The sequence below is a fragment of the Actinomadura keratinilytica genome (genome assembly GCF_039539665.1).
In the GTDB taxonomy this organism is placed as follows: Bacteria; Actinomycetota; Actinomycetes; order Streptosporangiales; family Streptosporangiaceae; genus Spirillospora; species Spirillospora keratinilytica.
The window spans coordinates 1-57,671 of sequence record NZ_BAABDO010000017.1 but is presented as its reverse complement, the minus strand read 5'-3'; the positions used below and the strand labels follow the sequence as shown (position 1 = coordinate 57,671).

The 57,671-nt window shown below is 73.2% G+C and carries 45 protein-coding genes and 1 pseudogene; 16 read left to right on the top strand and 30 right to left on the bottom strand.

Annotated features, from left to right (window positions below; all coding sequences use genetic code 11):
- Window positions 1-551 precede the first annotated feature (551 nt).
- Window positions 552-1,187, top strand: a complete 636-nt coding sequence (locus ABD879_RS08795; protein ID WP_345019263.1) for a hypothetical protein — start codon at window positions 552-554, stop codon at window positions 1,185-1,187.
- Window positions 1,188-1,295: 108 nt separating this feature from the next.
- Complete coding sequence (locus tag ABD879_RS08790; protein ID WP_345019261.1) at window positions 1,296-1,841, top strand: GNAT family N-acetyltransferase; 546 nt, start codon at window positions 1,296-1,298, stop codon at window positions 1,839-1,841.
- A gap of 185 nt (window positions 1,842-2,026) precedes the next feature.
- Here ABD879_RS08790 and ABD879_RS08785 read toward each other — a convergent pair whose 3' ends face one another.
- The 7 genes from ABD879_RS08785 to ABD879_RS08755 are packed head-to-tail and all read right to left on the bottom strand — an operon-like array spanning window position 2,027 to window position 9,375.
- Window positions 2,027-2,749 (bottom strand): cupin domain-containing protein, encoded by a 723-nt coding sequence (locus ABD879_RS08785; RefSeq protein WP_345019258.1) that lies wholly within the window; start codon window positions 2,747-2,749, stop codon window positions 2,027-2,029.
- Window positions 2,743-3,621: a DUF6807 domain-containing protein gene (locus ABD879_RS08780; protein ID WP_345019255.1), complete on the bottom strand. Its 879-nt coding sequence runs from the start codon at window positions 3,619-3,621 to the stop codon at window positions 2,743-2,745. The genes ABD879_RS08785 and ABD879_RS08780 overlap by 7 nt, the downstream gene beginning before the upstream one ends.
- Window positions 3,622-3,638: 17 nt before the next feature.
- Window positions 3,639-4,757, bottom strand: coding sequence for a Gfo/Idh/MocA family protein (locus ABD879_RS08775; RefSeq protein WP_345019253.1), 1,119 nt, complete (start codon window positions 4,755-4,757; stop codon window positions 3,639-3,641).
- Entirely contained in the window at window positions 4,754-6,229 is a 1,476-nt protein-coding gene (locus ABD879_RS08770) for a glycoside hydrolase family 30 protein (RefSeq protein WP_345019250.1), read from the bottom strand. The genes ABD879_RS08775 and ABD879_RS08770 overlap by 4 nt, the downstream gene beginning before the upstream one ends.
- Before the next feature lie 7 nt (window positions 6,230-6,236).
- Window positions 6,237-7,097, bottom strand: a complete 861-nt coding sequence (locus ABD879_RS08765) for a carbohydrate ABC transporter permease (protein ID WP_345019247.1) — start codon at window positions 7,095-7,097, stop codon at window positions 6,237-6,239.
- A complete protein-coding gene (locus tag ABD879_RS08760) occupies window positions 7,094-8,095 on the bottom strand; it encodes a carbohydrate ABC transporter permease (protein WP_345019245.1) in 1,002 nt (333 codons plus the stop codon). Before ABD879_RS08760 ends, ABD879_RS08765 begins: the two co-directional genes overlap by 4 nt.
- Entirely contained in the window at window positions 8,092-9,375 is a 1,284-nt protein-coding gene (locus tag ABD879_RS08755) for an extracellular solute-binding protein (RefSeq protein WP_345019243.1), read from the bottom strand. Before ABD879_RS08755 ends, ABD879_RS08760 begins: the two co-directional genes overlap by 4 nt.
- A gap of 291 nt (window positions 9,376-9,666) precedes the next feature.
- Between ABD879_RS08755 and ABD879_RS08750 the strand changes: the two genes are divergently transcribed.
- The 3 genes from ABD879_RS08750 to ABD879_RS08740 all read left to right on the top strand — a co-directional run bounded on the left by ABD879_RS08750 (window position 9,667) and on the right by ABD879_RS08740 (window position 14,771).
- Window positions 9,667-10,689 carry a LacI family DNA-binding transcriptional regulator gene (locus ABD879_RS08750; protein WP_345019241.1) on the top strand — a complete coding sequence of 341 codons (1,023 nt, stop codon included), beginning with the start codon at window positions 9,667-9,669 and terminating at the stop codon, window positions 10,687-10,689.
- A 171-nt stretch (window positions 10,690-10,860) separates the two neighbouring features.
- Complete coding sequence (locus ABD879_RS08745; RefSeq protein ID WP_345019239.1) at window positions 10,861-13,233, top strand: beta-glucosidase family protein; 2,373 nt, start codon at window positions 10,861-10,863, stop codon at window positions 13,231-13,233.
- The gene (locus ABD879_RS08740) at window positions 13,230-14,771 is read left to right on the top strand and encodes a glycoside hydrolase family 43 protein (protein WP_345019237.1); all 1,542 of its coding nucleotides are present in this window, start codon (window positions 13,230-13,232) and stop codon (window positions 14,769-14,771) included. Before ABD879_RS08745 ends, ABD879_RS08740 begins: the two co-directional genes overlap by 4 nt.
- Here the strand turns inward: ABD879_RS08740 and ABD879_RS08735 are convergent.
- Together ABD879_RS08735 and ABD879_RS08730 are read right to left on the bottom strand one after the other, a co-directional pair.
- The gene (locus ABD879_RS08735) at window positions 14,749-15,498 is read right to left on the bottom strand and encodes an IclR family transcriptional regulator (RefSeq protein WP_345019235.1); all 750 of its coding nucleotides are present in this window, start codon (window positions 15,496-15,498) and stop codon (window positions 14,749-14,751) included. The two genes, ABD879_RS08740 and ABD879_RS08735, sit on opposite strands and share 23 nt — an antisense overlap.
- Window positions 15,495-15,971 (bottom strand): cupin domain-containing protein, encoded by a 477-nt coding sequence (locus ABD879_RS08730; protein ID WP_345019233.1) that lies wholly within the window; start codon window positions 15,969-15,971, stop codon window positions 15,495-15,497. The genes ABD879_RS08735 and ABD879_RS08730 overlap by 4 nt, the downstream gene beginning before the upstream one ends.
- Window positions 15,972-16,095: 124 nt before the next feature.
- Between ABD879_RS08730 and ABD879_RS08725 the strand changes: the two genes are divergently transcribed.
- From ABD879_RS08725 to ABD879_RS08710, 4 genes are all read left to right on the top strand, one after another.
- Complete coding sequence (locus ABD879_RS08725; RefSeq protein ID WP_345019231.1) at window positions 16,096-17,199, top strand: LLM class flavin-dependent oxidoreductase; 1,104 nt, start codon at window positions 16,096-16,098, stop codon at window positions 17,197-17,199.
- Between the two features lie 17 nt (window positions 17,200-17,216).
- Window positions 17,217-18,212 carry an ABC transporter substrate-binding protein gene (locus ABD879_RS08720; protein WP_345019229.1) on the top strand — a complete coding sequence of 332 codons (996 nt, stop codon included), beginning with the start codon at window positions 17,217-17,219 and terminating at the stop codon, window positions 18,210-18,212.
- Between the two features lie 3 nt (window positions 18,213-18,215).
- Complete coding sequence (locus ABD879_RS08715) at window positions 18,216-19,331, top strand: acyl-CoA dehydrogenase family protein (protein ID WP_345019227.1); 1,116 nt, start codon at window positions 18,216-18,218, stop codon at window positions 19,329-19,331.
- Window positions 19,332-19,469: 138 nt separating this feature from the next.
- A complete protein-coding gene (locus ABD879_RS08710; protein WP_378269470.1) occupies window positions 19,470-21,779 on the top strand; it encodes a xyloglucanase in 2,310 nt (769 codons plus the stop codon).
- 54 nt (window positions 21,780-21,833) lie between these two features.
- Here ABD879_RS08710 and ABD879_RS08705 read toward each other — a convergent pair whose 3' ends face one another.
- Window positions 21,834-22,244, bottom strand: a complete 411-nt coding sequence (locus ABD879_RS08705) for an RNHCP domain-containing protein (protein WP_345019225.1) — start codon at window positions 22,242-22,244, stop codon at window positions 21,834-21,836.
- Window position 22,245: 1 nt separating this feature from the next.
- Window positions 22,246-22,593 carry an RNHCP domain-containing protein gene (locus tag ABD879_RS08700; protein WP_345019223.1) on the bottom strand — a complete coding sequence of 116 codons (348 nt, stop codon included), beginning with the start codon at window positions 22,591-22,593 and terminating at the stop codon, window positions 22,246-22,248.
- A 382-nt stretch (window positions 22,594-22,975) separates the two neighbouring features.
- On the opposite strand from ABD879_RS08700, the gene ABD879_RS08695 reads away from it, so the two are divergent.
- Window positions 22,976-23,407, top strand: a complete 432-nt coding sequence (locus tag ABD879_RS08695) for a pyridoxamine 5'-phosphate oxidase family protein (protein ID WP_345019221.1) — start codon at window positions 22,976-22,978, stop codon at window positions 23,405-23,407.
- A gap of 94 nt (window positions 23,408-23,501) precedes the next feature.
- Here ABD879_RS08695 and ABD879_RS08690 read toward each other — a convergent pair whose 3' ends face one another.
- Both ABD879_RS08690 and ABD879_RS08685 read right to left on the bottom strand, forming a co-directional pair.
- Window positions 23,502-26,438 (bottom strand): glycoside hydrolase family 48 protein, encoded by a 2,937-nt coding sequence (locus ABD879_RS08690; protein ID WP_345019219.1) that lies wholly within the window; start codon window positions 26,436-26,438, stop codon window positions 23,502-23,504.
- Between the two features lie 153 nt (window positions 26,439-26,591).
- Complete coding sequence (locus tag ABD879_RS08685) at window positions 26,592-27,638, bottom strand: LacI family DNA-binding transcriptional regulator (RefSeq protein ID WP_345019217.1); 1,047 nt, start codon at window positions 27,636-27,638, stop codon at window positions 26,592-26,594.
- Window positions 27,639-28,059: 421 nt separating this feature from the next.
- On the opposite strand from ABD879_RS08685, the gene ABD879_RS08680 reads away from it, so the two are divergent.
- Together ABD879_RS08680 and ABD879_RS08675 are read left to right on the top strand one after the other, a co-directional pair.
- Complete coding sequence (locus ABD879_RS08680; protein WP_345019215.1) at window positions 28,060-28,896, top strand: hypothetical protein; 837 nt, start codon at window positions 28,060-28,062, stop codon at window positions 28,894-28,896.
- Window positions 28,897-29,130: 234 nt separating this feature from the next.
- A complete protein-coding gene (locus tag ABD879_RS08675; RefSeq protein ID WP_345019213.1) occupies window positions 29,131-30,831 on the top strand; it encodes a glycoside hydrolase family 6 protein in 1,701 nt (566 codons plus the stop codon).
- Between the two features lie 148 nt (window positions 30,832-30,979).
- Here ABD879_RS08675 and ABD879_RS08670 read toward each other — a convergent pair whose 3' ends face one another.
- Both ABD879_RS08670 and ABD879_RS08665 read right to left on the bottom strand, forming a co-directional pair.
- Window positions 30,980-31,837, bottom strand: coding sequence for a phosphotransferase family protein (locus tag ABD879_RS08670; protein WP_345019211.1), 858 nt, complete (start codon window positions 31,835-31,837; stop codon window positions 30,980-30,982).
- Window positions 31,837-32,433 carry a TetR/AcrR family transcriptional regulator gene (locus ABD879_RS08665; RefSeq protein WP_345019209.1) on the bottom strand — a complete coding sequence of 199 codons (597 nt, stop codon included), beginning with the start codon at window positions 32,431-32,433 and terminating at the stop codon, window positions 31,837-31,839. Before ABD879_RS08665 ends, ABD879_RS08670 begins: the two co-directional genes overlap by 1 nt.
- Window positions 32,434-32,535: 102 nt before the next feature.
- Here ABD879_RS08665 and ABD879_RS08660 point away from each other — a divergent pair, with 102 nt between their 5' ends.
- On the top strand, window positions 32,536-33,318 hold the full coding sequence (locus ABD879_RS08660) for an SDR family oxidoreductase (protein WP_345019207.1): 783 nt from the start codon (window positions 32,536-32,538) through the stop codon (window positions 33,316-33,318).
- Between the two features lie 78 nt (window positions 33,319-33,396).
- On the opposite strand, the gene ABD879_RS08655 is transcribed toward ABD879_RS08660, so the two are convergent.
- From ABD879_RS08655 to ABD879_RS33125, 4 genes and pseudogenes are all read right to left on the bottom strand, one after another.
- Window positions 33,397-34,380, bottom strand: a complete 984-nt coding sequence (locus ABD879_RS08655) for a pectate lyase family protein (RefSeq protein WP_345019205.1) — start codon at window positions 34,378-34,380, stop codon at window positions 33,397-33,399.
- A gap of 26 nt (window positions 34,381-34,406) precedes the next feature.
- On the bottom strand, window positions 34,407-36,272 hold the full coding sequence (locus tag ABD879_RS08650) for a rhamnogalacturonan lyase (protein ID WP_345019203.1): 1,866 nt from the start codon (window positions 36,270-36,272) through the stop codon (window positions 34,407-34,409).
- 522 nt (window positions 36,273-36,794) lie between these two features.
- Window positions 36,795-37,217 (bottom strand): hypothetical protein, encoded by a 423-nt coding sequence (locus ABD879_RS08645; protein WP_345019201.1) that lies wholly within the window; start codon window positions 37,215-37,217, stop codon window positions 36,795-36,797.
- A gap of 34 nt (window positions 37,218-37,251) precedes the next feature.
- A pseudogene (locus ABD879_RS33125) lies at window positions 37,252-37,434 on the bottom strand (hypothetical protein); the annotation flags it as partial.
- 388 nt (window positions 37,435-37,822) lie between these two features.
- Between ABD879_RS33125 and ABD879_RS08640 the strand changes: the two are divergent.
- Window positions 37,823-38,017, top strand: coding sequence for a DUF397 domain-containing protein (locus tag ABD879_RS08640; protein WP_345019199.1), 195 nt, complete (start codon window positions 37,823-37,825; stop codon window positions 38,015-38,017).
- A 259-nt stretch (window positions 38,018-38,276) separates the two neighbouring features.
- Here ABD879_RS08640 and ABD879_RS08635 read toward each other — a convergent pair whose 3' ends face one another.
- From ABD879_RS08635 to ABD879_RS08595, 9 genes are all read right to left on the bottom strand, one after another.
- Entirely contained in the window at window positions 38,277-39,800 is a 1,524-nt protein-coding gene (locus ABD879_RS08635; protein WP_345019197.1) for an alpha-L-fucosidase, read from the bottom strand.
- Entirely contained in the window at window positions 39,797-42,691 is a 2,895-nt protein-coding gene (locus ABD879_RS08630; protein ID WP_345019195.1) for a beta-galactosidase, read from the bottom strand. The genes ABD879_RS08635 and ABD879_RS08630 overlap by 4 nt, the downstream gene beginning before the upstream one ends.
- An 85-nt stretch (window positions 42,692-42,776) precedes the next feature.
- A complete protein-coding gene (locus ABD879_RS08625) occupies window positions 42,777-45,830 on the bottom strand; it encodes a glycoside hydrolase family 3 protein (protein ID WP_345019193.1) in 3,054 nt (1,017 codons plus the stop codon).
- Between the two features lie 251 nt (window positions 45,831-46,081).
- Window positions 46,082-47,107 (bottom strand): LacI family DNA-binding transcriptional regulator, encoded by a 1,026-nt coding sequence (locus ABD879_RS08620; RefSeq protein WP_378269486.1) that lies wholly within the window; start codon window positions 47,105-47,107, stop codon window positions 46,082-46,084.
- Between the two features lie 80 nt (window positions 47,108-47,187).
- On the bottom strand, window positions 47,188-48,567 hold the full coding sequence (locus ABD879_RS08615; RefSeq protein ID WP_345019189.1) for a GH1 family beta-glucosidase: 1,380 nt from the start codon (window positions 48,565-48,567) through the stop codon (window positions 47,188-47,190).
- Entirely contained in the window at window positions 48,564-50,900 is a 2,337-nt protein-coding gene (yicI, locus tag ABD879_RS08610) for an alpha-xylosidase (RefSeq protein WP_345019187.1), read from the bottom strand. The genes ABD879_RS08615 and yicI overlap by 4 nt, the downstream gene beginning before the upstream one ends.
- On the bottom strand, window positions 50,897-51,796 hold the full coding sequence (locus tag ABD879_RS08605; protein WP_345019185.1) for a carbohydrate ABC transporter permease: 900 nt from the start codon (window positions 51,794-51,796) through the stop codon (window positions 50,897-50,899). The genes yicI and ABD879_RS08605 overlap by 4 nt, the downstream gene beginning before the upstream one ends.
- Window positions 51,793-52,722 carry a carbohydrate ABC transporter permease gene (locus ABD879_RS08600; RefSeq protein WP_345019183.1) on the bottom strand — a complete coding sequence of 310 codons (930 nt, stop codon included), beginning with the start codon at window positions 52,720-52,722 and terminating at the stop codon, window positions 51,793-51,795. Before ABD879_RS08600 ends, ABD879_RS08605 begins: the two co-directional genes overlap by 4 nt.
- Window positions 52,719-54,002 (bottom strand): ABC transporter substrate-binding protein, encoded by a 1,284-nt coding sequence (locus ABD879_RS08595; RefSeq protein ID WP_345019181.1) that lies wholly within the window; start codon window positions 54,000-54,002, stop codon window positions 52,719-52,721. The genes ABD879_RS08600 and ABD879_RS08595 overlap by 4 nt, the downstream gene beginning before the upstream one ends.
- A 374-nt stretch (window positions 54,003-54,376) precedes the next feature.
- Here ABD879_RS08595 and ABD879_RS08590 point away from each other — a divergent pair, with 374 nt between their 5' ends.
- Window positions 54,377-55,216 carry a SigE family RNA polymerase sigma factor gene (locus ABD879_RS08590; protein ID WP_345019179.1) on the top strand — a complete coding sequence of 280 codons (840 nt, stop codon included), beginning with the start codon at window positions 54,377-54,379 and terminating at the stop codon, window positions 55,214-55,216.
- Window positions 55,216-56,142, top strand: a complete 927-nt coding sequence (locus ABD879_RS08585) for a hypothetical protein (protein ID WP_345019177.1) — start codon at window positions 55,216-55,218, stop codon at window positions 56,140-56,142. Before ABD879_RS08590 ends, ABD879_RS08585 begins: the two co-directional genes overlap by 1 nt.
- 245 nt (window positions 56,143-56,387) lie before the next feature.
- Here the strand turns inward: ABD879_RS08585 and ABD879_RS08580 are convergent, their stop codons facing one another.
- Window positions 56,388-57,050, bottom strand: coding sequence for a ThuA domain-containing protein (locus ABD879_RS08580; protein ID WP_345019175.1), 663 nt, complete (start codon window positions 57,048-57,050; stop codon window positions 56,388-56,390).
- 12 nt (window positions 57,051-57,062) lie between these two features.
- Window positions 57,063-57,671 (bottom strand): cellulose-binding domain-containing protein (locus ABD879_RS08575; protein WP_345019173.1); only part of this gene is annotated, 609 nt, incomplete at its 5' end.

Sequence of the window (57,671 nt, the reverse complement as noted above, 5' to 3'; positions counted from 1 at the left end):
CCTCGGCCTGCCGTGGCGACTGCACCCCAGGCTCCCCGAGGACTCCGGTTCCGACATCCAGGAAAACTCTGAACAGACCCGGATATATCACGACTCCCTGTACGGCTCTCGAAAAAAGACCAAGTCGTTTCCAGGTCCGCGCGACACCCGAAAACGTCACTCGGCGTAGCATCCGCCTCACGAGCCCGCCCCGATCCCGCACCTGCCACAGCACCTTCGGATCGACCGATCCGGCATTCCGGTCCCGAAACGGCACCGAACCGACTCAGTCAGAAAACGGCGGTCAGGTACGTCATCAATGATCAGCGGGAGCGGCTGCGCAAAGCGCACCACCGCAGCGGCTCTGGGCCGGCATCGGCCGCCGCCGCCGTTCCCGGCGACGTGCGGCCCGCAGGCACGCCTCGCCGACGGGTCGGGCCATGCGAACCGGCGGCCGGATATCGCGTGGCGCGCTCCGCGAAGGCAGAGCCGCCGTCGGGTCGTGCATGATCGCGGTTGCCTGGAGGCTCTCTACACTCAAGGTGCCCTTTTCGTCCCCGATGGAGGCTTGTGTGGGACTCCCCCGGTCCGCCCCGTTGCGCGGCGCCCTCTTGCTCGTCGGAACGCTGCTGGGGCTGCTGCTGTCCAGCGCCGTTCATCTGTGGTGGGGGACGACGGGCTCGGCGGTCCTCACCGTGCTCATGATGATCGGCAACGCCGCGGCGCTGGGGTTCCTCTACGCGAGCGGGCGCTCGTCCCGGTTCGCGAACGTGCTGCTCATCGGCGGCATGCTGGTGCTGTTCCTCCTGTACCTCGTCGGCGCCGCCGCGGCGCGGGACATCGCGTTGACCCTGGTCGGCACCGACGCCGAAGCGGTCGTGGACCGGACCTGGACGACGACCTCCCGCGGCATGGAGAGGCATCACTGCACGCTGCGCCGCACCGACGGCACCCCGATCAAGCGCGAACTCGACACCGACTGCGAGGGCCGCGAGCGCGGCGACACCATCCGGGTCGTGCTCGATCCGAGGGGCAGGTTCGCTCCGGTGGAGGGCCGGAAGGCGGACCTGTCCGCGAAGGGAGAGCTCCAGGCGGTGGCGGGCGCCGGTCTCGTGTTCGCGGTGCTGGTCGCGTTCGGCAGCATGCCGGCCCGGCAGGCGCCCGCGCCCACGAAGCCGAACCGCAGGGCGCCCGCCTCCAAGGCATGACCGGCGGGCACTCGCCGAGGTCCGCCGCGCCGGGCCTCCTGCGGCCGCCCGCCCCGGTCCCCAAGGCAGGCGGCGACTCACGTGATCGACGGCTGCGACGATCACCTCATGACCGACCGTGCTCCCCTCCAGATGCGCCAGATCACGCGGCCGCAGCAGATCGGCGACGACCTGACCCGCGAACCGATCGACTGCTGGGTGACCGCCGGCAACGCCGGCGGCGCCGTCGGCTTCCCGTTCCCGCCCGTCACCGCCGCCGAGGTCGCCCCGGTCGCCGAGCAGCTCATCGCCGGCCTCGACGACATGCGCGGCCGACTGGTCCTGGCGATGGCCGACGGCGTCCTGGCGGGCCGGCTCAACATCCGCCGCGACCCGCATCCGCTGGTGGCGCACTGGGGGACCCTGCACCATGTCCAGTCCCACCCCGCCTACCGAGGCCGCGGTGTCGGGACGGCGCTCATGCGCCATGCCCGGCGGGTGGCCCGGGACGAGATGGGCCTGGAGCAGCTGCATCTGGCCGCCCGGTCGGGCATGGGACTGGAGGAGTTCTACGGCCGGCTCGGCTACAAGGAGATCGGCCGCCGCCAGGGCGCCTACCGGCTGGGGCCCGGCGACGATCGCGACGAGGTTCTCATGGCCCCCGCCCCGCTGTGACCGGTGATCGCCCGGGTCTGCCCGGGGAGTGATCCCGCCCCGGGCGTTCTCGCGAGGACGCCGCCCGCGCCCGTCGGGCGGAGGCACCGGCGGAACCGCTCGCGGCCGGGGAAGCCGTGGCCGCCGGAAGGCGGGGCCGGATGTACCTTCCGGCGGCCACGGGGCGGGGTGGCCGGGGCCGAGGGTCAGGTGAGGTCGTAGACGTCGAGGCGGCCGCACATGCCGAGGCGGCGGTCGCCGGGGGCGGGGGCCGGGCGGTGGTGCAGTTCGGCGTCGCGGAGGTGGGTGAGGTCTCCCGCGCGCAGGGCGGCCAGGTGGCCGCCGGTGCGTTCGGCGGACGCCAGGGCGCCCGCGCGCCAGCGGCGCTCCCACTCGTCGAACCGGTCGGACTTGAGGCGGACGGCGGCGGCGTAGAAGTCGTCCAGGGCCGCCCGGTCCCCGGACTCGAACCGGCGGCGCAGGTCGTGGAACCCTTCGACGGCCAGGTCGCGGCGGCGCCGGGCGGCCTCCTCGCCGGCGGCGTGCACGTGGGCGCCGTCGGCGAGCGCGGCGGCCGCGCCGTAGGCGGACCGGTCGGCGAGCACCTCGGGGGGGAAGGTGAACACCGCGTCGCCCGCCTCGGGCAGGCCGCTGTTCTGCATGACGACGACGATGCGCAGGCCGCCGTCGTTGACGGCCCGGTGGATGGTGCCGGGGGTGAACCACACGACGGTGCCCGGGGTCAGCGGCGTCTCGGCGAAGCCCTTGTGGTTGAGGGTCTGCACGCGTCCGGCGCCGCCGACCACCACGTACGACTCGGCGCACGTCAGGTGGACGTGCGGGGAGCCGCCGCACAGCCCGTCCGCCGCGGCCCAGTCGTAGACGCTCAGCCCGGAGATCCCGACGCCGCCGGGATAGGTGCTCACCATGTCTGTTCCCTCGCGTGTGCCTCGATGCGGTCGCGGTCCCATGCAGTGTCGGCGATCACGATCCGATGCGCGAGGTCCAGGGTGTCCCCCGCGTCGAGAACGACTTCGTCGTGGAAGGCGAACGACGGGTTGACGGCGGGGAACGGGTTCGACCGCACGAACCAGCGGGTGCGCGCTCCGGGCGGGTCCACGAACAGCAGCGTGGCGGCGCGGTCCACCTCGTCGTGCCGGCCGACGAAGGCCAGCCACGGGCCCGGTTCGCCCATCATCGCCTCGCCGCCCCGGCCGCCGGAGGCGACGATCTCGCCGCCGGTGAACGAGCGGGGGCCGCGCCAGAACAGCCCGGTGTACCCGGCCAGTTCGCGTCCGTTGGTGGTGGGGCTGCCGAACACGAGGGGGGCGTCGCGGACGTTGCGCAGGGAGGTGATGAAGGTGAGCGTCCACGCGCCGTCGGCCACGTCGTGGACGGTCAGGGTGCGGTTCTCGTCGATCCAGTGCGCGCCGCCCTGGGTGTGCCAGGTGAGGCGTTCGGCGATGCGCACCCGGTCGCCGTCGGCGGTGATCTCGGTGAACTCCTCGTGCCGCATGGTGCCGACGTTGGGCAGGTCCACGTAGCCCTGGCCGCGGACGTAGCTGCCGCCGCCCCAGAAGTTCTCCCCCGACACGTGGGACGCGGTCATCTGGATGCCCTTGTGCCAGCGGTGGTCGTGGGGGCGGTAGGCGGTGACCACGTCTCCGGCGAGGGTGCGCACCGGGTGCAGGTAGGGTTTGGGCCCCTCGAACTGGTCCATGACGGGCCGGAAGACGTACCGCAGCAGTTCCACGTCCCCGGCCAGGACGGACAGCGCGTCGGCCGAGTGCTCCAGTTTCACGGAACCGCCTCCCGGTCTCACGGCACCGCCTCCGCCGCCGAGGGCGCCCAGCCCGAGACGTCGCCGTGCAGGCGGTGGTAGAAGGGGTCGTCGGGGGTGAGTTCGGCGCGGGTGACGGGGCGCGCGGTGAACGCCGACTTGTACAGGCCGGTGACGAACTCCAGGGCCTGGCGGCCGCCGGGGCCGCTGGTGGGCGGGCGTTCGCCGCGTTCGTAGCAGTCGAGCAGGGCGCTGAGCTGCGCCAGGTGCGAGCTGGGGACCTCGTCGCCGGGGGCCGTCCAGGCGGCGGCGGTCTCGGCGGGCACGTGCGGCGCCGGGGTGTAGGTCCAGTCCCCGTCGCCGTACCCGTACAGGTGCCGCAGCTCGACGGTGGCGTCGGTGAAGTCGAAGCGCAGGTAGCTCTCCTCGCGCGGCGACAGGACGCTGTTGAGCACCGTCGCCATGGCGCCCGACGCGAACCGCACCAGGGCCGTGGACACGTCCTCGGTCTCCACGCGGCGGTCCAGGCGGCCGGCCATGGCGCGTATCTCGGTCCAGTCGCCGAGGACCGCGAGCATGAGGTCCATCTGGTGGACGCCGTGGCCGAGGGTGGGGCCGCCGCCTTCGGTGTCCCACCGGCCGCGCCACGGCACGCCGTAGTAGTCGTGGTCGCGGTACCAGGCGGTGACGCACTGGGCGACGAGGGGGCGGCCCAGCGCGCCGGCGTCGGCGAGCGCGGCCAGCCGCCGCGCGCCCGAGCCGAACCGGTGCTGGTAGACGATGGCCGCGTACGGGCCGTCCGGGCCCTCCGCCGCGGTGATCTCGTCGTACTCGGCCAGTGACAGGCACGGCGGTTTCTCGCACAGCACCCACGCGCCGGCGCGCAGGCAGGCGACCGTCTGGGCGGCGTGCGCGAACGGCGGGGTGCAGATGTGCACCAGGTCGGGGCGGGCGTCCTCCAGCATCCGGTCGAGGTCGGTGTAGGCGGCCGGGACGTCGTGCTCTGCGCAGAAGGCGGCGGCCCGGGCGGCGTCCACGTCCATGGCCGCGACGACCTCGGCGCGGGCGCGTTCGGCGCGCAGTGCGGGCATGTGGCAGATGCGCGCGATGCCGCCCGCCCCGGCGATCGCGACCCTGATCCTGCGGCCGCCGCTCACCGGATCACCACGGTGGTGAGGGAGCGCGGGGCCAGCTCGACCGACAGGCGGCCGCCCTTGGCGGAGGCGACGTCGGCGGGGGCCAGCGAGCGGGCCGCGTCGGTGACGTGGCCGGCGGCGCGGCGGACGGCCTGGTCGACGGTGAGGTCGACGCGGGTGGCGGCGCCGGTGTTGAGCAGTTCCACCACGCGCGAGCCGTCGGCGTTGCGGAACGCGGTGATCTTGACCGCGGGGTCGGCGACCGCGGCCTGCACGCGGTGGGCGCCGGGGCGGATGAACCGGCTGTAGGCGGCCATCGCCCACAGCCGCTTGGACACCCGGTAGGAGTCGCCGGGGTCGGCGAGCTGGATGAACGCGCGGGTGGTGCCGAGGGAGGCGCCGAGCCAGTACACGTAGCCGTTGGCGTTGCCGCTGGTCAGGGTGCGGTGGATGTCCTCAGCGACGGTCATGCCGTCATAGCCGCTGCCGTCGTCCCAGTTCTCGTTCCAGGTGTCGCCGTCGGGCGACCACTCCGACATCCAGGTGTGCTTGGCGGTGGGCATCGGCTCGTCGGCCGCGCTGGAGTAGCGGTGCCCGGTGTACGTGGTGATCCACTTGCGTGCCTGCGGGTCGGCCTCGATCGCCCTGGTGTAGTCGATCTGGCCCGTCCATCCGGTGTGCTCGCAGCAGATGACGCCGAGGCCGGCCTTCCGGGCGATCGGGCCGAGGATCTTGGTGAACTCGACGGCCTGGGCGGGGGTGAACCGCATGGACGCGTAGGTGGCGGTGTAGTCGGGTTCGTTGGTGAAGGCCAGGTCGCTGATGCGGATGCCCTCCTGCCTGTAGAACCTGGCGTACTGGACGAGGTAGTTGGCGTAGGCCGTGCGCCAGTCGCCGCTGGCGCAGTCGGTGCCGGACAGGCCGCACAGGGTGCCGCCGTTGGCGTCGTCGCCGTTGTCCTTCATGTAGGCGGGGGCGCTCCAGGCGTTGGCGTAGAACCGCTTCACGCCGTATTTGGCGGCCTCCTTGGCGAGCCAGACCTGCCCGCCGTCGTCGCCGTCCCACACGTAGCGGGGCGGCGCGTCGGGGCCGCCGGGGTCGACCGGCTGGATCGACTTCATGTGGTCGTAGACGTCGTCGGCGGACGAGCCGATGCCCAGCCGCAGGATCGACAGGCCGGCGCCCTTGTCCCTGCTGAACAGCAGGTCCAGCACCTGGCGGCTCTTGGCCGCGGACAGGCCGCGGGCGCCGCGGATCAGGGACGCCCGCTGGAACGCCTGGGAGACGCCGAACCCGTCGATCGGCTGCAGCCGCGCCGAGAAGCGGACGCTCCCTGAGGTTTCGGCGGATCGGACAGGTTCTGCGGCCCGGGCGGGGACGGCGGTCGCGGCGCCCAGGCAGGCGGCGGCCGTGACCAGGGTGGCGAGGCGGCGCGCACGCTCGGTCGCGCGGCGCCGGCCGGGCCGGGCGGTCGGGTCCTTCCGTTCGGCCATCGCGGGTTCAGCCTTTCGTCGCGCCGGCGGTCAGGCCGCCGATCAGCTGGCGTTCGGCAACGGTGTAGAAGGCCAGCGCGGGCGCCATGGCGAGCACCACGTAGGCCAGGATGCGGGCGGTGTCCTGGGCGTACTGCCCCTGGAACTGCTGGACGCCGACGGGGATCGTCCACCAGTCCGGCTCGGTGAACACCAGCAGCGGCAGGAAGAAGTTGTTCCAGCTCGTCACGATCGCCAGCACCGAGACGGTGGCGAGCGCGGGCCGGGCCATCGGCAGCAGGATCCGCCAGAAGAACCCGAAGGCGGAGCAGCCGTCGATGATGGCGGCCTCCTCCAGCTCCGCGGGCACGTTCCGGAAGAAGCCGCGCAGCACGATGATCGTCATCGGCAGGCCGAAGGCGGCCTGCGGCAGGATCACGCCGAGCGGGTTGTCCAGCAGCCCGAAGCTCCGCAGCAGGATGAACAGCGGCAGGATCGCCACCGCGAACGGGAACATCAGCCCGATCGCGAACAGCGTGAACACCACTTCCCGGCCGCGGAAGGCGAAGCGCGCGAACACGTACGCCGCCAGCGCCGACACCGCGACCGTCACCAGCATCGTGGCCAGCGCGATCACCGTGCTGTTGGCGACCTGCCGCCAGAACGACCCGGAGGCCAGCAGCTCGGTGTAGTTGGCGGTGACCCACTGCCGGGGCAGGCCGAACGGGTTGCCGGACAGCTCGCTGGTGCTCTTGAAGCCCGACACCAGCGCGTACAGCAGCGGGACGACGATCATCGCCCCGACCACCCAGATGATCGCGTGCATGGACAGCCCGCGCAGCCGGGACCGCAGCCGGCGGGTGCTGGACGGTGCGGTGGTCGGGGTCATCGGCGGCCTCGCATGCTGGTGACGGCGCCCTCCAGGTCGCGGCGCAGCACGTAGCGCTGGTAGAAGAGGGCGAACACGAAGCTGATCAGGAACATCACGACGCTGATCGCGCTGGCGTAGCCGACCTGGTAGCGCTTGAAGCCGAACTGGAACATCGTCACCGCCATGGTCTCCGAGGAGTGCACCGGCCCGCCCGCGGTGGTCACCCAGATCAGGTCGAACAGCTGGATCGCGCCGATCACCGACAGGAACACGCTGATGCGGATGGTGGGGCCGAGCAGCGGCAGGGTGACGTGCCGGAACCGCTGCCAGGCGCCCGCGCCGTCGATCGAGGCGGCCTCCAGCACGTCCTTGGGGATGCTCTGCAGGCCGGCCAGGTAGAGGATCATGTGGAAGCCGAAGTACTTCCACGTCATCACCAGGAACACCGTGGGCAGCACGGTGGAGGACGAGGCGAACCAGGTGATGCCGAGGCCGCCCAGCCCGACCGCGTCCATGATGTGGTCGGCCAGCCCGCTGTCCGGAGCGAAGATCATGGTGAACAGCACACCGGTGATCACCTCCGACAGCACGTAGGGCGCGAAGAACAGCAGCCGGTAGAACGCCCGGCCGCGCAGCCGCTGGTTGAGCAGCACGGCCATGGCCAGCGCGAACGGCAGCTGCACGCCGACCGACAGCGCGATGAGGACGAACCCGCGCCACAGGTCGCCGAGGAACACCTCGTCCTGGAACAGCCGGACGAAGTTGTCCAGGCCGACGAACTCCTCGGGCCAGCCGAACCCGCCCCAGCGGAACAGGCTGGTGTAGAGGGCGAAGACGACCGGCAGCAGGACCAGCGCGGCGAACAGCACCAGCGCGGGCAGCAGGAACGCCGTGATCGTCGCCCGTTCGCGCAGCCGCCGCTGGCTGCGCGCCGCGCGGCGGTGCCGGGCGGGCGCCGGCGCCGCCTCCCGGCCGGGTGCGGACTTGCGGACCGAGACGGCCATCGGCTCGCTCACTGCCCCTTGGCGGCCTGCGTGACGGCCTGCGCGACCTGCTCGGGCGTGGCCTTGCCGGCGATGAGGGCGGCGACCTGGTCGTTGACCTCCTGCCCGACGACGGGCGGGAACGCCTGGTCGAAGAACTGCTGGAAGCCGGTCGCCTTGTTGAGGTGCTCCCACACCGTCCGCAGGTTGGGGTCCGTCAGCGCGCTCTCGGAGCCCTTGGTGATCGGCAGGTAGCCGCCGGACGCGACGCGCTTGCGGTCGCTCTCCACCGAGGCGAAGAACTTCAGGAAGTCGATGGCGATGTCGGGGCCGTCGCGGCCGACGGCGTTGCCGCCCCCGCCGCCGAACACCTCGGTCACCGCGCCGCTGCCGCCCTCCACGGCGGGGAACGGGAAGAAGCCGAGGTCGTCGCCGATGCCCTTGCCCATGTCCTTCTGCACGCTGGGCGCCCACTGGCCCATCAGCTCCATGGCCGTCTTGCCGTTGCCCATCTGCGCGGCCTGCCCGTCGGTCGACGAGTAGCTGGCGCCGAGGAAGCCGTTCTGGAACGGCTGCAGGTCGACCAGTTCCTTCAGGTGCCGTCCGGCCTGCACGAACGGATCGGCCGTGAAGTCGTTGGTCTTGGCGGCCTGCTGCACGGCGGCCACTCCCCCGAGGCGGATGGCCAGGTACGCCCAGTAGTAGTGGCCGGGCCACTTCTCCTTGCCCCCCAGCGCGATCGGGGTGATGCCGGCCGCCTTGAGCTTGCGGACGTCCTCCAGGAACTCGGCCCAGGTCGCGGGCGGCTTGTCGATCTTGGCCTTGTCGAAGTGCGCCTTGTTGTACCAGAACCCGACCATGCCGATGTCGTAGGGGATGGCGTAGATCTTGCCGTCGAACTCGTACGCCTGCCGCGCGATCGGCGACAGGTTCCCGATCCAGGGCTTGACGTCGTCGGTGATGTCCCGCACCAGCCCCGCGTCGACCTGCTGCTTGAGCACGCCGCCGCCCCAGGTGTGGAAGATGTCCGGCAGCTTCCCGGAGGCGGTCTGCGCGGTCATCTTCGACTTGTAGGCGTCGTTCTCCATCGGGTTCTGCTTGATGGTCACGCCCGGGTGCGCGGCCTGGTACTCCTGCACGGCCTGCGGCCACAGCGTCTTGCCGGGCTCGCTGGTGGAGATGTTCCACCACTCGAGGGTCTTGTCGGACGAGCCTCCGGAGCCGCCGCCGCAGGCGCTGAGGAGGGGGGCGGACAGTCCGGCGAGTCCGGCTGCGGCCAGGAACGTGCGGCGCGAGAGGGGTGCGGTGCCCATCGGAGTCCTCCTGGGCTCGGGGTGGGTTCGGGTGTCGCGGTCGGTTCGCGGCGGGGTGCCGCGGTCTGTTTCGACAGGCGGATCGGGACGGACGAGCCCGGCCGGTCACCGCCGCCCGTCTTCGAAACTTTTCGAAAATCTGCGGTAGGTGTTGTTGCCGTGGAACTCTAAAAAAGGCCCCCCAGGCGGTCAAGACCTCACGCACACCCGGAGGGCAAACGGGTAAAGGGGGCTATCGACATCCGAAAGATTGCGATACTGTTCGCAATCGTCCATCGGGGAGGAGCGCCCATGTCCGACCAGCCGTCCCGCCCGACTCTCGCCCTGATCGCGTCGGAGGCCGGGGTGTCCCCCGCCACGGTCTCCAAGGTGCTCAACGGCCGCACCGACGTGGCGCCGGCCACCCGCGAGCGGGTCGAGGAGCTGCTGCGTTCGCACAACTACGCCGGTCCGGGCGGCGGGCGGCGCGCCCGCCGGTCCGGGCTGATCGACCTGGTGCTGGCCGGGCTGGACAGCCCGTGGGCGGTGGAGATCCTGCGCGGCGTGGAGGCCGAGTGCGCCGAGCGCGGCATCGGCGTGGTGGTCTCCCTGGTGCGCGACGACGACGCCCGCCCGCCGAGCTGGCAGAACCTGCCCGCGCTGCACCACAGCGACGGCGTGATCCTGGTGACCTCCCGGATGACCCGCCAGCAGCGCCGCCAGCTGGAGCGCGCCGGGGTCGGGCTGGTGCTGGTCGACCCGGTCAACCTGCCCGACCCCGACATCGCCAGCGTCGGCGCGACCAACTGGGCGGGCGGCCTGGCCGCCACCGAGCACCTGCTGGAGCTCGGCCACCGCCGGATCGCGATGATCGGCGGCCCGGCCGACATGCTGTGCACCCAGGCCCGGGTGGACGGCTACCGCACCGCGCTGGAGCGCGCGGGCATCCCGGTCGACCGGGAGCTGATCCGCTACGGCGACTTCCGGCACCGCGGCGGCTTCATGCGCACCCGCGAGCTGCTGGCGCTGCCGGACCGGCCGACCGCCGTCTTCGCCGGCAGCGACGAGCAGGCCATGGGCGCCTACGAGGCCGCCCGCCAGGCCGGGCTGCGCATCCCCGAGGACCTCAGCGTGGTCGGCTTCGACGACCTGCCGACCTGCGAGTGGATGTCGCCGCCGCTGACCACCGTCCGCCAGCCGCTGGAGGAGATGGGCCGCACCGCCGCCAGCAAGCTGCTGCAGCTGCTGGACGGGCGCCCGCTGCTCAGCCCGCGCGTGGAGCTGGCCACCGAGCTGCGCGTGCGGCACTCCACCGCCCCGCCCCCGACCGCCTGACCGCGCACGTCCCGGACCGGCCGGCCTGCGCGGCCCCGTCCCCCGCCCGTCCGACGCGTTCGACCGCCGCCGTTCGAGCGCTTCCACCGTTCGTCCCCGACCGCCGCAGCCCGCCCCGGCGCGCCGCGCCGCGCCCGCGGGCACCGGCCGCCCCTGCATCCAGGAGGACTCATGACCGAAGCGCTGCCGCAGCACGCGCCCGTGGCCGACCCCCCGTGGCGCGACCCCCGGCTGCCGGTCGCCGAACGCGTCGCCGACCTGCTGGCCCGGATGACCGTGGAGGAGAAGGCCGGCCAGCTCGGCTCGTTCTGGGCGCAGCCCGCCGAGCCCGGCGAGCCGGTGGCGCCGCGCGAGGACGACGCCGACGAGCCCATGCCCGGCGACCGGGCGATGACGCTGCACGAGCAGGCCCGCTGGGGCCTGGGGCACCTGACCCGGGTGTTCGGCACCGCCCCGATCGCCCCGGCCGAGGGCGCCGCCCGGCTGCGCGAGCTGCAGCGCGTGGTCCGCTCGGCCAACCGGTTCGGGCTGCCCGCCATCGCGCACGAGGAGTGCCTGACCGGCTTCATGACCTGGCGGGCCACCGTGTTCCCCAGCCCGCCGGCGTGGGGCGCGAGCTTCGACCCCGGGCTGGTCGGCGAGATGGCCGCCGCCATCGCCGCGTCCCTGCGGCGCGCCGGCGTCCACCAGGGGCTCGCGCCGGTGCTGGACGTGGTGCGCGACGCCCGCTGGGGCCGGACGGAGGAGTGCATCGGCGAGGACCCGTACCTCGTCGGCACCATCGGCGCCGCGTACGTGCGGGGCCTGGAGAGCGGCGGCATCGTCGCGACGCTCAAGCACTTCGTCGGGTACTCGGCGTCGCGGGACGCGCGCAACATGGCGCCGACCGCCGCCGGGCCGCGCGAGGTCGCCGACGTGCTGATGGAGCCGTTCGTCATGGCGCTGCGCGAGGGCGGGCCCCGGTCGGTCATGCCGTCCTACACCGACATCGACGGGGAACCGGCCTCGGGCAGCGAACGGCTGCTGACCCGGGTGCTGCGCGAGGAGCTGGGGTTCACCGGCGTGGTGGTGTCCGACTACTTCGCGGTGTCGTTCCTGCAGTCGCGGCACGGGGTGGCCGGGTCCCGGCAGGAGGCCGCGGCGCGCGCGCTGGCGGCCGGCATCGACGTGGAGCTGCCGTCGTCGCGCTGCTACGGCGAGCCGCTGGTGGAGGCGGTGCGCCGAGGCGACGTCCCCGAGGAGCTGCTGGACCGGGCCGTGTCGCGCGTGCTGACGCTCAAGGCGGAGCTCGGCCTGCTGGACGGGCCCGAAGACGACGAACCCGTGGAGGGGGCGGCCGGGGACGGGTCGGCCGCGGACGGGGCGTCCGTGTTCGACCCGCCCGCGCACCGCGAGCTGGCGCGGCGGCTGGCCGAGGAGTCGGTCGTCCTGCTGGCCGACGACGGGACGCTGCCGCTGCGCCCGGACGCGCGGGTCGCCCTGGTCGGGCCGCTGGCCGACGAGCGGTACGGGATGATGGGCTGCTACTCCTTCCCCAACCACGTCGGCCGCTCCGACCCCGACCTGCCGCTGGGCGTGGAGTTCCCGACGCTGGCCGACGCGCTGCGCGGCGAGTTCGCCGACCTGCGGGTCGTGCCGGGCGGCGACGTGCTGGGGGCCGACGACGGCGACATCGCCGCCGCCGTCGCCGCCGCGCGCGAGGCCGAGGTGTGCGTGCTGGCGCTCGGCGACCGGTCCGGGCTGTTCGGGCGCGGCACCTCCGGCGAGGGCTGCGACGCCGAGACGCTGGCGCTGCCGGGCCGCCAGGCCGAGCTCGCCGAAGCCGTCCTGGCCACGGGGACGCCCACCGTCGTGGTGATGCTGTCGGGACGCCCGTACGCGCTGGGCGCCGTCGCGGAACGGGCGGCGGCGATCGTGCAGGCGTTCTTCCCCGGGCAGGAGGGCGGCGCGGCCCTGGCGGCGGTCCTGACCGGGCGGGCCGAGCCCCGGGGGCGGCTCCCGGTGAGCATGCCGCGCAGGCCGTACGGCACCCCGGTGGTGTACCTGCGCTCCCGCCTGGACTCCCCGCACCCGTGGAGCACGGTGGACTCCAGACCGCTGTTCCCGTTCGGGCACGGGCTGAGCTGGACGACGTTCGCCTACGAGGAGCTGACCGTCGACCCCGTGGCGGCGACCGACGGGTCGGTGCGGGTCACCGCGGTCGTCCGCAACGTCGGGGAACGGGCCGGCACGGAGGTCGTGCAGCTGTACCTGGCCGACCCGGTGTCGTCGGTGGTCCGGCCGGTGCGCTGGCTGGCCGGGTGGGCGAAGACGCGCATCGAACCGGGCCGGGCCGTACGGGTGGAGTTCACGGTGCACGCCGACCGCACCTCGTTCACCGGGGGCGACCTGACGCGCATCGTGGAGCCGGGGGTCGTGGAGGTGCTGGTGGGGCGGTCCAGCGAGGACCTTCCGCTGCGGGGCTCGTTCACCCTGGAGGGGCCGCGGCGCGTGCTGGACGCCGACCGCGTGCTGACCGTTCCTGTGGAGGTGACGCCGCTTTGACCGCGCCGAGGAGGTTCCGCAACCCGATCCTGCCGGGCATGTACCCCGACCCGTCGGTCTGCCGGGTGGGCGGCGACTTCTACCTGGTGACGTCCACGTTCGAGTGGTTCCCGGGCCTGCCGGTGTTCCACAGCCGCGACCTGGTGCACTGGCGGCAGATCGGGCACGTGCTGGACCGGCCGTCGCAGCTCGACCTGGACGGGATCCGCCCGTCGGCCGGGCTGTACGCGCCGACGATCCGCCACCACGACGGCACGTTCTACGTGGTGTGCACGCTGGTGGACGGCCCGGGCCACTTCGTGGTGACCGCGACCGACCCGGCCGGGCCGTGGTCGGAGCCCGTCTGGCTGGAGGGCGAGGGCATCGACCCGTCGCTGTTCTTCGACGACGACGGGCGGGCGTGGTTCACCGAGACCCGGCCGACGTCGCCCAGGCGGCCGGACAGCGGGTGCCAGATCCTGCTGCGGGAGTTCGACCCCGACGCGCTGCGCGTCACCGGGCCCGAGCATGTGATCTGGGAGGGCGCGGCCAGGAACGCGGTCTGGCCGGAGGCGCCCCACCTCTACAAGATCGACGGGCGCTACGTGCTGGTGACGGCCGAGGGCGGCACCTTCCACGACCACGCGGTGGTGGTCGCCCGCTCCGACGAGGTCACCGGCCCCTACGAGGGCGACCCGCGCAACCCCGTACTGACGCACCGGCACCTGGGGCGGGACTACCCGATCGTGGGGACGGGCCACGCCGACCTGGTCGACACCCCTGACGGGCAGTGGTGGATGGTGCTGCTGGCCTGGCGCCCCTACGGGGGCTACTACTGCAACCTGGGCCGCGAGACGTTCCTGACGCCCGTCCGGTGGGAGGACGGCTGGCCCGTGGCGGGGCCGGTGGAGGCCGTCCACGACGCGCCCTCGCTCCCCGAGCACCGCTGGCCCGCCGTCCCGGCATGCGACCACTTCGACGCCCCCGAGCTGGCGCCGTACTGGAACATGCTGCGCACCCCGCGCGAACGGTGGTGGAGCCTGACCGACCGCCCCGGGCACCTGCGGCTGCGGCTGCGCCCCCACACGCTCGCCGACCTGGCCAACCCCTCGTTCGTCGGACGGCGGCAGCAGCACATGGACTTCGCCGCGTTCGCGGCCATGGAGTTCGCCCCCGAACGCGAAGGGGAGCAGGCGGGCATCGCGCTCGTGCTCAACCACGACTACCACGTGGTCCTGGCGTCCACCGCGCACGGGCTGCGGCTCGTGCGCCGCGAGCAGGGCCGGGACACGGTGCTGGCCGTGCACTCCTCCGTCCCCGAGCGGCTCTGGCTGGGGTTCGAGGCGCACGGGCAGGAGTACCGGGCGCGTTTCGCCACCCGGCCCGGGGCCTGGGAGCCCCTCGGCGAACCGTTCGACGGGCGGTTCCTCAACACCCAGACGGCGGGCGGGTTCACCGGCGTGTACGTCGGCATGTTCGCCTCCGGCCCCGAGCCGGGGCGGTTCGCCGACTTCGACTGGTTCGAGTACTCGCCGCTCAGCGGCGCTGCAGGGCGGTGAGGCGCTCGGCCGCCGCCAGCACCGCCTTGGCCAGGTCGGGCAGCCGGTCGTCGCCGAAGCGCACGGCCGGGCCCTGCAGCGCGACGGCCGCGAACACCCGCCCCGCCGAGTCGCGGACGGGCGCGGCCACCGCGCGCACCCCGACGATCCGCTCCTCGTCGTTGACGGCGTAGCCGCGCTCGCGGACGCGCGCGAGGTCGGCGGCCAGCTCCGCGCGGGTGGTGAGCGTGGCGGGGGTGAAGCGGCGGAACGGCTCCGGCATCGCCACGCGCCCGTCGTCGAACGCCAGCAGCGCCTTGCCCATCGCGCACACGTGGATCGGGTTGCGCGCGCCCGGCTCCTGGTCGTACCGCAGCGGGTGCGCCGACGGCAGGTGCAGCAGCACGGCCACCTCGTCGCCCACCCGCACGCCCAGGCTCACCGCCTCGCCGGTCTCGTCGCGCAGCGCGGTCAGCTCGGGCTGCAGCAGCGTGGTGCCCATCCGCTCCAGCGCCAGCCGGCCGAGGATCGCGGCGGTGGGGCCCAGGTGGTAGCGCTCGGTGCGGGGGTCGCGGCCCAGCATCCCGGACGCGTGCAGGGCGCGGACGATGCGGTGCGCGGTGCTCGCCGTCAGCCCGAGCCTGGCCGCGATCTCGGTGGGGGTCTGCTCGGCCGCGCCCTCGAACGACCGCAGCACGGCGATGGCCCGGTCCACCGCCTGCGTCCCGCTGCGCGCGGCCCCGGTCATGCCGGCCCTGGCTCTGGCCGCTCGACCTCCGCCCACAGGCTGGGCAGGTTGACGACGATGCCCTCCTGGGTACTGCGGGCGATCACCACGACCGCCTCCTCGTCCGGCGAGGGGTTCTCCTCGCGGTGCGGGACGTAGGGCGGGACGAACACGTAGTCGCCGGGCTCGGTCTCGACCCGCATCTCGGCGTCGCCGTCGGCGAACACGAAGACCGGGTGGCCGGACACCACGTAGATCGCGGTCTCGGCCTCGCCGTGGTGGTGGTCGCCGGAGCCGGTGGCCGGAGCGACGTGGGTGCGGCCCATCCACAGCCGCCGGGAGCCGACCGTCTTGCCGGAGACGGCCTCGAAGCGGCGCATGCCGGACGTCTGCGCGGTGTCGGTCCGAAGCTCGGCGCCGCGGATGTGCTCGATGCGGCCGTGCCAGGCCGCCGCGCCGCGGGCCCGCGCGTCCGTTCCGATGTCCTTCGCCACGGTTCCATCCTCGCATTTCTTATAATCTTGACCTGTTTAGTAGAGATTACTACAGTGCGGAAGAGATCATCCACCATGCGGCGACAGGGATGAGCCAAGGGCGACTCGCCCGGGGAGGACGGCGATGACGGTCGAGTTCATCGGCATGATCCGGACGGCGGACACCTCGGAGGTCAGGCCGCGGCGGGGTCCGGCGATCGACCCCGACTACACCGCCCGGTTCGCCCGGGCCCACGAGGAGGCCGGGTTCGACCGGGTGCTGATCGGCTACCACTCCTGGGACGCCGACGGGTTCTCGGTCGCGGCGTACGCGGCCGCGCACACCGAGCGGCTGGGCCTGCTGCTGGCGCACCGGCCCGGGTTCGTGGCCCCCACGCTGGCCGCGCGCAAACTGGCCACCCTCGACCAGTTCACCGGCGGGCGGCTGGCCCTGCACGTGATCAGCGGCGCCAGCGAGACCGAGCAGCGCCGCGACGGCGACTACGCCGACAAGCCCGCCCGCTACCGGCGCACCGACGAGTACCTGGACATCGTCAAGCGGGTCTGGGCCGCCGACGAGCCGATCGACCACGAGGGCGAGTTCTACCGGTTCCAGGGCGCCCGCTCCGATGTCAAACCGGTGCACGGCAGGCTGCCGATCTACTTCGGCGGCTCGTCGGCCGACGCCTACCGGGTCGGCGGCCGGCACGCCGACGTGTACGCGCTGTGGGGCGAGCCGCTCGCCGAGACCGCCGAGCAGATCAGGGCGGTGCGCGAGTCGGCGGCGGGCCACGGCCGCGACCCGGACGAGGTGCGCTTCTCGGTGTCGTTCCGGCCGATCCTCGCGGACACCGACGAGCAGGCGTGGGAACGCGCGCACCGCATCCTGGCGGCGATCAACTCCCGGACGTCGCCGGACGGCGCGATGCTCGCCTTCCCCCCGAGCGAACGCGGTGTCGGCTCGCAGCGGCTGCTGGCCGCCGCCGAGAAGGGCGAACGGCACGACCGCGCGCTGTGGACCGCCACGGCCAAGGCCACCGGGGCGGCGGGCAACTCCACCGCGCTGGTCGGCAGCCCCGAGACGGTCGCCCGGGCACTGCTCGACTACGTCGACATCGGTGTCACCACGCTGCTGATCCGCGGTTACGAGCCGCTGGAGGACGCCGTCGACTACGGGCGGCGGCTCATCCCCCTGGTCCGCGCCGAACTGGAGCGCCGCGACCGGCCCGCCGCGGCCGCCGCCCGCTGAGAGCGGGGGCGAGGCCCATGTCGCACCGGTTCTCCCGCCGTGCCGTGTCCCGGCTGGTCGCGCCGCTGCTGGCGGTGGCGCTCGGCTGCGCCGCCGTGGCGTGCTCCGCCGGCGACGACCGCGTCACCCTGCGGGTCGGCGACCAGACCGGCATGACCGAGTCGCGGCTGAAGGCGGCCGGACTGCTCGACGACGTGCCCTACCGGATCGAGTGGTCGCAGTTCCCGGCCGCACTGCCGCTGCACGAGGCGCTGCGGGCGGGCGCGGTGGACATCGGCGGGGCGGCCGACTCGCCCACCGTGGCCGCCATCGCCGGCGGCTCGAAGATCAAGGCCGTCGCGGCCTGGAGCAACGGCGGCACCGGCACCTACATCCTCGTCCCCCGCGACAGCACGATCCGCACCGTCGCCGACCTCAAGGGCAAGCGGGTCTCCCCCACCACCCGCGGCAGCGTCGCCCACTACCTGCTGCTCGGCGCGCTCAAACGGGCCGGGCTGAAACCGGGCGACGTGCAGATGAACTTCTTGGCGCCCGCCGACGCCAACGCCGCGTTCTCCACCGGGCGGCTCGACGCGTGGGTGACGTGGGGGGTGTTCGCCGCGCGGGCGCGCGGGCAGCAGGGCGCCCGCGTCCTGCTCGGCGGGCAGGGCATCAACGCGGGCCTGTACGTGCTCAGCGCCACCGACACCGCGCTCGGCGACCCCGAGAAGGTCAAGGCGATGGCCGACTTCGCCGACCGCGTCGACAAGGGCTTCGCCTGGGGCAGGCGCGCTCCGTCCGCCTACACCGACTGGTTCGCCAGGTTCGCCGGGCAACCCAGGTCGGTGGCCGCACAGGTGCAGCCGGAGGACGCGGCCTACCGGCGCGTCCCGATGGACGACGCGTTCGCCGCCGAGCTGCAGAAGACCCACGACACCTGGGTCGAGGTCGGCCTGTTCACCGGCCGCCACGACCTGCGGCGCTTCGTCTTCCGGCAGTCGGGCGAGCCGCCCGTCGTCCCGTCCCAGGAGTGAACCATGACCATCGCATTGGCCGACGTGCTGCCCGGCATCGCCGCGCGGGCGGCCGAACACGACCGCGACGGCTCGTTCCCGCACGAGGCGTTCGCCGACCTGCACAAGGCCGGGGTGCTCAACCTGACCGTCCCGGCGGAGCTCGGCGGGGGCGGCGCGACGCTGGCCGAGGCCGTCGAGGTCGTCGGCGCGGTCGGCGCGGCCGACCCGTCGGTGGCGCTCGTGCTGGCGATGCACCTGCTCCACCACGCCGTGCTGCGCGCGCCGGACTGCCCGTGGCCGACCGAGGTGCGGCGGCGGGTGCAGCGCAGTTCGCTGGACGGCGTCGCGCTGCTCAACGCGCTGCGCGTCGAACCCGACCTCGGCACGCCCGCGCGCGGCGGGCTGCCGGCCACCGTGGCCGCACGCGGCGGGGACGGCTGGACGCTGCGCGGCCGCAAGATCTACTCCACCGGCGCGCCCGGGCTGAGCTGGCTGCTGGTGTGGGCCCGCACCGACGATCCGCGGCCCCGCACCGGCTCCTTCCTGGTGCCCGCGGACGCGCCCGGCATCCGCATCGACCCCACCTGGGACCACCTGGGCATGCGCGCCACCCGCAGCGACGACGTGATCTTCGACGGCGTGCCGGTCCCGGCCGACCACGCGGTGGACGTCAGGCCCGCCGAAGAGCAGCCGCCCCGCCCCGGCGGCGCGTTCCCGGCGTGGAACGCGCTGCTGATCAGCGCGATCTACGACGGGGTGGCGCGCGCCGCCCGCGACTGGCTGGTGGGCTACCTCAACGAGCGCACCCCCGCCAACCTGGGCCGGCCGCTGGCGACGCTGCCGCGCTTCCAGGCCGCCGTCGGCCGGATCGAGGCGCTGCTGTCCGCCAACCGCACCCTGCTGGCCGCCGCCGCCCGCGAGGAGCGCGACGCCGACGGCGCCGCGCTGGTCAAGCACACCGTCACCGGCAACGCCGTGCGGGCCGTGGAGACCGGCCTGACGCTGATCGGCAATCCCGGCCTGTCGCGGCGCAACCCGATCGAGCGGCACTACCGCGACGTGCTGTGCGCGCGGATCCACACGCCGCAGGACGACACCATCCTGACCGGCGCGGGGACCGCCGCCCTGGCCCGCTGAGCGTCCCCGCGCCGGCCGGGCGGCGCGCCGGGCCGCGCGGGGCGGCGTGAAAGATTCCGCCGGGCGGGCGTTTTCCTTGACCATGTCGAAACGCTTCGACCACCCTCCGGGGGCAACCGCGTCACGAGGAGGCCCCCGATGCGAGGAGACCGACGCAGACCCCGCGGACCCCGCCGCGCGGCGGCGCTGCTGGCGGCCCTGGCGCTGAGCGCCGCGCCGCCGGCCGTCCCCGCCGCACTCCCCGCGGCGGCCGCCGCCGAGACCTACACGTGGCGGAACGTGCAGATCGCGGGCGGCGGGTTCGTCCCGGGCATCGTCTTCAGCCGCAAGGAGCGCGACCTGATCTACGCCCGCACCGACATCGGCGGCGCCTACCGCTGGGACCGGTCGTCCCGGCGCTGGATCCCGCTGCTGGACTGGGTGGGCTGGGACCGGTGGGGCTACAACGGCGTGGTCAGCCTGGCCGCCGACCCCGTGGACGCCGACCGCGTCTACGTCGCCGCCGGCATGTACACCAACAGCTGGGACCCCAACAACGGCGCGATCCTGCGCTCCTCCGACCGGGGCGCCACCTGGCAGGTCACGCCGCTGCCGTTCAAGCTCGGCGGCAACATGCCCGGACGCGGCATGGGCGAGCGGCTCGCCGTCGACCCCAACGACAACCGCGTGCTCTACCTCGGCGCCCCCGAGGGCAACGGGCTGTGGCGCAGCACCGACCGGGGCGCGACCTGGTCGAAGGTCTCCAGCTTCCCCAACCCCGGCGACTACAGCGACGACCCGTCCGACCCCAACGGGTACGGCAGCCACCGGCCCGGCGTGGTGTGGGTGACGTTCGACGAGAGCACCGGCACCTCGGGCAGCCCCACCCGCACCGTCTACGTCGGCGTCGCCGACAAGGACAACACCGTCTACCGCAGCACCGACGCGGGCGCCACCTGGGAGCGCATCCCCGGGCAGCCGACCGGCTACATCGCGCACAAGGGCGTGCTGGACGCGGCGAGCCACGCCCTCTACATCGCCACGTCCGACACCGCGGGCCCCTACAGCGGCGCCAAGGGCGACGTGTGGAAGTTCGACACCCTGACCTCGGCGTGGACCCGGATCAGCCCGGTCCCGTCGACCAGCTCGGACGCCTACTTCGGCTACAGCGGCCTGACCGTCGACCGGCAGCGGCCCGGCACCCTCATGGTCGCCACGCAGATCTCCTGGTGGCCCGACGTCGTCTTCTTCCGCAGCACCGACGGCGGCCAGACCTGGACGCGCATCTGGGACTGGACGAGCTATCCCGACCGCAGCTTCCGCTACACGATGGACATCTCGTCGGTGCCGTGGCTGACGTTCGGCACCGACCCGTCGCCGCCCGAGGTCACCCCGAAGCTCGGCTGGATGACCGAGTCGCTGGAGATCGACCCGTTCGACTCGAATCGGATGATGTACGGGACGGGCGCCACCATCTACGGCACCGAGAATCTGACCCGGTGGGACTCCGGCGGCCAGATCACCATCCGGCCCATGGTGGCGGGGCTGGAGGAGACCGCCGTCCTGGACCTGGTCAGCCCGCCGTCCGGGGCCCCGCTGGTCAGCGCCCTCGGCGACATCGGCGGCTTCCGGCACGACGACCTGGGCACCGTGCCGCCGACGATGTTCGTGCGGCCGACCTTCACCAGCACCACCAGCCTCGACTACGCCGAGAACAACCCGTCGGTGATGGTGCGGGCGGGCGACTTCACCGACTCGGACCGGCCGAACGACTCCCACGTCGCCTTCTCCACCGACGGCGGCGCGAACTGGTGGCAGGCCGCCGAGCCGGGCGGCGTCAACAAGGGCGGCACGGTCGCGGCGGCCGCCGACGGCAGCCGGTTCGTGTGGGCGCCGGGCGACAGCGGCCAGCCGGTGGTGTACTCGGTGGGCTTCGGCAACTCCTGGTCGCAGTCGTCGGGCGTGCCGGCCAACGCCGTCGTCGAGTCCGACCGGGTCGACCCGAAGAAGTTCTACGCGTTCTCGGGCGGCCGCTTCTACGTCAGCACCGACGGCGGCCGGTCGTTCACCGCCACCGCCGCCTCCGGGCTGCCGTCGGCGGCGAAGTTCAAGGCCGTCCCCGGCCGCGAAGGCGACATCTGGCTGGCCGGTGACGGCGGCCTGTACCGCTCGACCGACTCGGGCGCCTCGTTCACCAGGGTCCCGGCGGTGGCCAAGGCCGTGAACATCGGCTTCGGCAAGGCCGCTCCGGGCCGCTCGTACCAGGCGCTGTACCTGGTCGGCACGGTCGGCGGCGTCACGGGCGTCTTCCGCTCCGACGACACCGGCGCCACCTGGGTGCGCGTCAACGACGACCAGCACCAGTACGGCAACATGGGCGAGGCCCTGACCGGCGACCCGCGCGTCTACGGCCGCGTCTACCTGGGCACCAACGGCCGCGGCATCGTCTACGGCGACACCTCGGGGTGACCGCCCCCGCCCGGTGCCGCCCCGGCCCCTCCGGGCGGGGCGGCACCGGGCTCGTCACAGCTCCGCCAGGACGCTGAGGGGCAGGCGGCCGTCGGCCAGCGGCCGGACGGCGATGCGGATGAGGGCGAGCGCGTTGTCGTCCCCGGCGATGCGGTTGGCGCTGAGCCGCCCGCACGCCAGGCACTCGTGGATGATCATCCACTCGCCGTCCCGGCGGGCCGTGACGCTGACCGCCGCCATCCGCCCGCCGCAGCCGGCGCGCCGGTCGCCGGGGATCCGGTCGTCGACGTGCAGGCTGGTCAGGCAGTGCGGGCAGTGGTTGCGGTGCGCGGTGCCCGGCGCGGACAGCGGCACGTCCAGGCGGCAGCCCGCGCGGCGGAACGAGCCGGCGCGGCCCCGCCGCCCGTTCCGCCGCCGCACGTCCCGCCGTGGACCGTCCGGCGGTTTCGGTCTGCGGCGCGGCATGTCACAGCCCCCCGAACGGTTCGAGCGGGAACGGCGGCTCGGCCAGGGGCCGCACGGCCATCCGCATGAGGATGAGCCGGTTGTCGTCCTGCCGCACGGGGTTGGAGGTCAGCTCGCCGCACCCGGCGCACCGGTGGATGAGCATCCAGTCGCCGTCGCGCAGCACCGCGATGGCGATCGGCGCCATGCGGGACCGGCACCGCGACGGCCCGCCCCCGGCGCGGTCGAGGACGTGCAGCGAGTGCAGGCAGGTCGGGCAGTGGTTGCGGCGCGCCCCGTCGGGCGCGGACGCGGACGCGGTCAGACCGCATCGCACGCAGGTGAAGGTATCGGTTCTGCGGGTGGACACCCGGAAACTCCTTGCCGGAACGCCGACGGACCCCGGGTCCGCCGGACGGCGGTGGGGTGCTGGACAGCAAGGAAGCGCCGAGCGGCCTCGCCGGAGCGTGGATCGTGCTCATCAGATGCGGTGGAGAGGCGCGCTCGGCGCCGGCCGGGTCGTCAAAAATCACCTGCCGGAAAGTCTGTGCCGGACTGGACGAACCCCCACGCTAGCGGCCGCCCCCGGGACGTCGCGAACGATTTTCGGGGCGGCTCCGGGCGCGGCGCGGCGGCGACGGCGCAGCCGCGGACGATCGGGGACGCCGCAGGGCCACCCCCGGAGGCGTCGCTCACCGCATCGGGGGAAAGCTGGATCTGGTACCACATGATCGCGCGATCGAGGGAGATCCATGAACACGGCAACGGGCGGGGGCGGCGGCGCCGTCCTGGAGGAGCTGGACCGCGAGGAGTGCCTGCGGCTGATCACGCCGGGCGGCGTCGGCCGGGTCGCCTTCAACGACGGCGAGGGCCCCGCCGTGATCCCGGTGAACTACGTCGTCGACGACGGCACGGTGGTGTTCCGCACCGATCTGAGCAGCCGCCTCAGCAAGGCGCTGAGCACCGCGCTGGCGGGCGCCCAGGTGCGGATCGCCTTCGAGGTCGACCGGTTCGACGAGGCGCGGCACGAGGGCTGGAGCGTGCTGCTGCGCGGGGGCGCCCGGCAGCTGTCGGAGGACGAGTCCGCGGCCGCCGCGCCCGTGGAGCCGTGGCCGGGCGGCGAGCGCGGCGCGCACATCCGGATGATCCCGGCGGAGATCAGCGGCCGCCGCGTCCACCACTGATCCGCACGGCCGTCGGGCCGCACCGCGGACACGACGCGACGGGCGGGGGCCGCGCGGCCCCCGCCCGTCTCACCCCCTCGGGTGGTTCAGGGCGTCACTCGTTGAACAGGCTCCCGTAGTCGGCCATCGCCATCGCCACGTCGGCCTGGGCCCAGAAGCGGTGGTAGTTGAACACCGGCGCCGTGGAGCTGGCGCCCGTGGCGTACGCCCACACGCGCTGGTAGTCGGGGTCGTTCTGGTAGAAGGACCGGATGGACATGAAGGTGGAGCTGGAGTTGATCGGGTCGCCGTTGGGCATCGTGCCGGTCCAGCCCGGGGGCACGTACACCGGGTCGGCGACGCGCTTGTAGTCGGCCTTGGTCTCCGGCACCGACACGCCCTTGGCGTCCTGGTGCCGCCACAGCGCGTCCAGCAGGTCCTTGGCGGTCTGCTTGGCCTGCGCGTGGCCCGCCTTGGCCGCGTAGTAGGACAGCGTCCTGGCCAGCGCGGCGGTCACGCCGACGTCCTGGGTGCGGTCGACGACGGTGACGTGCAGCCCGGTGTTGGCGGGCGGCATGCCGCTGGTGCTGGACCAGTCGGCGTCCGGCTGCCCCTCCCACCGCAGCGTGGAGGGGATCTGGTAGTCGCCGGTGGACGCGTCGACCGTGGTGTTGTCGAGCACCCAGTCGACCCACTTGTCCAGGATGGCCTTGGCGTCGGCGCTGCCAGTGACGTGGTAGTACTCGGCGACGCGCTCCATCGACCACGCCTGGAACCCGAACCACTGGTTGCTGGGCGGGTCGTGGTAGACGGGCTGCCAGTCGTAGGCCATCCCGAAGAACTTGGTCAGGCCGGACGGCGGGGTGCTGTAGCTGCCGTCCCAGCTGTTGGTCACGCCCCCGGCGATGCCGCCCTCGGCCGACTGCAGCCACTTGTACAGCTGCAGCTGCCGGGTGAGGCTGGTCGACCAGTCGGTCTTGGCCGTCGCGCCCTTGGGCTCCACGGCCGGGTTGTTGACCAGGGCGTAGGCCGCCATCGGGTTCTGGTAGCCGAAGTGGGACGCGCCGTCGCCGATGCGCCAGGCCCAGCCCGCGCTGGTGTCCAGCGCGCCGCCCCAGGCGTAGTACCACGACAGCAGGTAGTGGGCGCTGTCCTTGCCGGAGCCGCCCGGGCAGCTCGACGCCGGGTAGCAGTTGCCGATCTTCTTGAAGTACTTGTCGAAGAAGGCGTACCGCAGGTAGTCGCCCAACTTCCCGGCCTTGGCCACCGTGGCGGACACCTCGCCGCCCTTGTTCTGCTCCTTGGCCCACACGTCGGCCCAGTACGCGGCCTGGACCGCGCGCGCGTCGGCGTCAGGGGCGTTGGTGAACTTCCACTGCCTGGCGTAGCTGGCGTCCCCGGTGAACAGGTCCAGGTAGCCGTTGGTGCCGCCGTACTTGAACGCGTCGCAGGTGGGCTGCGGGATCGTCTCGAACACCGACTCCTGCGAGCCGCGCTGGTAGGTGTTGATGTAGGACGGGCCGTCGGCGGACGGTCCCTCCTCGCAGCCGCCGCCGGGGGTGTTGCCGTAGCCGTAGACGTTGTCGACGTCCTGCAGCCAGTGCATGCCGTAGATGTCGTCGGTGCCGTAGGCCGACTTCAGCTCGCCGGCGATCGGGTCCTGCCCGACCGAGACGCTGCTGTCGAGCTGGGACGGGTAGTCGCTCGGGTCGGGGTGCTCCGGCGCGTAGGTGGCGGGCTTGTTCGCCTGGTAGAAGGAGTTGGTCGGCTGGTCGGCGTGGGTGGGGATCATGTACTTCTCCATCAGCGCCCACGCGGCGTTGAAGGGCTCCCAGTTCTGGGTCACCCTGCCGTACACGGCCTCCAGCCAGATCAGGTAGCTGTACGCCTCGGAGGTCGTCTCGTGCCCGTGGTCGGGGGCCTCCACCATGAAGGTCTCCACCGAGTGGTACGGGATGCCCTCGGGGCTGAAGTACCCGTTCGCCGGGTCCTTGATCTTGTTGTACTGGTCGAGGAAGCGCTGCTGGTAGACGCCGCCGCCGGCGGCGACCTGGGTGACGGTGACCTCGGCCGCGGCGTAGCCGGCGGCGGTCGAGGTGAACGTGGCCGTGCCGGTGCCGGTGTCGGCGGCGCTGATCTCCACGTTCTGCGCGGTGGACCAGTTCTGCGGGGTGAAGGTGAGCTGCCCGCCGGCGCTGACGCTCAGCGCGGTGTTGCCGGACGTGCGGGTCGTGGTGACGGTGACGTCGGACGTCGGCGCCCGCGACAGCCTGACACCGTAGGTGACCGTGCCGCCCTGGGTGACCGTGAGCGCGGTCGGGCTGGCGACGATGCTCGCCTCGTCGGTCACCGTGATCCCGACCGGTGCCGACTCGGCGGTCGCCCCGGTGCTGTCGGTGACCTTGGCGTAGAGCGAGTAGTCGCCCGCCTCGGTGGGCGTCCAGTCCAGCGTGTAGGGCGCGGTGGTGTCACCGGGCGCCAGCAGGCCGTCCTGGCTGTAGAACTCGACCTTGCTCACCGTGGCACCGGTCCCGGCGGTGGCGGTGGCCGCCAGCGGCACGACGGCGCCCACCGAGTAGGTGGCGCCGGCGGCCGGGCTGGTCAGCGTGACGGTCGGCGCGGCGGCGGTGTCGTTGCAGCGGGTGCCGTTGAGGAAGAACGCGGTCGGGTCGGCGTTGCCGCCGGAGTAGGTGAACTGGGCGCCCACGTTGACCGTCGCGCCGGTGGCCAGCGAGCCGTTCCAGGCGGCGTTCCGCACGCTGACCTGCTGCCCGGTCTGCGACCAGGTGCCGTTCCAGCCGTTGGTCAGCCGCTGGTCGCCGGTGTAGGAGTAGGTCAGCTCCCAGCCGGACAGGGCGTCGCCGGTGTTGGTGATGTCGATGCTGGCGGTGAAGCCGTTGCCCCAGTCGTTCTTGGTGTAGACCACCTTGCAGCCCGCGGCGGCCTGCGCCGGCGCCGCCACGGCGGTGAGCAGGCCGCCGAGCAGCACCAGCACGGCGCCCACCGCGGTGAACGGGCGCCTTCGGTCGCGCCATCGCAATCGTCGTCTCACAGGGGGTTCCTTTCGGGCAGGGCGGAGCCCGCCGCCGGCGCCTTCCGCGCCGGCGGCGGGCGCACTCGTGGTGAGCGGGGTCGGACGGGCGCCGGTGCGGCGCCGGCGGGGCGGGCTCCGCCGGGCCCGGAGAGCGCGGCGGGGCGTCCCCCGCTAGGCGGAATCTCGGACGATCAGCTTGGTCTTGAGCACGACGCCGCGGTCGGACAGGCCCTTGCCAGCCATGCAGGCGCGCAGCTCGCGCACGCAGCGGGCGCCGAGATCCTCGATCGGCTGGCGGACGGTGGTGAGCCGGGGCCGCACCCGCTGGGCGATCGGCGCGTCGTCGAACCCGACGACCGCGACGTCGTCGGGCACCCGGCGGCCGGCGCGGCGCAGCGCCCGCAGCGCGCCCACCGCCATGGGGTCGGACGCGCACAGCACCGCGTCCAGGTCGGGGCGGCGGTCCAGCAGCCGGTTCATGGCGTGCTCGCCGGACAGCTGGCCGAAGTCGCCGCGGCCGATCAGGCCGGTGGTGTCCAGGCCGGCCTCCTCGGCGGCGGCGCGGTATCCGGCGAGCCGGTCCACGCCCGCGGCCATGTCGGACGGCCCGGCGATGGTGGCCACCGCGCGCCGCCCGGAGGCGGCCAGGTGCCGCACCGCCGCGCGGGCGCCGCCGCGGTTGTCGGCGTCCACGTACGGCAGCGGCACGTCGGTGAGCGGCCGCCCGGCCAGCACGACCGGGGCCCCGGCGGCGGCGTGCACCAGCGCCGCCGGATGGTCCCGGTGCGAGCTGATCAGCAGCACCCCGGCGGCGTGGCCGCCGCGCAGGTACTCGGCGGTGGTGCGCCACTCCTCCGGCCGTCCGGCCATGAGGATCACCAGCGGGGCGCGGCCGTCCAGCTCGCGTTTGACGCCCCACAGCACCCGGGCGAAGAACGGGTCGGCGAAGACGCGGGCGCTGTCCTCGCAGAAGACCACGGCGACGGCGCCCGATGTGCGGGGCTCGCGGGAGGCGGGGCGGCGGCGCACGTAGCCCAGCCGCTGCACCGCCTCCTCGACCTGCATGCGCGCGGCGCGGCTGACCCGGGTGGAGCCGCTGAGCACGCGGGAGGCGGTGGCGGGGGAGACACCGGCGAGCTCGGCGACGTGGGCCAGGGTGGGGGTTCGGCCGTCGGCCGGGGAACAGGCCGGACCGGCGGACGGTTCGGTGATCGTCACGCGTGCACTCCCTTCGGGTTCCCGGCCCGCGGGGGTGGCGGCCGGGAGGGGCGGGGGGTGTAGTGGGAGCGCTCCCAAGAATCCGTTCGCCGGTCAGCGCTGTCAAGAGAAATGTGGCAATCAGGTTAAGGCGCGGTTTCCGTCCCATTGCCGATCTTGATGATCGGCCGGCATACCGGCGCTGATCAGGCAGAACGCGGCGCACACCGCTTCCGGGTCGCCGTGAAAGCCGTGAAAGGCCGTGGAAGAACGCTTCTCGCCGCGCCGCGCCCGGTTTAGGTTCGGCGTCGAAATCACGAGTGTGGGAGCGCTCCCATAATCCGGACGAGGAGGTCGGATGCGGGCACGGCCGACGACCCCCGCAACGGGCCCCGCGACAAGCCCGCCGACGAGGCCCCCGACGAGCCCTGCGGCGGGCCGCGTGCTCAGGGCGCTCGCCGCGCTGGCCGGGGCGTCGGCCGTCGCGCTGGCGCTCGCGGCCGCCTGCGCCGGCGGCGACGGCCACCGGCACCACGGCCGGCACGGCGCGTCCGCGGCGCGCTTCCCGCACGACGCGGCCACGCTGCTGGCCGCCGGCGCCGGCAACCTGGAGGGCTCGGCCTCGTTCCGGCTCACCATGCGGGTCGCCATGCCCGGCGGCGACGGCCGGCCCGCCCACCGGATGGACATGACCGGCGTGTGGGACGCCCGGCGCCCCGCGGGCCGCATGGACGGCGTCCTGCGCGACGCCCGCACCACCGTGCTGTCGATCGGCGGCACCGAGTACGTCTCGCTGCCGCCCGAGCTGCGGCGCCGGACCGGCCGCGACTGGCTGCGGGCGGCCCGCGGCACCCGCACCTTCGGCCAATTCTCCGACGTGCACCGCGTCGCGATGCTCCTGCGCGCCGCGACACGGCCCGCCGCCTCGGGCACGCCGGGCGGCATCTGGCACGTGCGGGGCGAGATCGGCCGGGACGCGGCGCGCAAGGCGAGCCCGGAGCCGGCGTGGCAGGAGTTCGTGCGGCTGCTGCCGTCCCGCACCGGCTTCGACCTGTGGACCGACGACGCCGGGCGGCCCGGCCGGGTGCGGCTCACCCTGCCCGCGGAGCAGCAGGCCGGGGCCGGATCCGGCGGGACGTCGGGGAAGAAGGCGTCCCGGACCGACAAGACCGAGACCGTGCACGGGACGGTCGAGCTGTCGGCGTTCGGCGCCCGGCCCCAGGTCACCGAGCCGACGGCCGCGCAGATCCTCACCTCCCTTCCCGAGGAGACCAGGTGACGGCGCCCGCGGCCGTCCCGGGGACCGCGCCGCGCGCACCGCGCTCGGCGGCCCGCCCGGACGCACCGGGCGGACCGCCAGGCCATCGTCCGCCCGGGCCGCGTCGCTCCCACTACGGACGGCCGGCGGCGGCCGTGGCCTTTGACCCTGTGTCGTCCCACCCACCCAGAAAGGTTGCCGAACACCGATGACCCGCCCCCGTACGCCCATCCCCCGCCCCCGAGGAGGAGCCCGATGAGACGGACCGCGCGCCGCGGTGTCGCCTCCGGAGCCGCAGCGCTGCTGCTGGCCTCCGGTGCGGTCGCCGTGGCCAACACCCAGGCCGCCGCCGCCGCGGGCTGCAAGGTGTCCTACACGGTCAACGACTGGGGCACCGGCTTCACCGCGAACGTGGAGATCACCAACCTGGGCGACCCGCTGAGCAACTGGACGCTGGAGTGGGACTTCTCCGGCAACCAGCGGATCACCAGCAGCTGGAACAGCAGTTACAGCCAGTCCGGGCAGCACGCCACGCTGAGCAACGCCTCCTACAACGGCTCCCTGGCGACCGGCGCCACGGTCACGCCCGGCTTCCAGGCGGTCTACTCGGGCACCAACGAGACACCGACCGAGTTCAAGCTGAACGGCACCACCTGCACCGGTTCGACCACCCCGACCGACCCGACCGACCCGCCGACGGACCCGCCCGCCGGCGACCGGGTCGACAACCCGTACGTGGGCGCCAAGGTCTACGTGAACCCCGACTGGGCGGCCAAGGCCAACGCCGAGCCCGGCGGCAGCCGCATCGCCGACCAGCCCACCGGCGTGTGGATGGACCGCCGGGCCGCGATCACCGGCACGTCCGGCGCCCGCGGCCTGCGCGCCCACCTCGACACCGCGCTGGAGCAGGGCGCCGACCTCATCCAGGTCGTCGTCTACAACCTGCCCGGCCGCGACTGCTCCGCGCTGGCGTCCAACGGCGAGCTCGGCCCCGACGACCTGGACACCTACAAGACCGAGTTCATCGACCCGATCGCGGAGATCTTCGCCGATCCCAAGTACGCGAGCCTGCGGATCGTCACGGTCGTCGAGATCGACTCGCTGCCCAACCTGATCACCAACGTGTCGCCGCGGCCGACCGCCACCGAGAACTGCGACCGGATGAAGGCCAACGGCAACTACGAGAAGGGCATCGCCTACGCCCTGCAGAAGCTCGGCGCCATCCCGAACGTCTACAACTACATCGACATCGGCCACCACGGCTGGCTCGGCTGGGACGACAACTTCGGCCCGACCGCCGAGCTGCTCGCCCAGGTCGCCCGCGCCTCGGGCTCGATGTCGAACGTGCACGGGTTCATCACCAACACCGCCAACTACGGCGCGCTGACCGAGCCCTACTTCTCCATCAACGACACCGTCGGCGGCAGGTCGGTGCGCGAGTCCACGTGGGTGGACTGGAACCGCTACGTCGACGAGCAGTCCTACGCGCTGGCCATGCGGCAGCGGCTCATCCAGGCCGGCTTCGACAGCGGCATCGGCATGCTGATCGACACCTCCCGCAACGGCTGGGGCGGCGCGGACCGCCCGACCGGCCCGGGTCCGCAGACCGACGTGGACGCCTACGTCGACGGCGGGCGCCTGGACCGCCGCATCCACCTGGGCAACTGGTGCAACCAGTCGGGCGCCGGCCTCGGCGAGCGCCCGAAGGCGGCCCCGGTGGCCGGGATCGACGCCTACGTGTGGATGAAGCCGCCGGGCGAGTCCGACGGCGCCAGCAGGGAGATCCCCAACGACGAGGGCAAGGGCTTCGACCGGATGTGCGACCCCACGTACGAGGGCAACGCGCGCAACAACTACAACATGTCCGGTGCGCTGCCCGACGCTCCCCTGTCCGGGCACTGGTTCTCCGCCCAGTTCCAGGAGCTGATGCGCAACGCCTACCCGCCGCTCGACTGACCCGGTGAGCGCCTGACCGAGGGCCCGACGCGTCCCGCGCGTCGGGCCCTTCGCGTCCCGCAAGAACGGCGGCCGCCCCGCCGTCGCGGCCCTGCGCCATGCGGCCCGCGCCGCCCCGCGGGAGTCCGGCGGCGTCCCGCCGCGCGTGTCACGGGAACAGCCAATCGAGCGCGCGCAGGCTCTTGCGCAGGTACTTCTCGTCGCCGGTCTCGATCCCGTAGGCCATGTCCTCCAGGACCGCGCACCGGGCGTAGAAGACCGCGCGTTCCGCGGGCTCGCGGTCGCCGTACCGGCGCAGCGCCGCGTCGAGCGCCCCGGGCCCGAGGTCCCGGTACAGCCTGCCGAAGTCGACGGCCGGGTCGGTGATCGCCGCGTCGCTCCAGTCGATGACGCCGGTCACGCGTGCCCCGTCGGCGAGCACGTGCTCGATGCCCAGGTCATTGTGGGTGAACACCGGATCCGTGCCGCCTTCGGGCGGCGGCGCCGCCAGGAACCTCTCCACGGCCGGACGGTACCGTCCGGGCACCTCCCCGGCGAGCTGCGCGTACGTCGCCGCGGCCTCCCGCCGCCATGCCTCCGTCGGCTCGTCGTCGACCTCGGCGAACCGCGTCGCCCGGCTCGCCGGCACATCGTGCAGGGCGCGCAGGAGCCCGCCGAGCGTTTCCGCGACGGCCGCCGGCGGCCCTGCCACGTCGATCAGCGGCACGCCGGGCAGTTTGGCGTACGCCAGGCATCCCCGTTCCGCGGCGACGAATCTCGGCTCGGGAACGGGCAGCGGTGAGATCCCGGCGACGAAGCCGAGCAGCGCGGCCTCCCGCCGCACCTTCGCGGCCCGGCGCCGCGGGTCGCCGTCCTTGGCGAACCGCACGATCAGCTCGCCGTTGACCTCGTAGGCGGTGTTGTCCTCCCCCTCGCCGAGCGCCGCCACCGTCTCGACCGGGTATCCGGGCAGGTGCTCGCGTACCACGTCGCGGACGTCCTCGCCGCCCACCGTGCCGTCGCCCATCAGCGGGGGGCGCCGACGCCGCGCAGGAGGGTGTCGACGATGCGGGTGGCGAGCGCGTCGATGTCGCCGTCGGGGCCGGCGCCGCCGTCCGAGGCGGCGCCGCCGTGGGTGGCCTCCCCGATGAGCGCGTAGTAGCAGCGGCGCGCCCACCGCGGGTCGACGTCGGCGCGCAGCAGGCCCTCGGCGGCGGCGCGCCGGAAGAAGCGGTCGCAGCGGTCGACCACGTCGGCGTGCACGCGGGCGATCTCGGGGTTGGCGGAGGCGGCGGCCCGGGCCATCGCGTAGTTCCAGTCGAGCTTGACGCGCAGCACGTTGGCGGTGACCCGGTGCAGCACGACCAGCGGCGGCGCGGTGTCGGAGATGTCGACGGCGGCGGCGAACCGCTCGGTGGCCCACGCGGTGAGCGCCTCGATCAGCGCCTCGCGGGTGGCGAAGCGCCGGTGCACGGTGGTGCGGGCCACCCCGGCGGCCTCGGCGATCTGCTCCATCGTGGCCGCGGGGTCGGCCGACAGCACCCGCTCGGCCGCCTCCAGGATCGCGCGGACGGTCCGCTCGGCGTCGGCGCGCAGCGGCTTGCGGGCGTGCTGGATCGTCACCCCACCAAGACTAACGCGTAGCGACTGCCCCTCAACTTGCATCATCAATGTTGCAAATCCTAAGGTGACTGCGTCAGCACTGACGCAGATAGGAGCGAAGTCATGGACCTGCAGCTGGACGGCAAGACCGCGGTGGTCACCGGCGCGAGCAAGGGCATCGGCCTGGCCGCGGTCGAGCGGCTGACCGGGGAGGGCATGCGGGTGGTGGCCGCCTCGCGCACCGTCACCCCCGAACTGGAGAAGACCGGCGCGACCGCCGTCACCGTCGACCTGTCCACCCCGGACGGGCCCGGGCGGCTGATCGAGCGGGCGCTGGAGGAGCTGGGCGAGCTGGACCTGCTGGTCAACAACGTCGGCGGCGGCGGCAGCGGCTTGACCGGCGGGTTCCTCGACCTGGACGACCGCCTCTGGCAGGCCGTCTACGACCTCAACCTGTTCGCGGCGGTGCGGACGACCCGGGCGGCGCTGCCGAGCCTGCTGCGGCGGCGCGGTGTCATCGTCAACGTCTCGTCCGTCAGCGCCCGCATGCCGCACACCGGGCCCGTGCCGTACACGACGGCGAAGGCGGCGCTGACGGCGTTCGGCAAGGCGCTGAACGAGGAGTTCGGGCCCAAGGGGGTGCGCGTCGCCACCGTCTCCCCCGGCCCGGTGCGCACCCCGCTGTGGGAAGCGCCGGACGGCTTCGGCGCCGAGCTCGCCGAGGCGTTCGGGATGGACCGCGGGCAACTGGTGGCCGGGCTGCCGCAGTCCATGGGCATGACCACCGGCAGGCTCACCGAGCCCGAGGAGGTCGGCGCGCTCATCGCCTACCTCGCCTCGCCGCTGGCGGCGAGCATCGCCGGCGCCGACGTGGCCATCGACGGCGGCGCCTGGAAGAGCGCCTGACCCGGCCGGCGCCCCGGCATGCCCCCGGCAGGGGCGCGCCCCCTCGCCGCGACGGCGAGGGGGCGCGCCCGGGCGGGGTCAGATCTTGCCGACGCCGGCGCCCGCGGTGACCGTGGCCTTGACGTTGGCCGCGTTCTCACGGGTGTAGGAGTACGGGATCGCCGCCACCGAACCGGGGTTGCGGGTGACGATCGAACCCGAGTTCACCAGGTAGTTGCCGGACTCGCGGATGTTGCCCTCGGGCGAGGAGCCCTCCTGGACGGAGGTGGGCCGCTTGACGTTCTCGAAGTAGTTGGCCTCGACGAACACGCCCGCGCCCGTGGTGGACGCGGCGCCGTAGCTGCCGATGTCGCTGTAGTAGTTGTTCAGCACGTGCACCGGGTTGGCGAACCGCACCCGCGGGTGCCGCTGGTTGGTGCCCTGGAACCAGTTGTGCACGTAGGTGACCCGCAGGTGGCCCTGGTCCTGGGAGCCGTTGCTGTCGGAGTGGCCGACCAGCGAGGTCTTGTCGTGGTCGTGGAAGCGGTTCCACGACACGGTGATGAAGTCCGAGCCGCGCTTGATGTCCAGCAGCCCGTCGTTCGCGCCCGACAGGTCGTTGTGGTCGATCCAGATGTTGGTCGAGCCGTCCTGGATGTTGATGGCGTCGTCGCCGGCGTCGGTGAAGGTCAGATTGCGGATGATGACGTTGCGGACGCCGTCGATGTCCAGGCCGCCGCCGGTGATGCGGCCGTTGGCGCCCACACCGATGATCGTCTTGTCGGAGGCCACGTCCTGCATGCCCGACAGCGAGATGGTGCCGTTCACCTGGATGACGTACCGGCCGGAGGCCTGGGCGTACTGCAGGAACTGCGAGGCGTTGGTGACGGTCACCGTGGTGCCGCCGGCGCCGCCGGTGGTGCCGCCGTTCTGCGCGGCGTAGCCGACGGGGCTGCTCTCCGCGGCGACGGCGACGGGCGCGGCGTCCTGCCGCGCCTCGGCCGAACCGTAGGAGCCGGTGGCCACGGTGACGCCCGCGGCGACGACGGCTGCGGCGGCGAGACCGAGCACGGTCCTGGTCATGGGGATACCTCCTCGTAGCGGGCTGCTCAGCGGACGTAGACGGAGGGCTGAGCAGGGGCGGTCATGCGGTCGCCGATGAAGAAACTCGGGTGCGGCGGCTGGTTGTAGGCGGTGTTCTGCCAGGCCAGCGCGACGCGGTACTGGGTGTCGTGCTGCAGGGTGTAGATCTTGCGGTCGGTCACGTCCCGGGTGGTGTAGATGCGCAGCCGGGTGTTGTCGGTGGTGCGCCAGACGACCTCCTCCCGCCAGTCGCCGAACAGGTCGCCGGACAGCGACGGGGTGGCCTTGGTGCCGTTGTTGGACGCCACGCCCGACCCCGTCAGCAGGCGGGTGTCGGCGTCGGGGCCGTACTTGTCGATGTGGGTGCCGTCCAGCAGCTCGCGCACCGGGTCGGCGTCCCACCACACCAGGAAGTTGATCGACGAGGGCTTGCGGCCGGCGTTGTTGCCGGTGACGCTGCGCAGGTTGGCGTCGGCCGCCGACCAGAACTCCGCGCCGAGCCGCCCGTTCCAGATGTCCCCGGCGACGCCGCGGCCGTTGTCGCAGCACGCGGGCGTCGACCACAGGATCCGGCCGGTGCGGGCGTCGGCGTACCACGACGACGGCTTGGCGGAGTCCTCGTCGACCTTGAAGTACTCAAGGCCCGGCCGCGCCGGGTCGAAGTCGCCGAGGTGGGCGGCGTCGCCGTGGCCGTTCCTGGTGGTCCACAGGCCGTAGCCGTTGTCGTCGACCGCCATCGCGCCGTAGACGATCTCGTCGCGGCCGTCGCCGTCGACGTCCCCCACGGTCAGCGCGTGGTTGCCCTGGCCGTCGTAGCCCTGGCCGACGTTGGTGGAGCTGTTGGTGTCGAACGTCCAGCGGCGGGTGAAGCGCCCGTCGCGCCAGTCCCAGGCCGCGATGACCGTGCGGGTGTAGTAGCCGCGGGCCATGATGAGGCTGGGCCGGGAGCCGTCGAGGTAGGCGGTGCCCGCCAGGAAGCGGTCCACGCGGTTGCCGTAGGAGTCGCCCCACGACGCGACGTCGCCGCGCGGCGGGACGTAGTCGACGGTCTGCATGGCGGCGCCGGTCTGCCCGTTGAACATGGTGAGGTACTCGGGCCCGGACAGGATGTAGCCGCTGGAGTTGCGGTGGTCGGCGGACGCGTCGCCGATGACGCGGCCGGTGCCGTCCACGGTGCCGTCGGCGGTCTTCATCGCCACCTCGGCCCTGCCGTCGCCGTCGTAGTCGTACACCTGGAACTGGGTGTAGTGGGCACCGGCGCGGATGTTGCGGCCCAGGTCGATGCGCCACATCCGGGCGCCGTCGAGGCGGTAGGCGTCGATGTAGACCGGGTCGGTGAAACCGGACTGGGAGTTGTCCTTGGAGTTGGCGGGGTCCCACTTGAGGACGATCTCCTGCCGCCCGTCGCCGTCCAGGTCGCCGACGCCGGCGTCGTTGGCGCTGTAGGAGGACGACGGCGGCTGGATCGGCACGTCGAGGTAGCCGTCGCCGAACCGCAGCGACGTCTCCGACGCCGCCCCCTCGGCACCGTTCACCACCGGCCGCACCGTGTAGGTCGCGTCGGCGGCGGCCCCCGCGTCGTAGTAGTTGGTGGAGTCGGTGACCGACGCGATCCGCGTGGACCCGCGGTACAGGTTGAAGGTGGTCTCCGCCGGGTCGGTGCCGAGCAGCCGCCACCCCACGTAGTTGCCGTTGCCGGAGCGGACGCTGATCAGCCCCCGGTCGAGGTCCTCGACCTGCCGCGCCGCGGCGGCGCGCGGGTCCGGTCGGATCCCGGGCCCGCCGGGCGCCGCCACGGCGGTGGCGGCGGCCGCGGCGGCGGCCAGGGCGATCGATGTCAGCGGGGTGGCGACGCGGCTGCGGGCGTGCCGTCCGCGGGGTGGACGAGTCACGGCTCCTCCCTTGCGGTGGCCCCGGGCGGCGCTCGCGCCGCCCTGCGGGAAAGGGCTTTCCCGAAGGTAGCCCCGAACCCGCCCGACGGTCCGGCGGTTTTCACGCTTCTTTCACGACCACCCCGCCGACCTGCCCGAACGCCCGAAACTTTTCGCGCCCCCACGGGAGCACGAGCGTGCAAACACCGTCAGCGCCCGCTCGGACACAGCAAGCCGACGCGGCTGGACGCCCCGCCGCCCGGCCGTTCCCCTGTTCCAGGCTGGGGCGGACAAGTCGGCGTCGGGGTGGTTGATGAACGCGCCCGGTCGCGCGGCAGGCGCACCGGGTGGAGCTGCGCGGCGTCCGCTTCGGCTACGAACCCGGTCGTGGGCTGCGGCCGGACCTTCGCGCACCGGTGCCGTCCCGTCTCGGCCGCACCCGGGCGTGGCAGCCGGGCCGTTGTGCGGGCGCCGGCCGACCAGCAGCCCGGCACCACCATGTCCCGAACAGGCGGTTCATCCACCCCCATCCCCAGGACATCGCTATCCGCCCTGGCGCTCCTCGAAGCGGCATACGAGGTGTTCGACGACGTCATGGAGGTTGACCAGCGGGCAGCGGACGCGGCCGCCGCCGGAGTCCCCGAAGGACGGATGGCCCGGCTCCCCCCACACGTTCACGGCATCGCGGGCGGAGAGCGGAACGCTCACCGGGGAGACGCCCTCCGTGTGACGCAGGTCGACGCCGGCGATTCCCCGTGCGGCCAGCGTGGCGGCCAGGTGCCGGGCGGCCTGGGAGGGCGGGAAGGTCAGGCGCGGGTCGGGCCAGGGCCCCGGCAGCCCGAAGGCGCTCCAGACCGCCTTCCCCCGCATGCTCACCTCCGCCAGCCAGGACCGGGACGGGTGAGCTCCCCAGGCATCGGCGACGACATCGACGATCGCCCCGGCCGTGCTCGTCGAGCAGTCCACGGGAGGCCGTGTCCGGCCATGAAGTCCGACAGGTGTCGAAGACGGTCACCACCAGTTGCGGCGCCGGGAAGGCCCGCGCCCATATCCACAACTCGGGAGGGGCGATCGGGTCGGCAGGCCCGGCCCGCACCCCATGGTCGAACGCGTTGGTGACGAGCTCGCTGACGGCCAGAACGGCCGTGTCGACCAGGTCACGGCTCAGGCCCAGCGTCGTCATCGCGGCCTGGAGGAGGGAGCGGCCGACCGAAGCGCAGCGCGCGTCGGCAGGAAGCCGCCACGCGCACGCACCGCCCACGGCGATATCCACGATGCAACCGACCGCCTTACGCCCAGGCCGCACGATCTGCACCATTTGAACCACTCCCCCGGGTGACAGTTTCTGCGCTCCACCTCACAGACTGCGCACACCGTCCTAAGCTGGTCCGGGTTGCGAGTAACTCCTGCAACCGACAGAAAGTCCGGAGGCGAGAACGACCCACCGGCCGTCCCCCGATCCCAAGTCCTCCATGTGAGCGCTCATCGCCTACTACCTGCGGTTCTGTCGTCAACAGCGCAAGCGTGGCCTTTGCAGAGACGCCGAACGAAAAAGGTTCGGAGACCATGACATGACTTCCCCGGTCTGGCGCAAGAGCAGGCGCTCGACAGAGGGCACCACCGCCCAGTGCGTCGAGACCGCCAAGCTCGCCGGGGCCGTCGGCGTGCGCGGCAGCAGGCGCCCGGAGGGCGGGCACCTCGTGCTGACCGCCGAGCAGTTCGCGACCCTCATCCGCTTGATCAACTCCAACGGCCCGGCCCTGTGACGAACGCCGCGCTGCTGGTCATGCCCCCGGACGGATTCGGCGACCGCGTCACTGTCGCAGCCGACATGTGACATCCGACCGAAGCGCGAGATTCCGCTCTCGCAGGGATGGGCAGACCGGCGTCGCGGCGAACTCGGACGGCGTGAGCGCCGAACAGCCGGGCGCGGGCTCTACCGCCGACGCGGGGACCTGGCCGCAGAGGGCGGGCGTGAGGAGGGGGTGAGGGCAGGTGAGGCGGCCCTCACCCCCCTTGTGCCGGCTACAGCGGGCGGGGGCGGGCGGTGATGCCGCCGCAGCCGATCTCGCTGGCGATCGCCGGGCCGCCGCCGGAGGCGGACAGGGCCTCCAGGCGCAGGTAGCGGGCGGTGACCGGGCGGAAGGTCACCTGTTTGGGGGTGTGGTCGGCCGCCCAGTCGCCGCGGGCGACGGGGCGGAAGGTCCTGCCGTCGGCGCTGACGGCGATCCGGTAGGAGGTGATGTTGCCGTCGGTGCGGAAGTCCTCCAGGACGAAGTCCGTGCGGGTGTCCTGCCGCGGCAGGTAGGTCAGCACGTCGATCCCGGAGTACACGCGGCCCAGGTCGAGGGTCACCGCCTGCGGGGCCCTCCTGCCGGGCGCGGCGTCCGACGTCCACAGCGTCTGGTCGGCCTGGCCGTTCCAGCCGAAGTCGCTGTGCCCGTCCACGGCCAGGGCGGCGTCACCGCTGGTGGCGGTGGCCGCCACGGGGGTGAGCGGATGCGTCACCACGTCGGGCTGCGGCGGCAGGGGCGGGCGGCTCCGGTCGGGGCGCCAGCGCCGTCCCACCTCGCGCAGGGTCCGCACGACGGTGCCGTCCAGCAGGCCCCGCGGGTTGGGCGGGCAGTTGAGGATGAAGGTGCAGTACCGGGGTTCGAGCACCTTGAGGTGGCCGTCGACGATCTCGTCGGCGCTCAGCAGGTCGCCCGGGGTCGAGGGGTGCCAGAACCAGCCCGCCGGGGCGATCGTCTGCCCCTGCGAGGCGGCGTAGGTGTTGCCGGGCGGGCAGAACACGCCGCCCTTGGTCTCCTCGACGAACAGCAGCTCCGAGTGCCACGGGACGCTCAACCCGTTCAGGTCGAGGACGAGGCAGTCGGGCTGCAGCGCCGCCACGTGCTCGCGGATCTCGTGGAACGGCACCGACCGGTGGCCGAACGCCCAGTGCCAGGCCCACCCGTCGAAGATCAGCAGCGGGATGGGCCCGTACCCGGTGAGCAGCTCGGTGAGCTGGTTCTTGACGAACTCGATCGCCTCGCGGGTGATGGGCGGGCGGTCGTCGAACCCGGCGGGGCCGACGCCGTTCGTACGGTCCCAGATGGAGAAGTACAGGCACGGGGCCAGGCCGCGCGAGCGGAACGCCCGCACGTACTCGGCGACGATGTCGCGCCCCCGGGCCGGACCGGACGCCACCGTGTAGTCGGTGTGCTTCGACGGCCACAGGCAGAAGCCGTCGTGGTGCTTGGCGGTCAGCACGCCGAACCTCATGCCGGCGGCCTTGGCCGCGTCCGCCCACTGGCCGCAGTCCAGGTCGGCGGGGTCGAAGGTCCGCGGGTCCCGGTCGGGCTCCACCCATTCGGCGTCGTGGTAGGTGCCCATGTTGAAGTGCAGGAACATGCCGAAGCGCCAGTCGACGAAGCGCTTTTGCAGGGCGTAGCGGTTGCCGCGCGCCGACGCCGCCCCGGCGGAGGGGGCGCCGCCGAGGAGCGCGGCCGCCCCGGCGGTGGCGGCCGCCGCGCCCAGGAGGCCGCGGCGGCCGATCGGGTGCGTCATGAGGTCCTCCCGGGTGAGGGGACGTCGGAGACGGGGACGCCGCCGCGGTGGACGGCCGCGGCGTTCAGGCTCACCGGGCCGACCGCGGCGCGGCCTTCGGCGACCACGGCGAGGGCCAGGGTGTTGTCGCCGTGCTGCCGCAGGATCCCGGCGGGCAGGGTGAAGTCGCGCTGCGGTCCCCCGCTGACGTACTCGCCGAGGCTCCAGCCGTTGACGTAGATCAGCACGCGGTGGGCGGCGCCGCTGCCGCCGCCGAAGCGCAGGGTCAGCGGCACGTCGTGGCCCTTGGGCAGGTCGAGCCGGAACCCGGTGCGGTACCAGGTCACGCCCGCGTCGACCGCGCGGCCGGCCGGGGACGCCGGCGTCCACGAGCGGTCGGGGTAGCCGGGCAGGTGCCGGCCGGTGCGCTCGCCGTACAGGCCGCCGTTGTTGAGCGGGCCGCGCACGCGGTCGGTGCCGGACGCGCCCTGGATCTTCCAGGTGATCGGGCCGGACGCGCCGGTCACCGACGCGCCGACCAGGCCGCGCGGCTGCTTGTGCCGCACGTCGTCGGCCGTCCAGTCGTCGTTGTGGCCCATGTTCTCCACCAGGACCGACAGCACGGCGGTCCGGCCCTTCGTCAGCAGCCCGGACGGGATGGCGAAGCTCCCCGGCCCGGGGTCGGGGTTGACCGGGGCGTCGGAGTCCTTCTGCTCGCCGCCCGCAGCCGAGCCCAGGTAGCGGCCGTTCAGCCACACCTGGTAGCTGCCGCCCTTGCCGGTGATCGCGTTCAGCCGCACCTCGGTCTCCTCGCCGGTGGCGGTGAAGCGGCCCCGGTACCAGACGTGGCCGTGGTGGAAGCCGTAGTCGTCGGCGTACAGGACGGGCAGGGTCTTCGGCTTGATCGGGCTGACGGTGGCGGTGCGGTCGGCGACCGTCCAGTCCCGGTCGTCGAAGTCGGGGCGGGCCTCGGGCGCCCCGGGCGCGGTGCGCCAGCCGGTGAGCTCGGGCAGCCGCACCCGGGCGGGGCCGGGGACGCGGCCGGTGAGCGTGCCGGCGGCGGTGCGCCGGGCCGCGACGGGCGCGCCGTTCACGGTCATGCGGGCGGCGCCGGCGAAGACCTCGATGCCGGCGGCCTCGTCGGTGTCGGCGCGCAGGTGGACGGTGTCGCCGGCGACGCGGGCGGACCGCACCAGCGAGCCGCCGCGCACCAGGACGTCGCCGTGCTTCCAGAACTTTGCGGCCTCGGCGTCGGTGCCGAGCAGGAGCAGCAGCGGCCGCCGTCCGCCGCCGGTGACCAGCACGCGGGCCAGGCCCCGGTGGGTGTAGTCGAGCCGCAGGTCCCCCTTGCCGTCGTAGCTCGCGCGGACGTCGCCGTCCAGCACCTTGACGGTCGGCTTGGACGTGTAGCGCAGCACGGTCATGCCGGGGACGCCCTCGGTGCCGTACAGCACGGCGACGTCGCGTCCGTCCGCGGCGGTGTGGGTGAGCAGTTCGGAGCTGGAGACCGCCAGGCGCTGGCCGCCCATGTCGTACCCGGCCACCAGGACCTTGGCGTCGCGGCCCTTCACCCGCACCGGGACCGTGTAGGTGCCGTCGGGCGCGTTCCAGGTGAGGTCGGCGGAGGCGTCGGCGTCGGTCGTGCGGTCGGGGTGCCGGACGAGCACGAACTGGGTGCGCGTGTCGGGGTTGGCGCGGGCCTCGGTGTGCACGGCGCCGCCGCCGGGCTCCGGCGCGGCCGCCGGGTCGGTCTTGGTGAGCGGGGCGACCGTGGTGGTGAACAGGCCCTGCCGCTTGAACTCGTCGTACTTGCCGGTGAGCTGCCGGTTCTCGGTGATCGCGGCGCCGTAGTCGTAGGAGGTGTAGACGTCGTTGGGCTGGGCGAGCCGGCCCCAGTTGGTGCCGCCGAACGACATGTAGTAGCCGAACATCGTCGCGCCCGAGGCGATGAGGTTCGACTTGTAGTACACCTTCATGAAGTTCGGGCCGGTCAGCTCGCGGCACTTGTCGTACCCGGCCTTGTTCCCGTCGATCGCCCCGGCCTGGTACTCGGCGGCGTACACGGGGGCGTCGTCGCTGAGCCGTTCGGTGACGCCCTCGCCCCAGGTGCCCCACACGTCGGGTTCGCGGCACTCGAACGCCTGCGGGTAGTCGTCCACGCCGGGGATCTGCACCGCTCCCTGCCCGGACGCCCAGGTCGGCGTCCACGACGCGTCGCAGCACTGGTTGTGGGTGATGGGCACGTCGATGCCGGCGGCCCGCGCCTGCTTCTGGATGTCCTCCATGTAGGCGGCGTCGGTGTTGGCGGCGTACTCGTTCTCGGCGTTGTAGGCGATCACCGAGCCGCCGCGGGTGACCTGGTGCCGGGCGATGATCGGGTTGATGCGCGCCAGCCACTCGCGGTAGGCGCGGGTGTAGCCGGGGTCGCTGGAGCGGGCGCGTCCCGGCACGTTCTTCAGCCACGCGGGGAACCCGCCGCCGGTGGTCTCGGCGTTGATGTACGGGCCCGGGCGCGCCACCACGTACAGGCCGAGCTCCTCGGTCAGCCGCAGCAGCCGGTCCACGTCGCGGACGCCGGTGAAGTCGTACACGCCGGGCGCGGGCGAGTGGTAGCCCCAGTGGAAGTACAGGGAGACGCCGTTGAACCCGGCGGCCTTGATCTTCTCCAGCACGTCCCGCCACAGGTCGGGGCTGGGCAGGCGGAAGTAGTGGAACTCGCCGCTCCACAGCAGCACGCGCCTGCCGTCGACCTTCAGCGAGTAGCGGTCGTAGGTGACGCGGTGGGCGGTCTTCCCGGCGGAGGCCGCGGTGGGGGCGGTCTCGGTGGCGGCGGCGCCGGTGGGCGCCCAGAGCCCGGCCGCCGCGGCGGTGGCGGCCAGCAGCGCGGTCAGTTTTCGGGGGTTTCCTGGCATGACGGTGTCCTTCCAGGAGGGGGGGTGGCCAGGAGGAGGCCGGGCGGCGCCTCGGGCCCCGGTCGGGGCGCCGCCCGGCGGGGGGTTACCTGGTGAAGGAGAAGGAGCTCAGCCGCACGTCGCCGGTGAACACCAGGTAGACGTCCTGGCGTCCGGCGGCGCCGGAGACCGGCGCGGTGAGGTCGCGGTAGGCGTACCGGTCACCGGTGGAGGGCACGGTGACCGTGCCGGCCTTGCGGCCGTTCGGGCCGCCGAGCCGGACCTCGATCGCCGCGTCGCCCGCGCCCTCGCGCGCGGCCCGCGCCTTGATCCCGGTGATGCCGCGGCCGAGGTCGGCGCCGGCGAAGGAGATCCAGTCGCCGGAGCCGGCGCCGACCGCGTCGCCGCGCACCTTGGTCTCGTCGACCAGTTCGGCGCCCTGCTGGTCGTCGAAGTCGGCGGCGCGGGTCGCCTTGGCCAGGTCGCGGGCGGGGACGGTCTCGCCGCGCACCTTCAGCGCGGCGCGCTGCCGGATGTCGGCCGACGAGGAGCCGATGAGCAGGTCGTGCACGGCGTTCTCGACGGTCCACTTGTCGCGGGTGACGTCCCAGTGGGCCAGGTCGGCGGCCCGCACGGTGAAGGTGACGGTCTTGGTCTGGCCGGGCGCCAGCCGCACCTTCTCGAAGCCGCGCAGCTGCTTGACCGGCTGCTTCACCCGCGAGGTCCGCTGGTGGGTGTAGAGCTGGACGACCTCGTCGGCGGTGTCGCGGCCGGTGTTGGTGACCGGGACGCTCACCTTGACGGTGCCGCCGGCGGCCACCGAGTGCGCGCTGAGCCGGGGCGTGCCGTACCGGAACGAGGCGTACGACAGACCGTGCCCGAACGGGTAGAGCGGCTTGCCCTTGAAGTACAGGTAGGTGCGGTCGCTCTTGACGATGTCGTAGTCGAGGATGTCGGGCAGGTCGGCCTCGGACCGGTACCAGGTCTGCGGCAGCTTCCCGGACGGGCTGGTGTCGCCGAACAGCACCGCGGCCAGGGCGTTGCCGGTCTCGGCGCCCGCGTGGCTGGTCCACAGCAGCGCCGGGACGTTGTCCTGCTCCCAGTTGAGCGTGGTGGGGTAGCTGTTCTCCACCACCACGATCGTGTTGGGGTTGGCCTTGCGCACGGCCTTGATCAGCTCGGACTGGGCCCCGGCCAGCGCCATGGAGGTGCGGTCGTGGGCCTCCCGGCCGTTGATGAACGGCATGCTGCCGACGACCACGACGGCGGCGTCGGCGCCGGTGGCGGCCTCGACCGCCTCGTCCACGCCGCTGCGCAGCACCTCGCGGGTGAAGCGGGCGGCCTCGGCCTTGGTGCCGAGCACCAGGCGCCCGTCCGCGGCGGCCTTGAGGTAGGTCTTGTCGGGCTCGGCCCAGCCCTCGTCCTTCTCGTAGCCGGCGTAGCGGACCAGGTACGTCCCGTCGTCCTGCTTCTCCAGGTCGAACATCTGCTGGACGAACCAGCCGTTCGGCTGGGCCTGGTCGTTCTTGAAGTAGTCGGTCCAGGAGTTGTTGTCGGCCGGATCGCTCCACCGGCCGACGACCTTGCCGTTGGCGACGTTGCGCAGGGTGAGCTTGCCCTGGCCCCAGTCGAACACGTCGAACTGGGCCGTGGCGTCGGCGCTGGTGGCGCCCAGCCGGAGGAAGTCGCCCTCGGCCGCGCCGCCGCCGGTGAGGTACCGGCCGGTGGCGGCGTCCTTGAGCGCGACGCGGTCGGCGGCCTCGGTGCCCTCGACGGTGCCCTTGCCCCCCAGGCGGTTCTTGATGCCGTCCAGCGGGGTCACCCGGTACGGCAGGGCGCCGGAGTACCAGTCGGTGTAGAGGGTGTCGGCGAGCGGGCCGACGACGGCGACCTTCTTGGTGCGGTTGGCGTCCAGCGGCAGCGTCTTGCCCTGGTTCTTCAGCAGCACCATCTGCTCGGTGGCCGCCTGCCGGGCCAGGGCGCGGTGCGCGGCGCTGTCGACGGCCTCCTTGCCGATCTTGCCGTACGGGCCGCCGTCGGGGTCGAACTCGCCGAGCCGCACCCGCAGGGTGAGGATGTTGCGCACCGCCCGGTCCACGTCGGACTCGGCCAGCAGGCCCTTGGCCAGCGCCTCCTTGACGGCGTTGACGGTGTTGGCCGAGTTGGTGTCGTCGACGGTGAAGCTGTCCACGCCCGCCTTGAGGGTGGCCGCGTCGGCCTCGGCCAGGGTGCCGTAGTACTGCTGGGAGCCGACCAGGTTGTTGGGGCCGCCCGCGTCGGTGACGTTGAACAGCGGCTTGGCGGCCCACTTGCGCACCAGGTCGTTGACGTCGGAGTGCGCCGTGGCGGGGCGCCCGTTGATGAGGTTGTAGGCCGTCATGACGCCGGTCGCCGCGTCGGCCTGCAGCGGCACCTTGAACGGGACCTCGTCGTACTCCTTCTTCACCCGGGGGCGCAGGCTGGAGTTGGTCTGGTCGCGGCGGACCTCGTTGTTGTTGGCCATGTAGTGCTTGAGCACCGGCGCGGCCTTGAGGTACTCGCCGTCCTCGCCCTGGATGCCCGTGCCGTACGCGGTGGCCAGGGCGCCGGTGAGCAGGGGGTCCTCGGAGTAGCCCTCCTCGTTGCGGCCCCAGCGCGGGTCGCGCAGCAGGTTCACCACCGGCGCCCACAGCTGCAGGCCCCAGACGTCGGAGTTCTCCTTGTTGTAGCCGCGGGCCTCGTCGCCGACCGCCGACCCGATCTTCTTCAGCAGGTCGGGGTTCCAGGTGGCGCCCAGGCCCACCGACTGCGGGAAGACGGTCGCGGTGGCGGTGCGCACCGCGCCGCCCGCGTTGATGTCGGTGGACCAGGCCAGGCCGTGCAGGGCCTCGGTGCCGGTCTTGAACCGCTTGATGCCCAGCCGCGGGATGGCCGGCTGGTACTGGTGCAGCAGCGACACCTTCTCGTCGAGCGTCAGCCGCCCGAGCAGGTCCGCGACCCGCGCCTCCACCGGCAGGCGGGGGTCGCGGAACGGCAGGGTGTCGCGGGCGGCCGCCGGTGCGGCGGTCAGCCCCACCGAGGTGACGGCGGCCAGGGCCGCGGCGGCCACGGGGATCAGCGGCCGCCGGAAGCGGCCGGGTGAACGGGTGCGTCTGGACGTTTTCGGACGGGTGATCGGCACCACGCCTCCTCGATTCGTGCGACGATCAGAAAATTCGGCCCCATCCCCCGATAGCGCTGTATGCAGTTGTCCGTTCGTGTGCGGTCGTGTCGGTTCGGGTGAGCGTTTCGACGTCCAGTCCCGGCGGCGCCGCCCGCGCCGCCCGCGCACGAGAAATCGAAGCGCTTCGATTAAGCGGTGGACGTACTCTTCCGGGGTCCTCCTTCGGACGGTCGGTCGGATCGGACGGTCGGCGGGGCGGGAGGTGTCGGTCAGGACGGCACGGGCGCGGGCCCGCTGCTGGCCCGCGCGGTCAGCCGCGGCGGCACGAGGGTGGCGTCGGGCACCGGAACGCCCTCCAGCTTGGTCATGAGCAGCTCGACCGCCTGCCGCCCCACCTCCTCGGCCGGGACGGCGACGGACGTCAGCGGCCGCTCGGCGCGCTCGGCCACCTCGTCGGGGCAGATGGCCACCACCGACAGGTCGCCGGGGATGCTCCGGCCGGCGGCGCGGAACGCCCGCACCAGCGGCTCGACGATCGGCTCGTTGTGCACCACCACCGCGGTCGGCGCGTGCTCGTCGACCAGCAGCCGGGCGGCCATCGCGCGGGCCGCCTCGGCGGTGGACTCGCACGGGTGCAGCACACCGGTCAGGCCGTGCTCGGCCACCGCCGCGTGGAAGCCCTCGGCGACCCGCTCGGCGTAGCCGGTGCGCCGCCGGTAGACCTCCGGCGGCGAGCCGACCAGCGCCACCGACCGGTGCCCGAGGTCGGCCAGGTGCCGCACGCAGGTCTCGGCGGCGGCCCGGAAGTCCAGGTCGATGCAGGTCAGGCCGGACGCGTCGGCCGGGAACCCGATGAGCACGCTGGGCCGGTCCAGGGTGCGCAGCAGCGGGACGCGCGGATCGTCCATCTGCACGTCCATCACGATCAGCGCGTCCACCATCGCGCTGTCGGCCACCCGGCGCAGCCCGTCCACGCCCTCCTCCTGGGTGAGCAGCAGCACATCGTGGTCGTGCCGCCGCGCGGTGGTGACCGCGGAGACGGCGAACTGCATCACCACGGGCACGTGGATGCCGCTGCGCAGCGGGATCATCAGCGCCACCACGTTCGACCGGCTGCTGGCCAGCGCGCGGGCGCCCGCGTGCGGGCGGTAGCCGAGCTCGCGGATGCTGGCCAGCACCCGCTCCCGGGTCTCGGCCGAGATCGAGCGCTTGCCGCTCAGCACGTAGGACACCGTGCTCGGGGACACCCCGGCATGGCGCGCCACGTCGGTGATCTTTACCACGTGCCGTCCCATCTGCGCACATGTGAAGCGATTCGATTGTGGAGAGGATAGCGGCGCCTACGGCGGCTCCCGGCCGCCCGGCCGCGGCCCGGTCACGGGGCGGCGGCGGGGACGCCGCCCGCCGCGATCAGGTCCCGGTACCAGTGGGCGCTGTCCTTCCAGGTCCGGCGGCCGGTGGGGTAGTCGACGTGGATGAGGCCGAACCGCTTGGAGTAGCCGTAGGCCCACTCGAAGTTGTCCAGCAGCGACCAGGCGAAGTAGCCGCGCACGTCGGCCCCGGCGTCCATGGCGGCGCGCACCGCGGCGATGTGGTCGCGCAGGTAGGCGATGCGGCGGTCGTCGCGGACGCGGCCGGCCGGGTCCACCTCGTCGTCGAACGCGGCGCCGTTCTCGGTGACCACCAGCGGCACCCCGGGGTGGTCGCGGTGCAGCCGCAGCAGCATCTCGGTCAGCCCGGTGGCGTCGATCGGCCAGCCCATCGCGGTGTACGGGCCGGGCTGGCTCGGGAACTCCACGTCGTCGCAGCCGACGAAGGGGCTGGCGGCGCCGTCGCGGTGGCCGTCGTCGGTCTGGCGCGGGGACGTGCCGTCCCACCGCCGCACCCGGGTGGGGCTGTAGTAGTTGACGCCGAGCAGGTCCAGCGGCGCCGCGGCGGTCTTCTCGTCGCCGTCGCGGACGAACGACCAGTCGGTGAGCGCCGCGGTGTCCGCCAGCAGGTCGGCCGGGTAGCCGCCGCCGAGCATCGGGCCGAGGAAGATCCGGTTGGCGACCGCGTCCACCTTCCGCACCGCCTCCGGCTCGCCGCGCAGGTGGTGCAGGTTGAGGGTGACCGAATGCCGCGCCGACGGCGCCACCACCTCGCGCAGCGCCCGGTTGGCCAGGCCGTGCGCCAGGTTGAGGTGGTGCGCGGCCTTCAGCGCGTCCACCGGGTCGGTGCGGCCCGGTGCGTGCACGCCCGAGGCGTAGCCGAGGAACGCCGAGCACCACGGCTCGTTCAGCGTCGTCCAGGTGTGCACCCGGTCGCCGAGCGCCTGGCCGACGCGGGTCGCGTACTCGGCGAAGCGGTAGGCGGTGTCGCGCAGCGGCCAGCCGCCCGCGTCCTCCAGCTCCTGGGGCAGGTCCCAGTGGTAGAGGGTGACGACGGGGGCGATGCCGCGCTCCAGCAGCTCGTCGACCAGGCGCGAGTAGAAGTCCATGCCGATCGGGTTGAACCTGCCCTCGGGCAGCACCCGCGACCAGGAGACGGAGAAGCGGTACGCCTTCAGGCCCAGCTCGGCCATGGCCGCCACGTCCTCGCGCCACCGGTGGTAGTGGTCGGTGGCCACGTCGCCGGTGTCGCCGTTGAGCACCCGGCCCGGGGTGTGGCTGAAGGTGTCCCAGATGGACGGGGTGCGGCCGTCCTCGCCGGCGGCGCCCTCGATCTGGTACGACGCGGTGGCCGCGCCCCACAGGAAGTCGTCGGGGAAGGTCATCGGTCCTCCAGGTAGATGGCGATCTGCGGGCCTTCGGCGCGTACCAGGATGCCGTGCGCGTGCTCGGCGGCCGCGCCGCCCTCCACGCGGGCGACGGAGTCCACGCCGGCCAGCAGCACGTTCCACGGCTTGTCCGCGCCGCCGGCGAACTGCGCCGCCACCCGGACCGCCGCGCCGTCCCGGGAGGTGGTGAACGACGCGGCGGTCCCCCCGCCGGACGGGGCGGGGATCTCGGTGGTGACGCGGGCGCCGTCGGCGAGCTCGTACACCCGCAGCGTCACGCCGTCGGCGTGGTCGTAGTCGGGCCGGTCGTCCACGGCGCCCTCGGGGATCACGGCGCCGGGCCGCACCAGCAGCGGCAGGCTGTCGAAGCCGTGCCGTTCGCGCACCCAGCGTCCGCCGTGCACCTTCTCCCCCGTCAGGTAGTGCGTCCACACGCCCTCGGGCACGTAGTAGGCGACCCGGCCGTCGGCGGAGAAGACCGGCGCCACCAGCAGGTCGTCGCCCAGCATGTACTGCCGCTCCAGGTGGGTGCAGGCCGGGTCGTCGGGGAACTCCACCACCATCGCGCGCATCATCGGCAGGCCCTCGCCGTACGCCTGCCGCGCCGCGCCCGCCAGGTAGGGCATCAGCCGCATCTTCAGCCGGGTGAAGTGGCGCAGGACGTCCACCGACTCCTCGTCGAACAGCCACGGCACCCGGTAGGAGTGGCTGCCGTGCAGGCGGCTGTGCGACGACAGCAGCCCGAACGCGATCCACCGCTTGAACAGGGCGGGGTCGGGCGTGCCCTCGAAGCCGCCGATGTCGTGGCTCCAGTACCCGAACCCGGACATGCCCAGCGACAGGCCGCCGCGCAGGCTCTCCCCCATCGCCTCGAACGTCGACTCGCAGTCGCCGCCCCAGTGCACCGGGAAGCGCTGCCCGCCCGCCGTGGCGGACCGGGCGAACACCACCGCCTCGCCCTCGCCCCGCCGCTTGCGCAGCAGCTCGAAGACCGTCTGGTTGTACAGGTAGGTGTAGTAGTTGTGGGCCCGCTCGGGGTCGGAGCCGTCATAGAACACCGCGTCGGTGGGGATGCGCTCGCCGAAGTCGGTCTTGAAGCAGTCCACGCCCATGTCCAGCAGCGCGTCCAGCTTGGCGGCGTACCACTGGCGCGCCTCGGGGTTGGTGAAGTCGACGACCGCGCAGCCCGGCTGCCACTTGTCCCACTGCCACACGTCCCCGTTCGGCCGCTTCAGCAGGTAGCCGCGCGCCTTGCCCTCCTCGAACAGCGGGGACCGCTGCCCGATGTAGGGGTTGATCCACACGCAGATCCGCAGCCCGCGGTCCTTCAGCCGGCGCAGCATGCCCGGCGGGTCGGGGAACACCCGCGGATCCCACTCGAAGTCGCACCACTGGAACTCGCGCATCCAGAAGCAGTCGAAGTGGAAGACGCTGAGCGGCAGGTCCCGCTGCGCCATGCCCTCGATGAAGGAGGTGACGGTCTCCTCGTCGTAGGAGGTGGTGAACGAGGTGGACAGCCACAGCCCGAACGACCAGTCCGGCACGCGCGCCGGGCGGCCGGTCAGCGCGGTGTACTTGCGCAGGATCTCCCGCGGCGTCGGCCCGTAGATCAGGTAGTAGCGCATCGACTGGCCCTCGACGCTGAACTGCGCGCGGGCCACCGCCTCCGACGCCACCTCGAACGACACCCGGCCCGGATGGTCGACGAACACCCCGTACCCGGCGTTGGTCAGGAAGAACGGCACGTTCTTGTACGCCTGCTCGCTGGCGGTGCCGCCGTCGGCGTTCCAGATGTCCACCGACTGGCCGTTCTTGACCAGCGGCCCGAACCGCTCCCCCAGCCCGTAGACGAAGTGGTCGACGCCGAGGTCGAGCTGCTCGCGCACGTAGTGGCGGCCCTCGTCGGTGTCGATGATCGCCATGGCCTTGAAGCCGCTGCCGGTCAGCCGCCGTCCGGCGGCCAGGAAGTCCACCCGCCACTCGTCGCCGCGCGCCACCCGCACCGTCAGGTCGCCGGAGGTGAGGGAGACCGCGTCGTCGTCCACGGCCACCGCCGCGTCGACGTCGGGGTCGGCGGCCACCTCGAACTCCGGACGCGGCGGCCGCGTCCCGGCGAAGTGGGTGACGGTCACGCCGACGACGTCCCGCATGGGCGAGGAGCAGGTCAGCGTGACCACCGGTCCCTTGAGCAGATCGCCGCGGTGCCGGATGCGCTGCACGGGGGCGTGCACGGTGAACGAGCCCGGCCCGGCGTCGACGTCGAGCACCTCCGCCGGGTAGGACGCGTGCACGCCCTCGCGCATCATCCAGTAGCCGTCGGTGAACTTCATTTGATGGCTCCAGCCGTGAGTCCGCGCGACAACGTGCGCTGGAAGATCAGGAAGAAGACGACGGTCGGGATCAGCCCGAGCAGGGCCGCGGCGCTGGACATGGTGGCGTCCATCAGCCGCTGCCCGTGCAGCACGCCGAGCGCGACCGAGACCGTCTGATTGTCGTTGGACTGCAGGAAGACCATGGGGATGAGGAACTCGTTCCAGGTCCAGATGAAGAAGAACACCAGCAGGACCGACAGGGTGGGCCGCACCACCGGCACCACCACCCGCCACAGGATCTGCCAGCGGCCCGCGCCGTCGATCCGGGCCGCCTCCAGCAGCGGCCGCGGGAACGTCGACAGCACCGACGACAGCAGGTAGGTGCCGAACGCGCTCTGGATGACGATGAACACGATGATCACGCCGAGCCGGGTGTCGTACAGCCCGAACTGCTTGGACAGGTAGAACAGCGGGTAGACCAGCGCCTCCTGCGGCAGCGTGTTGGCCATCAGCAGCGCCACCAGCACCCACATGCGGCCCTTGACCCGGCCGATGCCGAGGGCGTAGGCGTTCAGCACCGACAGCAGCACCGCGCCGACCGCGACCGACCCGCTGATCAGGGCGCTGTTGAACAGCACCCGCCCGAAGTCGACGCGCTCCCAGAAGTCCCGCACGCCCTGCAGGTAGAGGCCCTCGGGCGGCGCCAGCGGCCCGTTGGCCGAGTACTCGGCCGGCGACTTGAGCGCGTTGAACACCACCACCGCGAACGGGATCAGCATGATCGCGGCGAGCGCCGTGAGGCCGACCAGCACGGCGTACGCCGACGGGCCGCGCCGGCGCCGCCGCGGCCGCCGCGTGGAGCGGCGCTGTCGCTCGGCCGGTGCCCCGGCGGTGCGCGTGGTCAACGTCGTCACCGCTCCTCCCCCATGTCACGGCCCTGCATCCGCAGGAACACCACGGTCAGCGCCAGGATGATCAGCGTCAGCACGGTGGAGATGGCCGAGCCGTAGCCGACCTCGGTGCGCTCGAAGAAGCTGACGTAGGAGTAGTAGGACGGCACGTTGGTCGCCCCGCCCGGACCGCCCTTGGTCAGCACGAAGATGTGCGCGAACGCCTTGAGCGCGGCGATCGTCGTCCACAGCAGCACCACGAAGATCTCCGGACGGATCTGCGGCAGCGTGACGTGCCGGAACCGCCGGGCCCAGGTGGCGCCGTCGATCTCGGCCGCCTCGTACAGGGACGGGTCCACCCGCTGCAGTCCGGACATGAACACCACCAGCGGGAACCCGATCTGCACCCACACCATCACGGCCATGACCGTCCACAGCGCGGTGCCGGGGTCGCCCAGCCAGTCGTGCGCCAGCGCGCCCAGGCCGACCGCGTCCAGCAGCGCGTTCACCGCGCCGCTCTCGGGGTTGAGCAGCCAGCTCCACACGATGCCGGCGATGACGACCGGCAGCACCTGCGGCAGGTAGATGCAGGCGCGCAGCACGCTGGCGGTGCGCGGCCCGAAGTGCCGGTCGATCAGGTCGGTGAGCACGGCGGCCAGCACCAGCCCGATCGCGGTCGGCACGACCGCCATGCCCACGATGACCAGGACGTTGTTGCGGAACGACGCCCAGAAGTCGCCGTCGCGGGCCAGCTCGGTGTAGTTGCCCAGGCCGATCCAGCGCGGCGTGCCGATGCCCTCCCACTCGGTGAAGCTGGTGTAGAGGTTCATCAGGAACGGCACGCCGATGACGGCGGTGAACAGCAGCACCCCGGGAACGAGGTAGGGAAGGTAGGCCAGGCGGCCGTCGCGGTGACGGGCGGCCGCCTGCTTCGCAGTCCGCTCGGTCACTTCGGCACGCCGCTGTCGTAGTCCTTCTGCAGGTCACCCAGCACCGAGCCGGGCGAGCTGCCGTTCATCAGCTTCTGGCCGGCCGACACCCACTTGTCGTAGAAGCCCGGCACGGGCCAGTCCGGGTAGTAGGCCAGGCCGTTGCTCTCGGCGAGCCGGTCGAAGTTCTCGATGAGCTTCTTGGCCTTCGGCTCGGTGATCGCCGCCGGGTCGGCCGCGACCGGCACGCCGCCCGCGTTGCCCAGGGTGTTCTGGATGTGCTTCTTCAGCGTGATGTCGATGAAGTCGTAGGCCAGCTTCTTGTTCTTGGAGCCCTTGGGGACCACCCACAGGTTGCCGCCGGAGCCGGCCGTCATCGTGCCGCCCGGCCAGACCATGGTGTCCCACTCGAACTCGGCCTCCTTGAGCACCCGGCCGAACCACCAGGTGCCGGAGAACATCATCGGGAACTTGCCCTGGATGAACGCCACGCCGGCGTCCTCGGCCTTCAGGCTGACCGAGTTCTTGGCGATGTAGCCCTTCTTCACCCAGTCGGCGAACGTGGTGGCCCCGGCGGTCCACGCCTGGTCGGTCAGGCTCGCCTTGCCGGTGTACCGCTGGTAGGCCTGCACCCAGTTCTGGTCGGCCTTGTCGAGGGCGAGCTGGTAGATGAAGTGCTGCGCCATGACCTCGGCGCCGGCGTTGGTGAACGGCGTGACGCCCTTGGCGACGAACTGGTCCATCGCCTTGATCAGCTCGTCGTAGCCGGTCGGCACCTTCACGCCGTGCTTGTCGAACAGCTCCTTGTTGTAGTAGATGAGCGTGTACTCGGCGTAGTTGGGGATGCCGTACCACTTGTCGCCGCCCATGACGCCCTTGGCGTCGTACTTGGACGTGACGGCGATGTTCGGGCTGAGCAGCTTGTCCCAGCCGCGCTTGGCGACCTCGGCGGACATGTCGTCCAGCAGCCCCTGCTTGGACAGCAGGCCGGCGGTGGCGTTGCCCTTGTTGTACTCCAGGATGTCGGGCGCGTCGTTGGAGTTGAGCACCATCGGCGCCGTCTTCTGGATCTGCTCGAAGCCCTTCTCCTCGAACTTGACCTTGACACCGGGGTGGGTCTGCTCGAACTCCTTGATGGCCTGGTTCCAGGCCACGCCCATGGCGCTGTCGGGCGACTCGTAGTGCCACAGCCGCAGCTCGTTGGGGTTGGACTCGCCGCCTCCGCCGCCGCATGCGGTCAGCGCCAGCGCTCCCGCGGCGAGCGCGGCCAGCAGCGCCGTGCCCCTGCCTGGTCTGTTCATCGGTGCTCCTCCGGGGTGGGAACTCGCTGCCCCGCGCCGGTCGACGCGAACGGTCCGGTCGCGGACGGGCCGCCGGACGCCCGGTCGTCTCGGCGCGGGTGTCGAGAAAGGGTGTCGAAGCGCTTCGATTGGGTGGGATCGTAGACCTCCGGTGAGCTGGGACACAATAGGGAGCCTCCAAAAGTTTCCTTCACACCCGAGCCGACGGGGGTGATGTATGGGAGCGCTCCCAGCCGCAGCGGTCCGGACCCGTTCCGGCGGCCGCGGCGGCGGCCCGCTGTTACCCTCGGACGCCCGGAAGCCAGGGATGATCAGCACACGTCGCCCCCGAAAGCGGTGGCGGCCGTGCCGCAGCGATCGTGGGAGCGCTCCTCATGAGGTCCACCGACGACACGTTCGACCCGGCGTCCGACGACCTGGCATCAGGCGACCCGGCATGCGGCGATCCGGCCTCCGGCGGCGCGGCGGCCGCGGGGCCGGGCGGGGCGCCGCCGGAGGCGGAGCGCGACGAGGAGGCGTACCGGCGGGAGTTCCGGCGGTTCTTCGAGCGGCACCACCGCGACCTGGCCCGGCTGGCGCACCTGATGCTCGGCGACCCGGACTCGGCCGACGACCTGGCCGCCGACGCCCTGGCCGCCGCCTGGCACCGCTGGGACCGGGTGCGCGGCTCCGAGCATCCGCTGGCCTACGTCCGCCGTATCGTGCTGAACATGTGCCACAGCCGCATCCGCGCCCTGGTGCGCGAGCGGGACCGGCTGGCGGCGCTCGGCGCGACCGTGCAGGAGCACGCCGACACGCCGGACGTGCCCGCCGTGCTGGACGTGCGCGCCGCCCTGCAGCGGCTGCCCGAGCGCAAGCGCGCCTGCGTGGTGCTGCGGTTCGCCTTCGACCTGTCGGAGAAGGAGACCGCGCGGGTGCTGGGCATCACGGTCGGCACCGTCAAGAGCCAGACCTCCAAGGGCGTCGCCGAACTGCAGCGCGCGCTCGGCGGCCCGCAGCCGCCGGGCGGGGAGGGCCGCGGCGCCGGGCCGCGGCCACGCCCGAACGCCCGCCGGGAGGACAGGCGGCGCGCGGACGTGCATCCTGGGGAGGACGGGCCCGCGGACACGGACGGCGACGGCGGGCGCTCCGGCGGGGCGCAGTGGCGGCGCGGCGCGGTCGGCGTGCTGCTGGGTGCGGTCCGGGCGGGTGAGCGGCCGCAGGAGGGCGCGTGATGGGGGGCCGAGACAACGATCCCGAGCGCACCGAGGAGTCCCTGGTGCTGCTGCGGGAGTGGCTGCACGCCGAGGCCGAACGGCACGAGCCCGACCGCGAGCGCATCTGGGCGCGGATCGAGGCCGCCATGGACCGTCCCGCCGAGACGATCGCGGCGGGCGGCGCGCACTCCGGCGGCGACGCCGGGCACGGGCGCGCCGACGGCCGCGGGGAGGGACGGCGCGGCGGCCGCCACGCGGTCGAGCCGCCGCACGACGCCAAGCGGCGCTGGCTGCGCGCGGGCGTGGCGTCCCTGGCCACGGCGGGCGTCGTCGGCCTGACCTCGGGGGTGTTCTGGGGGTTCACCGAGGGGGACACCGGCCCCGCGCTGCCGCTGGCCGGGCGCAGCGGCGACCAGCCCGGGCCGCCCGCCGGCACCGGCTCCGGCTGCGCCGCGCTGACCGGCGGCGGCACCGGATCGGCGGCGCCGTCCGCGCCGGGCGGCACCGAATCGCCGCCGCCCCGGCGTTCGGCGTCCGGCGGCGCCGGGCGCACGAAGCGTCCCGCGAGGTCGCCGTTCACGGCGAGCGGCGCCGTGGATGCCGCGAGCAACGAGCACTGGGCGCAGAACAACGTCGTGCTGCGCGTGCACGAGCCGCTGCACGCGCTGACGGTCACCATCCGGGTGCGGCTCGGCGAACGCGTGTCGTCGGCGGGCTCGTGGCTGTCGCTGCCCAACGGCGACTTCCGCTCGTCCGTCAAGACGACGCCGGACGCCATCGTCTACACGTGGACGCTGCTGCCCGGACGCACCGTGGAGCCGGGCTCGTACACCTTGGCGGCCCAGTACAACCGGACCGCCGCCCACGATCCGGGCGAGGACGTCTACTCGGTGCGGGCGGCCGTGCGGGACGGCCCGCCCGCCCCCGCCGAGGGCCACTTCTGACCCGTCCGGCCGGTCCTGTCCGGCGAGCGGGGGACGCTCGCGGTGCCTCGCTGGGGTGCGCGCATCACCTCCGCTCGGAAAGCGCTTGCCCTCGACGTTAGGCACTCCGCGCGTCCGCGTCAACACGATCGCGGAGTTCTGCGCAACCGCGGCAACCCCCCGGGCCGCCCGGACGACTATGGCGGTGAAGGCCCCCCGCACCGGCGCCCCACACACCCTGCCCCGGCGCGGGGGCCTGCCGACGTTCAGGACCCCGCGAGACGGGCCGCGTACCGGATGCCGCCCAGCAGGTGGGCGCGGAACTGCGGCTCGGTGAACGACTCGGCGGTGTGGCCGAGCGCGGTGTAGAAGCAGCGGCCTTCGCCGACGTCGTGGCACCAGGCGAGCGGATGCGGCTCCCCCATGCCGGCGCCCTCGTAACTGGACTCGTCCACGGTCAGCAGCACCCGCACGCGCGCGCTCGGAGCGGACGCGAAGTCGTACCACTCGTCGGTGCGCGTCCAGGTCCGCCGCAGGTGGGCCGTGGCGGGATGGTCGCGGTCCTGGACGAGCACCGTGGCGGACTGCACGTCCGGGTGACGGGCGAACCGCGCCCCCACCAGCTCGCCGTAGAAGGGCCAGTCGTACTCGGCGTCGGCGGCGGCGTGCACGCCCGCGAAGCCGCCCCCGCCCCGCACGTAGGACTCCAGCGCCCGCCGGTGCGCGTCGGTGAACAGCTCCCCCGTGGTGCTGAGGAACACCAGCGCCCGGTAGCGGGCCAGGATGTCGGGGGAGAACATCACGGTGTCGTCGGTGACGTCCACCATGAAGCCGTGGTCGGCGCCCAGCTCCCGGACGGCCTCGGCCCCGGCGGGGATGGAGGCGTGGCGGTAGCCGGCGGTCCTGGTGAACACGAGCACCCTGGGCATGGCCGCTCCCCGTCACCGCTCGGACCGGCAGGTGCGGCCGTTGAGCGCGAACCGGCCGGGACGGCCGTTCGCGCCGTCCCTGCGGCCGATGAACCCGAACTCCACGGCGCCGCGCGGCGGGATGGTGCGGTTCCAGTCGGCCGCGGTCACCTCGACGTCGGCGCCCTGCTGGCGCCGCGCGCCGTTCCACAGCTGGGCGACCTGCTGCCCGTCGGGGAACGACCAGGCCAGCCGCCATCCGTCGAGCGGCGCGTCGGCCAGGTTGGTGACGCGCACCCGCGCCTGGAAGCCGTCCGGCCACTCGCCGACGACGTCGTAGGCCACGGCGCACGCGCCCGCCGCGGGCGGCGGCGCGCCGCCGCCCGGCGCCGAACCGCCCTCAAAGGCCCCGGAGGACAGCGCGACGAGCGGCACAGCGAGCAGGCCGAGCGCGCCCGCCGCGCCGCCTGCGACCAGCAGCGCCTTTCGGGCGCCGCCCCCGGGAGACGGCTCGGGCAGGGGGAAGGGGTCGTCCAGGACGCGGGTGTCGTGGTCGCCGGCCTGGGCGCCCGCCGGGTCGTGCGGCGGCGCGGCGTGCGTGCCCGCGGCGGCCTCGCGGGGGATCCCGGCGGCCGCGCGCAG

Bases quoted from the DNA above. Each gene is read 5' to 3' on its own strand.
- ABD879_RS08790 (WP_345019261.1), top strand. From the start codon at position 1,296: ATGACCGACCGTGCTCCCCTCCAGATGCGCCAGATCACGCGGCCGCAG.
- ABD879_RS08785 (WP_345019258.1), bottom strand. From the start codon at position 2,749: ATGGTGAGCACCTATCCCGGCGGCGTCGGGATCTCCGGGCTGAGCGTC.
- ABD879_RS08770 (WP_345019250.1), bottom strand. From the start codon at position 6,229: ATGGCCGAACGGAAGGACCCGACCGCCCGGCCCGGCCGGCGCCGCGCG.
- ABD879_RS08765 (WP_345019247.1), bottom strand. From the start codon at position 7,097: ATGACCCCGACCACCGCACCGTCCAGCACCCGCCGGCTGCGGTCCCGG.
- ABD879_RS08755 (WP_345019243.1), bottom strand. From the start codon at position 9,375: ATGGGCACCGCACCCCTCTCGCGCCGCACGTTCCTGGCCGCAGCCGGA.
- ABD879_RS08750 (WP_345019241.1), top strand. From the start codon at position 9,667: ATGTCCGACCAGCCGTCCCGCCCGACTCTCGCCCTGATCGCGTCGGAG.
- ABD879_RS08745 (WP_345019239.1), top strand. From the start codon at position 10,861: ATGACCGAAGCGCTGCCGCAGCACGCGCCCGTGGCCGACCCCCCGTGG.
- ABD879_RS08735 (WP_345019235.1), bottom strand. From the start codon at position 15,498: ATGACCGGGGCCGCGCGCAGCGGGACGCAGGCGGTGGACCGGGCCATC.
- ABD879_RS08725 (WP_345019231.1), top strand. From the start codon at position 16,096: ATGACGGTCGAGTTCATCGGCATGATCCGGACGGCGGACACCTCGGAG.
- ABD879_RS08720 (WP_345019229.1), top strand. From the start codon at position 17,217: ATGTCGCACCGGTTCTCCCGCCGTGCCGTGTCCCGGCTGGTCGCGCCG.
- ABD879_RS08715 (WP_345019227.1), top strand. From the start codon at position 18,216: ATGACCATCGCATTGGCCGACGTGCTGCCCGGCATCGCCGCGCGGGCG.
- ABD879_RS08710 (WP_378269470.1), top strand. From the start codon at position 19,470: ATGCGAGGAGACCGACGCAGACCCCGCGGACCCCGCCGCGCGGCGGCG.
- ABD879_RS08705 (WP_345019225.1), bottom strand. From the start codon at position 22,244: ATGCCGCGCCGCAGACCGAAACCGCCGGACGGTCCACGGCGGGACGTG.
- ABD879_RS08695 (WP_345019221.1), top strand. From the start codon at position 22,976: ATGAACACGGCAACGGGCGGGGGCGGCGGCGCCGTCCTGGAGGAGCTG.
- ABD879_RS08675 (WP_345019213.1), top strand. From the start codon at position 29,131: ATGAGACGGACCGCGCGCCGCGGTGTCGCCTCCGGAGCCGCAGCGCTG.
- ABD879_RS08670 (WP_345019211.1), bottom strand. From the start codon at position 31,837: ATGGGCGACGGCACGGTGGGCGGCGAGGACGTCCGCGACGTGGTACGC.
- ABD879_RS08660 (WP_345019207.1), top strand. From the start codon at position 32,536: ATGGACCTGCAGCTGGACGGCAAGACCGCGGTGGTCACCGGCGCGAGC.
- ABD879_RS08655 (WP_345019205.1), bottom strand. From the start codon at position 34,380: ATGACCAGGACCGTGCTCGGTCTCGCCGCCGCAGCCGTCGTCGCCGCG.
- ABD879_RS08640 (WP_345019199.1), top strand. From the start codon at position 37,823: ATGACTTCCCCGGTCTGGCGCAAGAGCAGGCGCTCGACAGAGGGCACC.
- ABD879_RS08635 (WP_345019197.1), bottom strand. From the start codon at position 39,800: ATGACGCACCCGATCGGCCGCCGCGGCCTCCTGGGCGCGGCGGCCGCC.
- ABD879_RS08630 (WP_345019195.1), bottom strand. From the start codon at position 42,691: ATGCCAGGAAACCCCCGAAAACTGACCGCGCTGCTGGCCGCCACCGCC.
- ABD879_RS08620 (WP_378269486.1), bottom strand. From the start codon at position 47,107: ATGGGACGGCACGTGGTAAAGATCACCGACGTGGCGCGCCATGCCGGG.
- ABD879_RS08615 (WP_345019189.1), bottom strand. From the start codon at position 48,567: ATGACCTTCCCCGACGACTTCCTGTGGGGCGCGGCCACCGCGTCGTAC.
- yicI (WP_345019187.1), bottom strand. From the start codon at position 50,900: ATGAAGTTCACCGACGGCTACTGGATGATGCGCGAGGGCGTGCACGCG.
- ABD879_RS08595 (WP_345019181.1), bottom strand. From the start codon at position 54,002: ATGAACAGACCAGGCAGGGGCACGGCGCTGCTGGCCGCGCTCGCCGCG.
- ABD879_RS08590 (WP_345019179.1), top strand. From the start codon at position 54,377: ATGAGGTCCACCGACGACACGTTCGACCCGGCGTCCGACGACCTGGCA.
- ABD879_RS08585 (WP_345019177.1), top strand. From the start codon at position 55,216: ATGGGGGGCCGAGACAACGATCCCGAGCGCACCGAGGAGTCCCTGGTG.
- ABD879_RS08580 (WP_345019175.1), bottom strand. From the start codon at position 57,050: ATGCCCAGGGTGCTCGTGTTCACCAGGACCGCCGGCTACCGCCACGCC.